Source organism: Neobacillus bataviensis, assembly GCF_019969725.1.
On the sequence record NZ_JAHXYW010000016.1, the window covers coordinates 1 to 57,671 of the forward strand.

Consider the following 57,671-nt stretch of genomic DNA (forward strand, 5'->3'; position numbering starts at 1 on the left):
CTGAACAATTACCACCTGCTCCAGAAGGACCACCTAGTCCTGAAGCAATTCAAATATTGACTTCCATTGCTGCGAAATATGGCATAGAAATGAAATAAAGTATGTTGTAGTGTACTAGTGGTTTCAGTAGGAATAATTAGATGTTATTCCCATTCATATGAAATGGGGTTTTTTTTATGGTTGCTAGATTGTGAAGAAATGTACTTAATGTAACGGGTGCTTGAGTTAGAGAAAGGATTACTGCGCGATCCTTTTTTTTATTTGACTAACCGGGGCAGATAGTTAATTGAGAAAAAGAGGTTTTACAACCAATTAAAAAGGAAAATTTAACCTTTTGTCGAATATTTTATTGAAGATAGAATATATGTCGAAACGGATGGTGTAGTAATGAATAAATTCTTATTAATTTTTGGAATAGTGGTATTTTTGTATTGCTTATATCTATTTGCTGTATCTATCTATGCAACTAATTCGGACCCATATATTTTTTATATATCTATATTTGGTATGCTAAATGCAAGTATAGCCATCGCTGTTTCTGAAATCTTAGATAAAGTTAAAACAACTAAATCGTAAGAAATCCTATAAAACAGCAATTATGTTGATTTCTTATTCTCCAACGGGTGCTTATGTAAAAGACGGGATACTGCGGCGATCCCGTCTTCTTATTGTGCTAACGTGGCAGTTTAGTGAAAGAAGGAATTGCCAAGTAAAACATCGAATTGAGGAAAAAGGAATCGGAGTATTGGAGTGAAGGTGGAATTATGGAACAAATAAAGATTGGTTCTTGGGTAATTGAAATTGACGTTAAAAGAACAAAAGAATTTTAGAAAAATTATCATTTACTCAATGAAGATTGTAGCTGTGATTATTGTTCTAATTACGTGTTAGCTTGTGATACTTTTCCCAAAGAGATTATAAACATCTTTAATCTACTTGGTATTGACCCTCGTAAAGAAGGCGAGGTCTATGAATGTTTAGAAAACGAAGATGGCACACATCTATATGGAGGCTTTTATCATATTGTTGGCAGGTTAATCGATGGACCTGATTTAGGGATACCAGATGAGGGAGAGAAAGAGTTTTCTTCTCTAGGTCATAATGATATTGAGATAGGGTTTAATAAAGATTTAGCATTAGTACCAAATGCATTCCCTAGACCAGTAATTCAGTTTGAATTTCAAATGAATGTTCCGTGGTTGTTAAGCTAACGGGTGCTTTCCTTAAAGATGGTAATGCCAAATACGGAAGCGTTGAAGGGAGGAACAGAGTTTATTGAAAGTAAAAACAAAGGAAATCGAACAATTGTTATTGATGCTGTTAAAAAAGTTGAAGGAAAAGGATGTTAATGAAATTAATGTTGAAACCGACTATTATTGGCTGGTTGACTGGGATGATGTAGAGGATTTCAACAGCGATTCTTTAGACCTTGGTGTTGGTTCCTTTTGTGATGATTGGAACCATCTACAAAAGATTCTCTCAGGGGAATATGAACCAAATGTTCTTGATTTACAAAGACTTTCTACTCTCATAAACATTTTAGGTAAAACCATACACAAATCGGAAGTTACTCTATAAATAACGGACCTTCTTGTTCAACTAACGGGTGCTAGAGTTTAAGGAAGGGTTGCTGCGGCGATCCTTTTTTCTTGTTTCACTAACGGATCAGGTTAGTTGAACAAGGATGGGGTATACTTGGGTTATATATTTTTTTAGGTGGATTTAAAAATGAAACCATTGATTAGAAAAGAAGAAATTATAAGTTCTGATAAGTTTTTTCAAAGAATTCATCAAGCAGAAGCGGATTATGCAAACTATTGGAAAGAACATACGTTATGGCACTGGGAATTTTGGCTTGCAGTAGCATTATCAATCATTCCTTGGCTAGTTTGGATAATACTGCGAAAGCGTGGAAGTGAGGCAAGATTGCTTTTAGCTGGAATTTTTGGATTAAGTGTAGCTTCTTGGCTTGATTTTTTGGGACTTGTTTTTGGGCTCTGGCATTATTCTGGGAGAGTATTGCCTACCATTCCAACGTTTTTACCTTGGGATTTTACTTTAATTCCTGTAACTCTTATGCTGTGGCTACAATTTAAACCAACTCTAAATCCCTTTTTTAAAGCTGTTATTTATTCCGCATTGACTTCCTTTATAGGAGAACCTTTATTTGAATGGATTGGATTTTATACAACTGCAAAATGGAGTGTTTTTTATTCCTTTCCAATTTACACTATTATCTATTTAATTGCTTATCGAATTAGTAAGGTAAAATCATTTGAACCTTTGTAATAACTAAACATTTCAACAACTGATATTGTGAATGAATCCACTTAAAGTAAGCCGTGCATTCCTTCAACAAGGGATTCCCTTTTTCTTCTTGAACTAACAGGTGCAGGTTAGTTGAACAAGGAAAAATAATAAAAAGACCAATAAGTGGTCTTTCAAAGAGAGTAGTGGGACCTTAGAATTGATTCTTAAAGGAGCAAAATTTCAATCTTCATCAAAGGCGGAATAAGAGTTCTTTCAGGAAAGTTAAAGTGTTTAAAGCTATGACATTATTATAGAAGTTTTTATCTAAAAGGTATTAATGTATAAGATTTAGTGTGTTACTAAATCCCTTGTTGGTGCGTATTACGGCTTTACCTGACAATAGTTAAACGCATATAAAGAGAAAATATTTGGTGTTTATATCCGTTCTAAGACTTTATTCTATGATATGCGAGATCAAGAAAAGGCCAGATCCAACAAGGAAGAAAACTCCTGCAATGATGGCAAGCACTCTAACTATATTCATTTCCTGGGTCTTAGCAGGGGTAAGTGCCTCAGCCGAAGGAAAAGTGACAGTGACAGGGACAGTAATAGGGACAGGAGCAGTAGAAGGTTTATTGGTAGGTACAGCTGGTTGTTGAGAGGTATTAATATTTTGGCTCCAAGTATGTTCATTCATCATGGTGTTTTAATCCTTTCCTTAGTTTAAGGGTTTTCTTGAATCAATTATAAATGCCCATTACGTAATTTAAAGTATGTTATTTTTAGCTAAAAGTGTAAAAAAAATAAATTTTTTATAAAAAGTCCGAATACAACTGATAAAAAGATTTAAGTATCCGTTTGAACTTTATTGTGAAACATTGTACTTACACTAACGGGTGCAAGAGTTTAATAAAAAGTAGCGAATTTTTTTGGTCTTTAAGAGTTGTACTTATATTTATATCTCGATAAAGATTAAATAGTTTTTAAGCAATTTTCTTAAGGAGTGAACTCCCATTACCAGTTTTATTATTGATTTACTAATTGATATTACAGGCGATATAATTGGACATTTCATTCCTAATTTGTCACCCGAATCAAAATTCCAAAAACACATTATCAGATTAAGGGAAGAAGATTGGTTTTCCTTAATGGAGAAGGATTATAGATACGAATATATAATCTACAATAACAGCAGGGTGAAGCGGTTCTTAAGCAGTGAAAAAAATGTAAAAATGATTACAAGTATGGATGCGGAGAAGGAGAAATTCATAAGCTTAGTAAAAGAAGAGCATGCCAGATTTACAAGGTTACGATAATTTTTAAAAGTGCTTTTAGACAGGATAGTAGTGCATGAAGGGAACTTGTTAAACATGTACTTACACTAACGGGTGCATTTGTTAAAGATGAGATCGTTGCAGCGGTCTTTTTGCTTGTTCATCTAAACCAGCTAATAGTTTGTCAATATTTTCAATTAAAGGCTTTAGTAAAAAAAAGGACCATTATTGAAGTGATTACGTATTTTTCAATATTCTGCAATCGGGTGCCTTTCTTGAATAAAAAATTATCTTCTTTTATTACGTATAAAATTATATATAATTTGTAAACTAAATTTATCCACATTAAGATTAAGGAATCGATGATATGATCCAAGATAAGGTGTTATTAATTGGTTTATTAGGTGTTCTGTCAACAATACCAGGAGAGATTGCTTCGAGGATATTTGTTTATTTTGGCATTGGTAAGTATAGTATATATGAATTAGCAAGTCTTATTATTACATTTAACAGGCCTGTATTTACCATAGGATTAATTGTAGATTTTTTAGTTGGTAGTGTTTTTGCAATCTTACTTTACTTTATATTTGAAAAGTTGGGTTCATACTATTTAGTTATTAAAACTACTTTTTCCAGTTTACTGTCCTGGTTAGTATGTGAACTTTTATTCACAGCGACAGTAGAAGGTAAGTATATCCCTATTAGACCCATAAATGATTATTATTCCCATATTATTAGTGCCATGATTTTTGGTATTACATTAGGACTGTTGTTAAAAAAATTTATATTCAAGAAGTTAAATTCATGATAAGTTTAACCCTTTTAAAAAATCCTCAAGAATGAAATATTTCCTTAAAGTCAGAAAAACCTCTCTAATTCCTTTTAATTAAGGAATTTCATGAGAGGTTTGTTTTTTTATATTGCTCTTTGAAAAATATTTCTGAGTAGTATTCCATGGGAATTCAGGAAGCTTTTGGAACCGAAACGAAATTTACAAATCATTTGGTTTTGACAAGTTCTTTGATTCCAACTACTATCAGATTAATTCAGAGGATGAGGCGGAATATGGTTTAATGGATAAACCATTCTTTCAGCAATCGATCCCTCTGTTGGAATCATTGCCTCAGCCTTTTTATACAAAATTCATTACAGTTGCAAATCACTATCCGTATGCAATGAATCAAAAGATACAACCATCGCACCTGCCACAACAGGTGATAAGTCGGTTGATGGATATTTCCAAACAGCGCGTTATGCCGACAAAGCGTTACGTCAATTTTTTGATTACCTTAAAAAGTCTGGGCTATATAATAATTCTATTATTATTATGTATGGTGACCATTACGGTATTTCTGAAAATCATAATAAAGCAATGTCACAAATACTTGGTAAAGAAATTACACCTTTTGAAAATGCTGGATTACAGCGAGTGCCATTGTTTATCCGTGTCCCTGGGATGCAAGGTGGCGTAAATCATGAGTATGGCGGACAAGTGGACCTTCTCCCAACGCTTCTTCACCTGTTAGGAATTGATACAAAAGACTATGTTCAATTCGGCACGGATTTACTATCTGAACAGCATAATAGTTTTGTGGCATTTCGTAACGGTGATTATGTAAGTCCAACCATTAGTTCTATTGATGGTAAATATTATGATTCAACTACAGGTTTGAAATTAGAAGCGGACAAGATACCTGAAGCCAAGAAATACAAACAATTAGTTCAGCAAAAGCTTACGTTCTCGGATAAAGTTGTAAATGGTGATTTATTACGTTTCTACACACCAAATAACTTTACTCCAGTCGACCGAACCAAATATGATTATAATCCTTCTCACAAAGGAGAAGAGACTTCTACTAAATAGAAGGCTGCCATCTTGGCAGTCTTTTTTGCTTTTTGTACATTTATCCCTATATCCACTTATGCACTAGTTGAAAAGCTAAAAGATGAAACTTTTCACAAGAGGTGGAAAAACGGGGGAATATGTAGCATCTATCTGTTAGCAACATTGGAACAGACTGAAACAAATTAGGTGTGATGATTCAATAACGTAGGAATAGTAAAACAAGAAATAATAATAAACAAAAACATCGTGCTAATTGCGGTGTTTTTGTGTGCGAATTATTAATTATTTAACTTACGTAAAAAAACATCTAATTCATCAGTTGATTGAAATTTATATGCATACCCAAAGCAAATCGGTCCATTACCAGTATGCTCTCTCTTAGGAAATTCTAGGAAAGCTGTATTATGATTTAACCCCGTAGATTTTTCCTCTAGTTCTTTATTTTCTTCGACTGTTTTTGGATTTAAAACAATAGTAATCTCTTTATTTGGAAGTAAATAAATTACTTCATCGTTAACAATATTTTTAAATTCAACAGCTTTTGATGTTTCTTTCATCGTTTTGAAATTGTTTAATCCAAAAGTATTTTGTAAATTTCCCATATTACAATTCACCTCTTGTTGTAATTCTATATCTAATTCTATTATAAGGTATAAATCAATAAATATCCTGATAAGTAAAAGAATATTATGGTGCTAGTTCGGTAGCTAAATTAAATAAGAGGGCATTCTTTTAATTAGGCCAAATAGTTGCATATTATCCTTTATTTCCCAATAGTCTTAAATGAAACTACTGTCAAGGAATATTAAGATGGGGGTGGATTCAATGGAGGACCGAAATGAAAAATTAAAAAACGTATCTTTTCCGTTCAGCGCTTAAATTTGCCCCTTGGGAGCTGTCGCATTTTACGAATGGGCACATTGTCATACCTTCTAATTTCCCAGATTATTTGATTAATATATTATTGATAACGGTATACGGACTTTTATTCATCAATTTGGTAAGCTCCTTAATAAACAAAAATAAATAGACTGTATATGACACTATTGCTCGAACTGTTGTTAGGTACAAAGACTAAAGAATCATAGAGTTTTTATTTTAATATTGTTAGAGATGATTTTAATGATGTAAGATGGATGCCTTGTTGTTATAAGTTTTTTTCCCTGTGTATTTTATTGAGTAATACCCGGCAGCCAGCTGAAACAAGACGATAGGTTTCATCAAAGTCACCTGTAAAAAATGGATCGGGGATATCTTTCCTGTATTTGGTCAGGTCAAGCAGCCTAATGATTTTTGGATGATTAGGCTTTCCGGTTATCCTGTATATATTTTTTATGTTGCTTTTGTCCATACCGATAATATAGTCGAATCTCCAAAAGTCTTCTTTCGTTAGTCGGCGTCCAACAAGCCCTTTAGAAGAGATATTGTATTTCTTCAGAATATTAAGAGTTCCTTCATGCGGAGGAAAGCCGATTTGCAATGAACTGGTTGCAGCGGAATCAATTGCGATTTTGTTTGTCAAATTTTCTTTTTTGACTAAGTGGCGAAACAGAGCTTCAGCCATTGGTGAACGGCAAATATTCCCAAAGCATACAAATAAAACGTTGATCATGTACTTAACCCCTTTAAATTTGTCTTTTTTTCCTTTTAATAGTCTTTTTTGAAAGGAATTATGTATTTTCAAATTAGTGGATTGGACAGGTGTGTTGTTTTGCACAACTCCAACCGTTACGGGGGTCTTATTATATTAAGGTACTCAAGCGATGATAAGAAATAAACATACATTGATTAGAGGAAAACATTCCATTAAGCACCATCTGCCATGTACAATGCCTTCTTTTCATTCGTAATCACAAAGTATGTACTGAACAGAAAAATGGAACGGCGCTAGTGGTAATTTTAGAGACTGTTACCCAAAAAATCCTTGTGATTTGTCTTCATTTCTTAAGTGCTAAAATAACTCTTTTTTATTTAACAGATGAATTGTAAAGAACTTCACTTAAACTAAAGGGGTGCGTTTGCTGAAAAGGGAGTTGCAAGTATGCAGCTTCTTATTTTCTTTTTGAACAAACGGGGAAGGTTACTGAAAACAAGATTTCGGAATACTGATTAAAGTGTTATGATAAAGTCAACTTTTAACGAATGTGTGGGTTGTTTTGCTTGCATCCAGATTGTTATCAGACTACTATAAATAGCAAATCTCAAAGGAGGCAAAAATATATGAAAATCATTGTTACCAGTTTATTCGTTCAAGATCAAGAAAAGGCACTGGACTTTTATTCAGAAAAGCTAGGTTTTGTAAAAAAGCATGACGTTCCCGTAGGAGAATTTAGGTGGATAACGCTTGTTTCTCCGGAGGACCAAGAAGGTACCGAGCTTTTGCTCGAACCGAATAACCATCCAGCCGCCAAAGAGTATCAAAAGAAGATATTTGCCGAAGGCATCCCTGCAACAATGTTTGGCATTGCAGATATTCGTAAAGAGTACGAACGGTTATTGGAAAAAGGCGTGAAGTTTACAATGGAGCCGACAAAAATGGGCGAAATCACAATAGCTGTTTTCGATGATACATGCGGCAACCTAATTCAGATTATGCAGAAGTAACGTTTTGTCGAAAAAGTTATCCCATTTAGTGTTTTTATCAGCATTAAAAAAACAACTTTATGTTAACCCTGTCCTAATCTTAGGACAGGGTTATACAATTTTAAGGTTTAATAGTTACAGGAAGTGATAATTTGGTCGTTTATTATTTAATGCTCATACTTGGATCCTTATTTGTAATAGGCGCAGTAATTGCCTTGATTGTTATGTTTGGTACTAAAGACTTTCGATTATTAAACGTAGGTAAGTATCTTGGAATTTTATGTTTTGGTGGTTTACTTTTAGCGATTACTCTCCCAAGCCTAAAATATGTTGTGCTAAAGAAATATGATGTCGTCAGTGGGACATGTGTTATCACAATAGATTCATCAGGTCGTTCTCCTGAAGCGGACTTTAAAATGCTACAAACAGATGAAATATATTCCTTCAGAGATATTCCTGCACTTGATGCTTACGGAAAGTCAATCCCTTATTATTGTGAAGTGACAGTTACCAAAGACCATATGTTTGAAATTAGTTATAAAATATTTGATGTCAAAACAAGAAAGCTAATACTAACAAGTAAATAACATATGGCCGAACCCGTTAATTTGCTTTTTTATTTTCCGCCAAATGTTTGTGCTAGATGCTTGCTTTGTTCTCTGCGGAGCTTTCTGGTAATGGACCGTTCTTTTCCGGTATTAAACAAATAGTGCTCTTCCTCTGTTTCGGGATACACAGTTGGCACTGGGGACGGCCGCCCTTTTTCATCTAACGATACAAAGGTTAAAAACGAAGTCGCAGCAACCCTGCTTTCCCTAGTAAAGTAGTTGTCTGCTGTTATTTTTACAAACACTTCCATCGAGGTGTTCCCGGTCCAAGTCACAAACGCTTCTAATGTGACCGCATCTTGAAGGGTGATCGGGTGCAAAAAATCGACCGAATCGGTACTTGCAGTCACAACGGGTTTTCCACAGTGTTTGACAGCGGCAATACCAGCAACGCGGTCAATTCGGCTCATCAGAGCGCCTCCGAAGAGAGTCTGGTGTGGGTTAGTGTCGTTTGGCAGGACTCCGTCGGTTTGAATTGTTCTAGATTCATTGCAAGATTTTTTCATAAATATAAGGTCCTTTTCTCACTGATTGTGGTTTTTTCCTATTATACCATAGAAAGCTAGAGGGCGATTCTTGTGATTCAATTGAGAATGGAATGCTACTCAAAATCCCACATATAAATCTAAGTGTATACTAATTTGATAGGTGGGGATACTGTTGGGCACCAATGATTTCAATAAAGAACTCCTTCACTATTACACAAAAATACGTGAAGCGAATCATCCTTTTTATTGGTATTGTTTGGCGAATACGCAGGCAAGAGCCGGATTAATAAATGAAGCACTGCAAACGATTGATATGGCTTTGTCCTTTCCAAATCCGTATCCTTCAAAACACAAACTTCTAGAAATACGGTCAAGTCTGCAATCTGCTGATCAAAGAAAAATGCGCACCAACAGTCCCTCCGTCTTAACGGTAAAGAGGGGCGATATTGACGGTGACGGGATAAAGGATAATGTTTTTCTAACTGCGAATAAAACCCCTGATAGTCCATTTTGGAAAGATATCACCTTGGTTGTCCAAAATGGGAGAACCCATAAATATGAATACTCCTCTTTTAAAAATAACTCTGGATACAATCCTACTCTTTTTCTTGGTGATTTTACAGGTAAAAATGGCGATGATCTTTTAGTGGTCATTGACACCGGTGGAAGCGGTGGTGCTATTTACGCGTATATTTTTTCATCTATTAACGGTCAAATAAGGCAGATTTTTGATTCTGATACATTCAATGAATCCTATAAGTATGATGTGACATTTGAGAATCAATACAAAGCAAAGGTGACCAGTTATCATCTCAAACAAAAGTATATTCTTGACCTTACTTACAAGGGGAAGGAATATCTATCGGAAATATATAACTCCCAAGGTATTTTGAAGGAACCCATTAATGGCTGGGTTAATCCTTTGTCAGGTTTATATCCGGTTGATATAAACAGGGATGGAATATATGAGCTGGCAGCGCATCAAAGGATAGCTGGCAGGTACAATGCTGATAGTTTGGGAGAAGTTCAAACCGTGTTGAAATGGAACGGCCAGGTATTTGCTCCTGAAAGGCAGACAGTGGCCACCTATGGAGGGGAATTACAATAGTGGACAGAATGAGTTCAAAAGATAATACTGAAAGCATTTTAAAAATTTGGCATTGACCGATTCATTTTGTTTATTTCCACTTAACTGCAATGAAATGGCGTGCAAACTGACACCAGTTTGACACGCCATTTTTCTGGTTTATTGTATTTTTTGCATATAAAGTAGGGGTACCACCAGCAAAAAGTGGATTTCCAACGTTAAGGAAATACAAATATAAAAAGCCTAATTTGTCGGGTGTTATGGATGTTTAACCTTTCGTTTGTTCCAATGTAATTGAGCAGATTACTGGAATTCTTTTTCAAAAAAACTCATTATGTCTTAGTAGTATTTTAATAGAAATGATTGAAAAACCTTGGAGCTTTTTAATTAATCTAGAGCTGGAGTGTGATCGATCCAATGAATAAATTGATGTAAATATTGTTGAAGATAACGTTTTGTTTGTTCGTCTGTAAGGACTTTCTGATCAGAATCAATCTTTTTATGTACTTGGGAAATCAACACTTTTTGAAATGGAAGAACATGAACCTGCATGGCCTCTAGTACTTGTCTGATTTGCAATTGAGCAAAGGCAGTACCTAAACCCCCAGGAGTTGCACCAATTAAAGCAACCGGTTTTCTGCTAAGAACTGCGGATTCCCGAGGTCTTGATGCCCAGTCCAATGCATTCTTTAATACGCCCGGAATTCCAGAATTGTACTCTGGACTTACAATAATGATACCGTCAACATCCTTGATAGCAGATTTAAATAATGTCACTGTTTCCGGAACACTTATTTCCAAGTCTTCGTTGAATAAAGGCAGATCATTAATTTAAATCCAACGAAATTGATGGGAATCATCCAGCTTTGTTAATGATTGAGCAATGATTCGATTATAAGAGTTTTTTCGTAAACTACCACAAATTAGGCCAATGGTCTTTGTCATACATTTCCTCCTCATTTAAAATCACTTTTCATGTTACCATAATATACCAAAATAGAAGGAGTGATGTTATACCTAATTGTTAGATTATTAAATTTAATTATGTGTTTAAATTTGTCCAATGGTACTCATGGTTTAACGGATGATAGGTGGTTTTAGACGACACAAACTTTTTATTTCTTTTTTGTAGAGTCCTATATTCGCTAACTTTTTTCCACAGTGAACCTCTTGAAATGAGCGTTAAAATTGGTTGAAACAGGTTAAAGAAAAATGATATAAACCTATGAAGATTTTTCTATTACACACAAATTTTATCAAAACAACCAAATTTTTTAATAAATAGGTTGTTTTAGGGTTATTTATATTATATGATTATTTTAAATTATCAAACTATTTAATTATTAGGGGGGATATGGTGGAATCTACTTTGTTAGTAAACGTAACAAGGGGAAATGTAATTGAGAGCATTCATAAGGGAAATGTGGCAGTAGTCGACGCAAAAGGTCAGTTGCTTTATTATGCAGGAAATCCTAAGAAAATTGTGTTTGCCAGATCCTCAATGAAACCAATTCAAGCTATTCCCGTCGTCGAGACAGGAGCTGCAGATCATTATGATTTCAGTGATGCAGACTTGTCCTTATGTTGTGCATCTCATAATGGAGAAAAAATGCACACGGATCGTGTTCTTGCGATACTTGGAAAAGCCGGGCTTGGTGATACCAGTCTAAAATGCGGCACCCATCCACCACGCTGGCCGGATACATACAAAGAACTTATTCTTCAAGGTAAAGAAGTAACTCCTTTATACAATAATTGTTCAGGGAAGCATACGGGGATGTTGATTACAGCAAAACAAATGAATGAACCGCTTGAAAATTACTATTCTTTCAATCATCCTGTTCAGCAGCGAATACTAGCTGCAGTAAGTGAAATGACCGAATATCCAAATGATCAAATTGAAATTGGAATTGATGGCTGTGGTGTTCCTGTACATGGGGTGCCGCTTGAAAATTTGGCTCATGGCTATGCCAAACTAGCCCGGCCAGATGAACTTCCAGAAAAACGCAGGAATGCTATTAGGAGAATTACGAAGGCGATGGTTACCGCACCCGAAATGGTGGGGGGGACAGATCGCTTTTGTACGGATTTCATGAAAGCTGGAAAAGGAAGATTTATTGGCAAGGCAGGCGCTGAGGGCGTTTATTGCATTGGCGATTTGGAAAAAGGTATAGGAATTGCGGTGAAAATCGAAGATGGGGATGGACGAGCAGCTTATCCGGCTGCAGTGGAAGTCTTAAAACAATTGAATTTATTATCAGAGCAACAGATTGAGCTACTAATAAACCATTATCGACCGAAATTGCATAATTGCCGCGAAGAGGAAATTGGGGAGTTAGTTGCTGACTTTAAACTTCAAAGTGCAACCTCACTTTTAAGTTAAATTTAAATAATCAAAGGGGGATTTTATTTGAAACATCGTTCATTAACTTTACTTATTGCCGCTTTTGTAATGTGCAGCATGTTCTTAATTGGCTGCAGCAATTCAAACAGTGCATCAAGTAACACATCGAATGGCAAAAAAAATATTAAACCAGCCACGACACAAACCCTTGCCAAAAAAACAGGAAAAGATATTACGATTGCTGTTGCTAATACTTTTGTCAGCATGGATCCTCACGATACGAATGATACTTTATCCTACTCCGCTCAGAAAACAATGCTTGAAGGTTTGTTAGGATTTGACAAGGACATGAAGGTAGTTCCTGTCCTTGCAGAGAGCTATTCAGTAAATCCTGCAGCAACAGAATTTACCTTTAAGTTGCGACAAGGCATCAAGTTCCATGACGGAACACCTTTTAATGCAGAAGCCGTTAAAGTCAATATTGACCGGCTTGCAAATCCAACCCTTAACTTAAAACGTCATAGTCTCTTTAAGCTTGTAAAAGAAACAACGGTTGTTGATGAGAATACGGTAAAAGTGACCTTAAGCCAGCCATTCGGTGCGATGATTAATACTTTTGCACATCCTGCTGCGATGATGATCAGCCCAAAAGCACTTGAGACATATGGAAAAGATGTTGCAAAAAATCCAGTTGGAACAGGCCCATTTAAATTTGCTGAATGGGATCCAAGTGACCATTTAAAGGTAGTTAAAAATGATCAATACTGGAGAAAAGGCTATCCAAAAGTAGATTCCATTTCATTCAAACCAACACCTGAAAATGGAGCACGTGTAGCCAAGCTGCAAACTGGTGAAGCAGATTTTATTTATCCAGTACCATCTGAACAGGCGGAAAGTATTAATGGTAAAAGTGGAATTGTAGTTGAAAATGCTCAATCCATTATCGTCCGGTATTTATCCATGAATACACTAAAGAAACCGTACAATGATGTCCGAGTTAGACAGGCCATTAACTATGCGATTAACAAGGATGCATTTATAAAGGTTGTAATGAATGGTTTTGCGACTCCATTAGATTCCATTATTGCTCCAAACGTACAGTTCTACGCAAAACAACAGCCGTATCAGTTTAATCTCGAAAAAGCTAAACAATTGTTGAAGGAAGCAGGATACGATAAAGGCTTTACAGCAAAATTATGGGGTAATAACGACACAGGTGCCATTAAAGGAATGGAGTTTATTCAACAACAGTTAGCACAAATTGGCATAAAAGTGGAAATTGTACCAATGGAATCAGGTACAGAGTCAGATAAAATCTGGAACGTTGAAGACCCTAGCAAGGCAGATATTGAATTGTATTATGGCGGCTGGTCACCGTCGACTGGTGATGCGGACTGGGGAATCCGCCCATTATTAGGCGGAAATGATGCTTTTCCTCCAAAATCCTATAACACTGCTTATTATAACAGCCAGGAAGTAAACCAAGGTATCAGTGATGCACTGGCAACCGCAGACCCAGATAAGCGAAAAGCAGCATATGAAAAACTTGAAAAGGCCATTTGGAACGATGCTCCATGGGCATTCTTATCTGTTGACGATACGATTGCAGGAAAGAAAAATTACTTAGACGGTATTTACCTTCTGCCAGATGGTTCATTAGATGTCTCGAATATTGAGATCAAACAGTAAAAGAGGGTGAGCGCTATAGTCATATAGCGCTCATCTAATTATCCGAAAGGGAGGAATCCAATTGTTACGATATTTTAATAAAAGATTAATTGGAATCATACCTATCCTATTTTTTGTTTCCATTTTTATTTTTCTGTTTGTTCATTTGATTCCAGGCGATCCTGCCAGATTAGTAGCAGGGCCGGATGCCACACTTGACGATGTAAATGCCGTCCGGAAAGAGCTTGGATTAGACAAGCCATTATATACTCAATATGTGAATTTTATGACCAATATTGTTCATGGTAACTTTGGACTTTCATTAAAAACCAAACGGCCAGTTCTTACTGAAATTTCTGAGCGGTTTATGCCAACTTTCTGGCTGACTTTGTGGAGTATGATTTGGGCCTATCTATTTGGCCAAATTGTCGGGGTTATATCCGCAACGAAAAGAAATAAGTGGCAGGATTATCTTGGAATGTTTGGAGCCATTGCTGGAATCTCCCTCCCTTCCTTTTGGCTGGGATTAATGCTGATTCAATTTTTTTCAGTTCATTTAGGATGGTTTCCTACAGGAGGTTTGGATTCTTGGAAAAGTTATATCTTACCATCTATCACCTTAGGTGCAGGGGAGGCAGCGTTTATTGCCAGGTTCTCTCGTTCTTCACTAATGGACGTCCTAAATGAAGACTATATTCGCACCGGACGGGCAAAGGGATTAAAGGAAAGCGGCGTGGTTTGGGGACATGCCTTAAAAAATTCAATGATTCCTGTTGTGACCATGGCAGGATTGCAATTTGGTTTTTTGCTTGGCGGCTCCATCGTCATTGAAACCGTGTTTAGCTGGCCAGGTCTAGGAAGATTGCTGATTGACTCTGTTTCCTTTAGGGATTACCCAGTTATCCAAGCCGAAATGCTCTTATTCTCTTTGGAATTCATTTTAATCAATTTGCTTGTTGATTTAATCTATGGATTGTTAAATCCGCAAATTCGTTACGAGTAAATGAACAAGAACAAGGAGGAATGAATAATGGCTGGAGTGAAAATAGAGGAAGTCATCGAACGGCCGCTTCCAAAACCAGTTAAAGGAAAAAAAAATACACCAGCTACGGAGTTTTGGCGAAAGTTTAAGAAACAAAAAATGGCAGTTGCGGCCGGTGTTTTCGTAGGCATCCTGTTTCTTTTAGGTATTATTGGGCCTTATATTACTTCATATGGTGCAGCTCAATTTGACTATAATCATACTTTAGAGGGACCTTCGGCTCTCCACTGGGCTGGAACAGATGCTTATGGGCGCGATATTTTTAGCCGGATTATTATTGGAACAAGGATCTCCTTATTTATTAGCTTATTGTCTGTTTTCATAGGTGCAGTTGCTGGAACCTTTCTTGGTCTCATTAGTGGTTATTATGGGAAATGGATTGACAATATGATCATGAGATTTTGTGATATTCTTTTTGCCTTCCCGGGAATCTTACTGGCGATTGGGATTATTGCTATTCTTGGACCAGGCTTAGGAAATGTAGTGATTGCGATTTCCGTTTTTAGTGTTCCGATGTTTGCTCGGATTGTAAGAAGTAGTACATTAGCTGTTAAAACGGCAGTATATGTGGAAGCTACCAGGTCTATGGGTGCGAAACATGGAAGAATTATCTGGAAGCACATTTTTCCAGGAACCATCTCAGCCATTATCGTAAACTTTACCATGCGTTTAGGAACGGCCATTTTAACGGCAGCCTCTTTAAGCTTTATTGGGCTTGGTGCTCAGCCGCCTTCTCCAGAGTGGGGAGCAATGCTAAGCGGTGGAAGGGATTATTTAAATACCGCCCCACACGTTACTTTTTTTCCAGGGCTTGCTATTTTCCTGACTGTGCTTGCATTTAATCTGCTTGGTGATGGGCTCCGAGATGCGTTAGATCCAAAAATGAAAGATTAACCATCAGAAAGGGGTAAGGTGATGGCTGAAAAATTACTGGATATAAAGAATCTGCAAACTCATTTTATTACTGACCGCGGGGTTATGAGGGCTGTTGATGGTGTTAATTTAACGGTTCATAAAGGGGAGACAGTCGGGGTAGTTGGAGAGTCTGGCTGTGGAAAAAGTGTTACTTCGTTATCGGTTATGCGGCTGTTAAAGGATACACCGGGAAAGATTATAGGGGGAACGATTGAATTTGAAGGCAAAAACCTGGTCGAGATTCCTGAAACAGAGATGCGAATGATTAGGGGAAATGAGATCGCGATGATTTTCCAGGAACCGATGACTTCGTTAAACCCTGTTTATAAAATTGGCAGGCAAATAGAAGAATCCATCATTCTTCATTTAAAATATAGCAAAAAACAAGCACGTGACCATGCCATAAAAATGCTTCAGCTCGTTGGGATACCGAGAGCGGAGGAGATTGTTAATGAATATCCTTATCAGCTTTCAGGTGGAATGCGGCAGCGTGTCATGATTGCGATGGCCATGGCGTGCCAGCCCAAACTCTTGATTGCGGATGAACCGACAACCGCATTGGATGTGACCATTCAAGCACAAATCTTAGACTTAATGAGAAAATTACGTGAAGAAAGCAGCTCTTCGATTTTGATGATTACCCATGATTTAGGGGTTGTCGCAGAAATGTGTGACCGTGTAGTCGTGATGTATGCAGGAAAAGTGGTTGAAGAGGCTGATGTATATACGATATTTGAAAATCCTAAACATCCTTATACAAAAGGTTTGCTTGAATCCGTTCCAAAACTAGGTCAAAAAAGTAATCGATTAGGATCCATTCCAGGGAATGTCCCAACACCTGGCAATATGCCTGATGGATGTAAATTTGCTCCAAGGTGCAGTAAAGTCATGGGTATCTGCAAGAAACAGGATCCAGAATTAACCGTGATTGATCAGAATCACACTTGCAGATGCTGGCTTTATCAAGATAGCGGAGTATTGGAGGTTTAAGTGATGGAAACTCCATTAGTAGAAGTAAAAAACTTGAAAAAATATTTTCATAAAAAGAGCGGCTTATTTGGTAGAAAAAATTCATTTGTAAAAGCGGTAGATGACGTTTCCTTTACCATTTTTAAAGGTGAAACGCTGGGCCTTGTTGGTGAAAGCGGCTGTGGAAAATCTACCACGGGAAGAATGCTGATGAGATTACTTGATCCTACCGAAGGGCAGATTTTATTTGAAGGGGAAGAGATTAGCAGTTTAAACGATAATCAAATTCGGGATATGAGAAAAGAATTTCAGATGGTCTTTCAGGATCCCTATGCATCCCTAAACCCAAGGATGAAGGTGGGAGATATAATCTCCGAGCCGTTAATTATTCATGGGTATCCTAAAGAGAAACGGGAAGAGCGAGTAAATAAGTTACTAGAGGTTGTGGGATTAAGTGCCTATCATGCCGATCGGTATCCTCATGAATTTAGCGGCGGTCAGCGCCAAAGAATTGGGATTGCTCGTGCCCTTGCAGTCAACCCGAAATTAATTATCGCCGATGAACCCGTTTCTGCATTGGATGTGTCCATTCAATCGCAAATTCTAAACCTTTTAAAGGACCTTCAAGATGAATTTCAATTGACCTATTTATTTATTGCCCATGATTTGAGTGTGGTGGAACATATAAGTGATCGAGTAGGTGTTATGTACCTTGGAAAAATTGTTGAATTGGCTGATAAGGAGACCCTTTATCAAAATCCATTGCATCCCTACACAAAGGCATTAATATCAGCAGTACCTATTCCTAATCCTCGGCAGAGAAGAGAAAGGATTATATTAAAAGGGGGTATCCCTAGCCCATCCAATCCGCCAAGCGGATGTACCTTCCATACGAGGTGTCCTTTTGCTTTGGATGTATGTAAAAAAGAGATTCCGAAACTTCGGGAAATTACATCTGGGCATTTAGTTTCGTGTCATTTATACTAGTATAATAGGAATACTTGGAGTTCGGAGGTTATACTAGCGATGTCTAATCAAATTGTTCACATTATAGCATATCAGGAGAAGTCCTTAGAACGAGTAATGAAACAAATAAAGGAAGTTTTGGGACAACACATTAAAGTAAAGCCTACAACTTTAAAGGAAATCCGTCCTGAAATGGTTCATCCAAATGATATTGTCTTCCTTTACCATCCTATGATTAAAGGAATCGTAAATAAACTGATTCCACCCGAGTGTCCCTGTATTGTTGCAAAACGAGACATTAATATGGCTAATTGCAGAGAGTTGATCAATCTCCCTCCAGGTCAGAAGATACTTGTAGTTAATGATACAAAGAAAACGATTGAAGAAGCTGTTGCCTCACTTCGTGAGACGATCTCTGAGCACGAGTACTTTCCATATAATCCTGATGAAAATATTCCAGATGACATAGATTATATTTTAACTCCAGGGGAGATAGATTTATTACCTGATGGGTTAACAAACGTGATCAATATTGGAGATAGAATTTTAGATATTGAAACCTTTATCGAGTTTGCTGAATTGCTCGGTATCGACTATCAACCTCAGATGGTAAAGAGGTATATGAAATCTTTAGTTTCACTTTCATTGGAATATGAGGGAATGGATTACACAAAGGGGAACCGAATGAAGGACATTCGAAATGTTTCCCGTTATACGTTTGATGATGTAATTGCCGAAAGTACGTCCATGGTAAAAACGGTTCAACTAGCAAAGGAATTTGCAAAGACATCTTTCCCTGTATTTATTTATGGTGAAAAAGGAGCAGGAAAAAGTATGCTCGCACAAGCGATTCATCATTATTCCTATCATAACGGAGATCCTATTTTTTCTGTGAATTGCAAATCAAATCCAATTGACATGCTGGAAAAGGAATTGTTTGGGTTTGAGGAAGATCTTATCCATACAATGGGAGCTTTTGAGATAACAAACAATGGAACGGTTTATTTGGAAGATGTAGATGAATTGCCTTTTTCACTCCAAATTAGAATATTTAATGCTGTGAAAGAAAGTAACTTTCTTCGAGTTGGCGGCACAACACCCATTCCATTACAGGCACGGTTGATTGCCTGCAGTACAAAAGAATTAGACCAACTTGCTGACAATGGAACGTTTTATCTTCCTTTTTATGAAATGCTGACATCCCAATCTCTCATCGTCCCTTCTTTGAAGGAGAGAAGGGAAGATTTTGTGCCATTAATTGAGGAATTAAAACGAAGGCTCAAAAAAACAGATGTCATTTTTACAGATGAAGCTATGGAACATTTACTTTGTTATGGATGGCCGAGAAATGTAACGGAACTTTATGATTGTATCACCTATATTTGTTCTATGGGAGAGGATACCATAGGAGTGAAGTCGTTACCAATAAATATACGGATGATGAGCGGGGATTGTAAACTTGGGATATTGAAGGGGCATAAGATTAACCCCTTAGAAATTATTAAAAAAATTGAAGCCCATGGTTTTTTAGAAGAAAATATCGAAATACTGAAAATATTTGCATTAGGGAAGCATGAACGAACCTCATTTGGAAGGCTGACTCTTAAAAAGCGTTTGGAAGAAGCAGGGATTTATCTATCTGAGCAACAAATTCGGATGAGAATGGAAATCCTCCAGGAGCTGGAATTATTAATTGTTCGACAGGGACGAGCGGGGTCCACCATATCACAAATAGGTGAAGAATTTCTTCAATTTTTACAGTCCTCTGCAAACGTTAATATAAAAGGAAGTTATGATTGATTTAAGAGGCTAATGGCGTAATATGATGATTTTAGTAAAAATCAAAGCTTGGTGCTCACCAAGCTTTTTACAATTATTTATGATTCATTTTCAAATTCATACTAAAGTTCATTAGTCATTTTTTTGATTAAATTAAGGCAGGTCTTCCATGGAAGTAAACTATAGATTCCTATCCAACAAAATCCCCACCTGTTCTGCCACAACTTGAGTTGGTTCAGATAAACCATTGGTGATCCAAGCTGTTACTATCTCTACTATAGCTGCTCCAAAAAATTTAAGAACTAAATCCTTACTTAATCCTTGATTTTTTCCTTCATTTACATCTACTTCACCCGCTAACTCCTCGATCACAAATTTTAGGAAGTGACTACGAAAAGTAGGGGCTCCTTTACTCGCTAACATGGTTGAAAAGAATGAGGAATTACGTTCAAAGTATTCAAACCACATCAGATTTCCCTCGGTATAATCCAAATCAGCTGCTGATACGCACAGTTTCCTTAGTTCGTTAATATGTTCTTCAATGAGCTTATCCAGTAAATCAAATTTATCCATGTAATGATCATAAATGGTTCTTCGACCAACATTTGCCCTGTCGGAAATATCTTGGATCGTAATATGATCAAAACTTTTTTCAGACATTAGTTCAATAAAAGCCTTTTTTATTGCTTCTTGAGATTTTTGTACTCTTCTATCCACACTAGACATTCTAGGAATCACCAAGCTTTCTTAAAAGTTATCGCACAAATTTACTCAACTTGTGCAGTAACGCACAAATCACAGCATTTTGATTATTGCCGTTATCCTCTGTTCATTTTATATTATACACAGGTGTGCGATAACGCATCAATATACGATTAACTAAAACAGCTAATATTACTATCTTCGGAATAATAGAAGAGTTTATTAAAATCAATGAGGAGGTTTAGAGTTATGGATCGTATTGAAAAGAGCAAGGAAAAGTTCCACCAGTTATTTGGTGGGGGAGTAACAGCCGCACATGCTACCGATCCTGATTTTCAGGACATTCTGAGCCATTTCATTTTTGGGGAAGTTTTTTATCAAGGTAATCTAGATGATAATCTGCGTGAGTTGATCACCTTGGTGGTTCTTACGACCAATCAAACTTTATCTCAGCTAAAAGCACACGTAAGTGCGGCACTAAATGTAGGTTTAACACCCGTAGAAATCAAAGAAGCTGTTTATCAATGTGCTCCGTATATTGGTTTTCCGAAAACATTGAATGCTGTCAGTCAAGTGAATGAGGTTTTCAAAGCGAAAAATATTGCGTTACCAATTGAAAGTCAAAAGCAGGTTGATGAAAATAATCGCTTTAACAAGGGACTTGCAGTTCAAGTAGAGATTTTTGGTGAGGTGATTGCAAAAATGCGCGAAAATGCTCCAGAAAACCAAAAGCATATTCAGGATTATCTTTCCGCTTTTTGCTTTGGTGATTTCTATACTCGCAGAGGACTGAATTTGAAAACACGGGAGTTGTTGACACTCTGCATCATTACGGCTTTAGGCGGTGCCGAAGGCCAAGTTAAGGCCCATGTACAAGGTAACAAAAATGTGGGTAATGACAAGGAAACATTGATCACCGCACTCACCCACTGCCTTCCATATATAGGCTTTCCAAGAACACTGAACGCATTAGCTTACGTTAATGAAATGATTCCTGAAAATTAAAAAAGGGTGTTACCTATTATTTCTAAAAAGTTTTATTGGAGGAATTAAAATGGCAAAACATGAAGAAGTAAAAAATGGCGTTATTTTCCCAGCGGGAGAGAAAAATGAAGCATATGAACAATTTTTTGTAGGACAAAGTTATCTTAAAGGATTAGTTGCTGATCCTAAAGTGAGTGTTGGTGTTGGGAATGTAACTTTTGAACCTGGATGCAGAAATAACTGGCATATTCATCGCGATGGATTTCAAATTTTATTGGTAACGGGTGGCGAAGGTTGGTACCAAGAAGAAGGAAAGCCTGCTCAATTCTTAAAAGCTGGCGATGTTATAGTCACACACGATGGTGTGAAACACTGGCATGGTGCCGCAAAAGATAGTTGGTTTGAACACATTGCGATTACTGCTGGTACTCCTGAATGGTTGGAACCAGTAGCAGATGAGGAATATAACAAAGTAAAATAAGAGTTGAGGTTAAAAATTACTCTGTTATTCAGGGCTTTTTTAGTATTCATCCCTATGAACATAGTTCTTTAACAGAACATAATAAAAAACTGCTAGAAATTATTCTGGCAGTTTTTTGTATGTTCAGGATTTCCATCTATTGGGGAAACTCCATTCGTGAATAAGTTACAACCTTTGTCATCAACTTAAGAAATATACAAATTAGAAGAAGGTGTATCATGGCGAAAAAATGTTATCGGTCATTCACCATCATTTCTTTATGCATGGCATTATTACTAATGTCATCCTGTAACCAGGTACAAAGAAAAGAAGAATCCAAAAAGGAGAAAACTCCTCGTGAAGTATTAGGGTTTTATACAGAACAGGAAGGAACGTATCCAGGGTCGCAAGCTATAGTTAACTCCCAATTCAAGAGCTTAAGCGTCATTGCTCCCTTTTGGTATAAACTTGATGATAAACGTCCAGGCAGTCTTATAGATTCCGTAACAGCAGATCATAAAAGAAAGGTTATTCAGAGTGCCCATAAAAAACACGTGAAGGTATATATGGTTGTACATAATCTCTTTTATGAAACCGTGGAGAAGGGCAAGCAGGCTGCGAGTAATGTACTCGATAACGAGAATAACCGCAATGTTTTCATACAGAACTTACGCACTGAAATGAATCAATTTAAATATGACGGAATTAATATTGACATGGAAAACTTGTATTTGACTGACCGAGATTCCTTTAGTCTGATGATAAAAAATTTGTCTGATGCACTAAATCGTGATGGAAAAGTAGTTACGGTTTCCGTCCCGGCAAACACAGGTGATTCCCGTGCTAATCCCTGGTCACCATGGTTTGATTACGAAAAGCTTGGTCAATATTCGGACGGGTTAATGATTATGACATATGATGAACACAACCCAAGAACAACACCCGGGTCAACAGCATCAGTCGAATGGACAGAAGCAACGATTCGTTATGCTTTGAAACATGGAGTACCACCATCCAAAATTTTACTCGGTATCGCTGGTTACGGATGGGACTGGGATACAACAGCAGCAGGCAAAGCTAAGTATAGTTCCTTTAAAGAGTTAATGGATCAGCAAACAAAATATAAAGCAAAAATTGTATGGGACTCCCGTTCGCAAACGCCATATTTCAGTTACGTCGATGAAAAACACCATAACCACCAGGCTTGGTTTGAGAATAGCCATAGTCTGCGGTTTAAGCTAAACCTTGTAGAAAAATATGACTTACAGGGAATTGGGATTTGGCGGCTTGGCTTAGAAGATCCAAAGTATTGGACGACTATACCTGAAAAAATAAGAGTTAAAAAGTGATCGAATGGTTATCCAGTATTTATATAAAAGAAATAACTCATTTCACCATGGATATACCCCTGTCAAGTAGACAGTAAATAAAAAGCATTCTCTTCAGCTTTGGCAATGATAGTTGGTTGCCAGGAGATTGTCAAGGAAAGCACTTGACAACCCCCTGGCAACCAACTATGTGGTCAGTAAGCTGAAGAAGGAATTAATCTAATCAGATTGATTAATTTCTTAGGCTGCCTGAAGTCTGTATTTAACTGGGCTTAGGTAGCCTAATTTTTTTTGAATTCTTTTGTGATTATATCTATAAATGTATTTTTCTACCTCTTCTATAACTTCCTCTGGTTTCTGGAAGTTCTTTAGATACATACATTCTGTTTTAAAATGACTAAAAAAGTTTTCTGCGCATGCATTGTCTAAAAAATTGGCTTTTCTGGACATACTTTGAGTAATACCATTCAGTTTGACGGCTTCGTGGTAGTCTTGAGATGTATACTGAAAACCCTGATCGCTATGCAGAATGGTTTTATCAGTCACATCTCTTTTTTTATTTGCTTCTTCCAATGTATCTAATACAAGCTCTAAACCGTTTTTGGAACTGATTTTGTAAGCAACGATTTCCTTATTCCATAGATCACAGATGACTGACAAATATAAGCGTTGGTTGTTAAAAATCAAATAGGTAATATCTGTAACCCATTTTTTATTGGGATTTTCTGCAATAAAGTTCCGATTAAGGACATTCGGAACTATTATTCTTTCACTGCCTTCACGATACCTCTGTCTTTTCTTACGGATTTTAGCCTGCAGCTTCATCTCTTTCATTAGCCGATAGATTCGCTTATGGTTTACCTTTATTTCGTATTGTTGCCTAATAGATGCGGTAATTCTTGGATACCCATAAGTACCATTCGCCTCTTCATAGACTTCTACAATATAATTCTTTATCACCTCATTTTCCTGTTTCTTTGGAGTAATAACCTCTTTTTGCTTTAACCATTTATAATATCCACTTCGTGAAACCTTTGCCAATTCACATAGTAAATTAACAGGATACTGGGTGCTTAGTTCAAAAATAATTTGGTAGTATATTGGGATCTCTTTCTTTTTCACCTCCTTCTCAAATCCATTAGCTTTTTTAAGAATGCATTCTCTGCTTCCAATCTGATAACTTTCTCTTCAAGGGATAGATCCTTTTTTCGAGGACGCCCTGATAAATATTTTCTTTGATCTTCAAATGCACTTAGTGCATCTCCCTTTGAATTTTCGTATTTTTTTACCCATTTTCTAATTGGATACGTAGAAGGCAAATTATATTTATTTGCTAAACGCAGATAACCCATTGTACCAGTCAAATATTCCTGAACAACCTTTAATTTAAATTCCTCTGTATACTTATTAAATTTCGTACCTTTTTTTTTCATGAAAAATCCCTCCTGGTAGAACAGTATAGGCTTTTTCCTAACTGTCTACACAAGAGGGATAATATCACCATGAACTGAGTTATTTACCTAAATAGGCAGTATGTAGTTCTTTGTTCAGTTATTTCCCTTTTTTATTTTGGCAAGTGATTGACTTCATTAGCAACTCTGATTCCAGACTCAATGGCTCCTTGCATCCATCCATGAGTAAGTGTGGTATGCTCACCTGCAAAGTGGACTCTACCTTCAGGTGTAGGAATATAGGGGAAAAGTTCGTGTTCCTGACCAGGCTTAAAAGTCGCTAGTGCCCCACAAGCATATGGATTATCTACCCAGCTAAAGGACGTTCCTGAAACAAACTCTGAAAACACTTGGTCTCCGAAAATGACGGATAAGTTCTTTAAAGCATAGTAAATTCGGTCTTCGTTGGATAAACCATTCCATGTCAAAGACTCATCTGCCCACGTATAACTTGCCAAAACCACAGCCGGACCCTTTGTGCCAATCCCCTGACTAGGGTAATACGTGAATCGAATCGGCAGGTCCGTTATCGATTTACCACCAAATTGATTTTCTTTTTCCCAAAACCTGCTTTTAAACTCGATCCCTACTTTCGTCGCAGCCATATAGTTCAGTTCACGAATCGCTCTCCGTTTATAATAGGAAAAAGAATGGAAGGGCTCCACCTCTACAAAACGTAAGACGGTAAAAGGGATGGTTATGATGGCAAGATCACTTGTTATAGAGGATTGTTTTAAGGTGTGAGAATGGTTGGAATGGATGGTTATACGATTTGGGTGTTGAACAATTTTCGTCATCCTTTGAGAGAACCATATATCATCTTTTAATTGAGGCAAAAATGCCCTAGGGAGCAGGTCCATACCACCCGTTATCTCATAGAAACGATCTGTACTGAAGCTCGCCGATTCTCTTAAAACCTCCAGAAATGACATCCCCATATAGGCTTCATAGTCAAGAAGTAAACCAATCATATCAACCGCACCAGATGAAAAAATAGTTCCATATTGATAATGGTAAGACCTTAAAAATGTACCTAGCGAGAAATCTTTAAATTCTTTTTCGATAAGAGGCCAATTTTTTACAGGATTTTTGTTGATAAAATCGACAATGGGCTGTATCGCTAAATTTAACAGATCCTCGGCGCTCTTGCCTCTTTCATTCCGGTCAACAGGGAAATTTAGAATACCTGGATTACTTTCAAAAATGTCAAGACGTGTTTTGATTCCATTGAGGTAAAGAATATCGACTGGAGTCCGATTGATAAACTGGTTTACGGGTAAACCGAATTTATAGATATACTCTAAAGTTAAAAGATGGGTATCAGGGATCCGCATAGGGCCAATGTTTAAATAAAGCCCACTGCTAAAAGGGGAGCGTATTGCCGCGGCACGTCCGCCCACTTTATTGGTTGCTTCAATAATTGTGACTTTGTGCCCTGCTTCCTTCAGGAGAGAAGCGGCAACAAGTCCAGCTAATCCTGCACCGACAATGGTAATGGTCTTAGGAAAAGGAGACTTTGGCAGTCCATTTCTAATGATACTAATCATTTGTTGAGTCGTTAATTGATGATTTATGGAATTAGGCATCTGATCGCCCCTATATAAAAAGATTAATACATTGTATTCATTGGACAGGATGCCTATGTTTTAAAAGGTTTTTTTGACAGGGCGATGTCAGAAAAAGACTGGCCGGAACACGCTCCTATTAGGTGGTGTCCGGCCAATTTAATGTCATCTTTACATAACTAAATGTAAACTTTTTTTTACATGATGCATATAATACTTTACCCGATGTAAAAGTGACCATACAGGAGGTGTAAACCTTGACCTATCAAGAAAAAAAGAGCATCGTATCAGTGATCACCGTAGTCCTCATTTTCATCTCATTTTGGTTATACAAGTATCCACAGCATCCTGAAGGCGGACTGGAGTCAGCAGAAACCTTTCGTTATTGGGGCTTCTTCGTCATTCAATTGACTTTGGTTTCAATCGTCGTGCACATCATAATCAGCATTATTTTTAATATCGTCTTTAGAATGACGACCAGAGAAAAGGAACCTACATTTGCAGATGAACTGGATAAGTTAATTGCCTTAAAAGCGAGCCGCAATTCTTTTTTTGTGTTTATCATGGGCTTTCTTTTTGCCATGGGATCGATGATCATTTTTGAGCCGTCACAGGTGATGTTCATGATCTTGATTATTTCAGGATTCCTTTCAGATGTGACAGGCTCAGTTACGAAAATTTATCACTATCGGAGAGGAGTCTAACATGGGAAAAAATCTTGTCGGCAATCACATTCGAAAATTACGTTTCAACCATGATGAAATGACACAGCAGCAGCTGGCTGACAAGGTAGGCGTGACAAGACAAACCATCGTCGCTCTCGAAAAGGGGAAGTACTCCCCATCCCTGGAACTGGCTTTTCGCATTGCTCACGCCTTTAACTTACCCTTGGACGAAGTGTTCTTTTATCATAAAAACACAAAGCCATAAGCTTGAATGTGCATGAAATTATGCAGAGAGGGCGATGAAAATGGATTCAACTAAGAAAGCTGCAAAAATTGTGGGTGTACTGTTTATACTTGCTGCCGTTACGGCAATAATCGGTCTTATTTTATACAACCCAATCCTTAATGGTCCTGATTATATGATAAATGGTTCCGAACACGCCAATCAGGTAGTACTCGGAGTGCTTATGGAGCTAATGCTTGTTGTCTCAGCAGTTGGTACTGCCACTACCATGTTTCCGATTTTAAGAAAGTATAATGAAACGATCGCTCTTTGGCATCTTTGTTTCAGGTTTCTTGAAGCAATTATCATTACGGTAGGTGTAATCAGTATGTTGTCCCTATTGACCTTAAGTCAGGAATTTGCAGCTGCAGGAGCCCCGGATTCCGAATCCTTTCAAACTTCAGGTATCGTATTAAAAGCAATACATGCATGGACATTTATGCTTGGTCCTCTTTTCATGCTGGGTATCAATACGATGATGTATAGTTATATTTTCTATAAATCGAGGCTCGTACCCAGGTTTATCCCTATTTTGGGCATGACGGGGGCAACTCTTGTTTTTATTTATGGATTGCTCGTAATGTTCGGTGTGATTGAACAAATATCTGTTTGGAGTATATTGTCACTGCCAGTTGCAGCAAATGAAATGATTTTGGCAGTATGGCTACTGGTGAAAGGATTCGATGAATCTGCACTTGCTTCTCTTTCTGCAAAAAAGTAAGCGTTTATGAAAAATTATTTTAAAAAAACATTTGACAAGATGTCAATTTACCTTGTATTTTATTAATATACTTTAACACTTAAAAGCGTTTTAGCGTTTAAGTATATTGGTAAATATAACAGCCTAGCATTCTAGTAGTACCTTCTTAACAGCCAATAGAGACTGGACGGGTGGTGAAAGTCCAGGTGAGAAGATGTACGAATTACACATGCAGCTTTATGGGCATATTTTTTAGAGTGGACCCGATTGGGTCAAAAAGGGTGGTACCGCGGAGAGTCACTTCGTCCCTTATTTGGGATGGAGGACTCTCTTTTTTATTTTTCAACAAGGAGTGACAGCAAATGGAAGCAACTTTAACAAAAATTCCGAAACATTTACAAAAATATGTAGTGGATCAGCAATATGAAAAATACACAGCGATTGATCAGGCTGTTTGGCGTTATGTGATGAGACAAAATCATCATTTCCTTAAAGAATCTGCCCATCCAGCCTACACGGGCGGTTTAACAGCCTCCGGTATTTCAATTGAAAAAATTCCGAATGTCCATGATATGAACGAAGCACTTTCACCTTTCGGCTGGAGTGCCGCCAACATTGATGGATTCATTCCTGGAGTGGTTTTCTTCGATTTTCAGGCCCATGGCATTTTACCGATTGCTTCAGACATTCGGAAGCTGGAGAATATTCAATATACTCCTGCTCCTGATATCATTCATGAAGCGGCGGGACATGCTCCCATTCTAGTAGACGAGAAATTCTCGGAATATGTAAAACTATTTGGAAGCATTGGCTCAAAGGCACTTGCCACAAGCGAAGAACATGAATTGTTTGAAGCAACCAGAGCATACTCCAACCTTTTAGAAACCGGAACAGCTACAGAAAAAGAGATTGCTGCAGCAAAAGCACTTTTTGAAGAAAAACAAGCGAATGTCACCGAACTTTCAGAGGCAGAGCAAATTTCCAGACTGTACTGGTGGACGGTCGAATACGGGTTAATCGGCACCATGGAGGAACCAAAAATTTATGGTGCAGGACTTCTGTCTTCCGTGGCGGAAGGAAGAAGCAGTCTAACGGATTCAGTCGAAAAGCGGCCATTTGATTTACAGACTGTAATTGAAACCGGCTTTGATATCACAAAGCCTCAACCACAATTGTTTGTATGTGAGAGCTTTGAGCAGTTAATTGAGGCGGTTAAGGAATTTGCCAGCAATATGGCGTTCAATAAAGGCGGGACTGAAAGCCTCGAAAAGGCACTCCGCTCTAACCATACGGCGACCATCCAATATGATTCTGGCGTTCAGCTAACTGGAACCGTAAGTACCATTTTAAAAGATTCGAACGGTGAGGCTTGCTACATTCGAACACAAGGGCCATCGGCTTTAGCCTATAATCATAAAGAACTGAGAGGACATGGGAAGGGAAGCCATGGAGATGGATTCAGTGCCCCGGTTGGAAGATTGAAAAAATCCACGTGTCCGCTAGGAGAAATGGAAATAGGAAAAGAGTACACGCTTCAATATGAAAGCGGTGTGACCGTGACAGGAATTCCTCAGCAATTCCTACGTGAACAAGAAAGGCTTCTCGTTATTTCTTTCGAAAACTGTACCGTTTTATTGAATGATGTGATTCTCTATCATCCGGAATGGGGCATGTTTGACTTAGTAGTAGGAGAGACCATTACTTCTGTCTTTGCTGGAGCAGCAGACTCCGAACAGTTTTACTCCGATTTGGAAGAAGTGGTACAGAAGCCACTGCAGAAAAAGGAAGAAACCATGCTTGAAAAGCTTTACAGCGATGTAAGGAGATTAAGAGAAACGGTCATGATCCGTGAAAAATTGGAAGAAGCTCTGAAAAGAGTACTCGATCAGCTATCTTCTGACTTTCCAGAGGATTGGCTGCTGCGAGTGGAAATCTTTGAGCTTATGGAGCAGCATCATGTGCTTACTTCTTGGAAAAATGTCCTCCTTCAACAGTTGGACGGAATCCAAACGCTTCATCCGGAATTCCCTGAACTGATCCAGAGAGGATTACGGTTAGCGAAAGAGAAAGGTCTGTAAAACTATGTTTATAAAAGAATTAGAGTCTATTTCAAATAAATTTCCTGGAATGATCGATGATCCTTACGCTAGGGACAATCAAAAAAATGTTCAGGTTACTAAAATCTTGTCAGCCTTTAGAAATCTGATTGAATTATGCGGAGATGATCCTGATCGGGATGGCCTTGAAGAGACGCCGTATCGGGTGCTAAAAGCATTTCTTGAATATACGGAAGGAAACCGGGAAGACCCGAAAACCCATTTAGAGAAAACGTTTGATGTAAATCATAGGGAGCTCATTCTGGTGAAAGACATTGAATTCCATTCTCTTTGCGAGCACCATTTTGCGCCATTTTTCGGTGTAGCCCATGTAGGTTATATTCCTAATGATAAAATTACAGGTCTGTCTAAATTGGCACGCTTAGTAGAGGGATATGCTAAGAGATTTCAGGTACAGGAACGTCTCACCAACGAAATTGCCGAGGCAATTGAGGAAATTCTTCAGCCAAGAGGGACGATGGTCGTTATTGAAGCCAAACATATGTGTATGTGTGGAAGAGGGGTAAAGAAATCAAACGCTACCACTACTACCACCGCTGCTCGTGGCGTATTTGCTGAACAATCAGATGCCAGGGCTGAGTTTTTATCATTTTTACAAAGATAAAGTAAACTCCTTCAGTCATTTACTGAAGGAGTATTCTTTTTAAAAGGCTATTAGTACAATTAGTCATTAATATATAGATTAGGTTATATTTATATTTGTAGACTTAAATATCATTGATTAATGGGGCTGATACGATGGAATCATTCTTTTCACCAGAAATACGCCGGAATCCTTATCCGATGTACAAAATGATGCGTGAGACACAACCGGTACTATTCTTTGAACCCTATAACATCTGGTCTGTTTTTCGCTATGATGATGTTAAAACTGTCCTATCAGATCATACTCGATTTTCATCACAATACGTTGATAAAAACTTGCCACAAGCAACTGCCTCCATGCAAACAAGAATGAACTCTAGTTTGATTACGAGTGATCCACCACGACACACGAAATTGCGTTCACTTGTCAGTCGCGCTTTTACCCCACGTGCAATTGAAGCACTTGAGCCACGGATTCATGACATTACGAATGAGCTTCTTGACCGAATTTCAGATAAAGAAAATTTTGATCTTGTACAAGATCTCTCTTATCCTCTACCCGTTATCGTCATAGCCGAAATGCTCGGTATTCCAAGTGGTGACCGTGAACAATTCAAGTATTGGTCAGATGAGGTCGTTGCCTCCGCAGATCAAGCAATCGGTGGAACGAGTGCAGACTCGACAAAAGCTCACCAAGAAATGAATGAATATTTCCGAAAGATTATTACGAAACGAAGAGAAGATCCGCAAGGTGATCTTATTAGTGCCTTAATTCAGGCAGAGGAGGATCATCAGCATTTAAGCGAGGAAGATGTATTATCATTTTGCTGGCTCTTGCTGGTTGCCGGTAACGAAACAACCACAAATTTAATTAGTAATACGGTCCTTACCTTATTGGAGCAGCCGAATGAGTTGGAACGACTTCGCAACAACTTGGACCTACTACCTTCTGCAATTGAAGAAACGCTGCGTTATCGTTCTCCAGTCCAAGCCATGTTCCGATTTGCGAAGCAGGATATTGAAATTAGCGGCACAACCATTCCTGAAGGAAGTCGAATCATCGCTTGGATCGGTTCAGCGAATCGTGACCCCGATAAGTTTGCCAATCCGGAACAATTTGATATGACTCGTAATCCGAATCCGCATATAGCATTTGGTCATGGTATTCATTTTTGCTTGGGTGCACCATTAGCTCGAATGGAAGCAAAAATTGCCTTATCGTTGCTGCTATCTAGAATTCCTCAATTCGAAAGGATAAATGATGAACCTTTGGAAATGGCGCGTGGTTTTATCGTGAATGGTGTGAAGAATCTCCCACTAAAAATCGTTGGTAGATAAAAAATGGCTCAATTATGTAGTTCCTATGTCTTTTCTGGACAAGGAACTTTTTTATTTTAATAAATACCTTACTAACACTTTTTTTAAATTCCTTCTCCCAACTGGTCCATTTTTGTTAAGGGAATAATCCTCACTCTGGAGTAAAGAGGAGGATTATTTAATAGGGCTCATTTTTCAGCAGAAACAAACTGCACCAACAATAATTAATAAAATGAACAGCACTACGATGATGATAAATTCGTTGCACCCATGAACAGGAAAACAACCTCCATAAACAGGAGCCGCACAGCCGAATCCATAAGACAATGCTGGCTGGGGAATAACATTAGCACCAGCAAAATGTGGTATGGCATTATCCATTTTTAACACTTCCTTTCTAAAGTTGGAGAATTACTTAGACATTACACTATATAATACACTTAGAAAGGAAATTAGAGCCCGTCTATATCAAATATGGGCAGAAGCATAGAAATTGAGTAATGGACCTAAAGTATTTTGACCAGAAATCAAAATTAGTTAATAGAAAAGAAGAAAAACATCTTGAATATATAGGTTTTGTTCTTCTTGTCCCTATGAAGGACATTTTTCTCACTTTCCGGATGAGTTAGGGCATTATGAATCTCTTTTAGTGACCGTTGTTCCTGATTACTAGATGGGTTTTGTCCTTCATTTACCTTATGAAGGACAATTCTCTAACTTCCCAAATGAGTTAGGGGATTATGACTCTCTTTAATTGACCGTTTTCGTGATTGCTAGATGGGTTTTGTCTTTCATTTACCCTGTGAAGGAGAATTCTCTCACTTCCCGGATAAGTTAGGGCATTACGACCCCTCCTTAATTGACCGTTCTCCTCATTTTAGGATTGGCTATGTCCTATATCCTCAAATCAACAAGAGGCAAAATCAACATTAATTCTTAACTTACTAATGCATGAGGGTAACCTCCAATTATAAGAAAAGACATGAGATAGTGTTTCATATATTTAATGGTTGATTGTCATAGAGAATTAGTTCATCAAAAAAGATTCTGGCCATAAAATAGAAAATAAGAGATGAAGAAATGAATGATTATGATTAAGGCATCGGAGTTAGATTTAACGATAGATAGAAGGTGATAATATGGAAGCAATCGTCTTGGCTGCTGGATATTCCAGCCGGGCCAATGCTTTCAAAATGACTCTGCCACTGGGGAAAAGGAGCATATTGGAGCAAACGATATCTAAATTTGAAGGAGTATGCAGCAGGGTCATCGTCGTAGCGGGTTATCAAGCGGAAATTATTCAGGAAGAAGTGGCGAAACTCAGCAGTAAAAATGACTATTCCTTTCAGATCCAATTTGTTTATAATGAAGAATTTCACAAGGGAATGTTTAGCTCCATTCAAAGGGGCTGCAACGAAGTAAATGCCTCTGACTTAATTATCACACCCGGGGACTGTCCCCTTGTAAAAAAAGAGACAGTTCATCAAATAGCCAAACACATAGGGGACGTAGTGATTCCAAGCTTTCACTATAAAGGCGGCCACCCCATCAAATTATCAAGCGAAGTGAAGCAGAGAATTCTCGAAACCAATCCAGAAAGTAATTTGCGTGTGGTCCTCGGCGGTTACGAAAAGACATACCTTACTGTAGGTGATCCAGGAGTACTAATGGATGTTGATACGCCGGAGGATTACCAAAAAGCAATTGATTACAATAAAGCTTGAATTTCTCAATATTTCCTGAATATAAATGAATCATAAACGAATACCAGAGGGACGGTTCTCATGGCTTAAATCAGATTAGTTAAGACCACAAGAACCGTCCCTTTGGCACAGAAGGGTGTTGTTGCAATGGTTCTCAAAGACATAAGTACATCAGTGCCCAAAAAGGATCATAAAGGGAAGGTATCGGGCCAGCTGCCCTATATTAGTGACGTGAAAGTGGAAAATATGGTGTATGGTGTTTTGGTTCGGTCGCCGATTGCTTATGGAAAAATCAAATCCATCCAATTACCAAACCTTCCTGAGGGTTATGAAGCGGTAGGCGCTGAGAAAATCCCCGGACCCAATTATGTGAAAATTATTCAAGAAGATCAGCCCATTTTTGCCAATGAGTGGGTCAATTATATTGGCGAGCCGATTTTCATGCTCGTTGGAAAAGAGCTAGATATCCTCTACCGTTTGTTAGATGAAGTGAAGATTGATTTTGAAGAACATCAAGCTGTCTATACATTAGATGAAGCAATCCAACAAAAATCGGCATCCGGGATCAATATGGCAAGCTATGAATTCGGAGAAAGCATAGAGACTATTGCTGCGATCGAGCAGGGAGCCTATCAAATTATCGAAGAAGAATATGATACGGGTTATCAGGAGCATGTTTATCTCGAGCCGCAAGGTATGCTCGCCATTTATAAGGAAGATGAAATTGTCGTCCAGGGATCCATGCAATGTCTTTATTATATAAAAAATGCATTGATAAGCGCGTTAGCCTGCGGTGACGATGAGGTCCGGGTGGTTCAAAGCCCGACCGGCGGAGGCTTTGGCGGCAAAGAAGAGTTTCCTTCGATGATGGCGTGCCACGTCGCCGTTGCGGCAAAAGCCGTCAAAAAATCGGTGATGCTCGTATTCGACCGGTCTGAGGATATGGTGGTGACGACGAAAAGGCATCCGGCCAAACTCACCTATCGAACGGCCCTTGATAAGGAAGGAAATATTTTGAGCATGTGTGTGGACATTTACCTCGATGGCGGAGCGAATGCAGGATTGAGCCAAGTCGTGCTGCAGCGTGCCTTAATAAACAGTGCTGGAGTGTATAATATTCCGCATTTCCATGCAAAAGGTTATGTTTTAAAAACCAATACCGTTCCGAACGGTGCCTTCAGAGGCTTTGGAGCCCCGCAAAGCTTTGCCGGAATCGAAAGCCATATCGGGCACCTTAGTAAACTAGGAAACTTCGAGCCGCTAGAATATAAACGAAAGTACCTCGTCAAGCAAGGAGACCCCACCATCACCAAAGGAATATTCCGAGATCCAATCTTAGTAGAAGATATGATTGAGGACCTGCTTAACGCGTCACAGTACAAAACGAAAAAAGCGGAGTTTCAGCGTCAGAATCAACAAAATCACCGTTATAAAAAAGGCATTGGAACTTCATTGTTCCTTCACGGCTGCGGATTTACAGGCAGCGGCGAAAGAGATCATATTAAAGCAACGGTCAAGCTAGTGAAATCAAAGGACGACCTGGTATGGCTAAAAATCTCCAATTCTGACATGGGACAAGGAATCTATACGACATTGAGTAAAATTGTCGCTAAAGAACTCGACCTTCCATACGAAAGAGTTTTGTACCCTGATCCCGATACAAAAGAGGTTCCAGACTCCGGACCGACCGTAGCCTCAAGAACGACGATGATTGTCGGAAAGTTGTTAGAACGGGCGGCAAAAAAACTGAAGGCACAATGGCAAAGTGGGGTAGAGCAGGAAGTCGTGGAGCATTATGTTCACCGTGAAATGATTCCATGGGACGAAAAAACCTTCACGGGAGATGCCTACCCGGCTTATTCCTGGGGCGTAAATATCGTGGAAGTAGAAGTAGATACGTTAACAGGAAATGTCAAGCTAGAAAAAGTATACGGCAATTATGAAGTAGGGAAGGTTATCGATGAACGGATTATGAAAGGCCAAATTGATGGTGGTCTGGCTCAAGGATTAGCGTATGGATATTTAGAAAAAATGTCATCAAAGAAAGGCAGAATCCAACAAAAAAGCATATCGGATTATGGACCGCCGACTGCAATGGATGTGGTGTCCATTGATAGCAAGGTCTTTGACAACCCGTATGCGGATGGTCCATACGGGGCGAAAGGCGCAGGGGAATTGACGTTAATCGGCGGCGCTCCAGCCGTCCAGGCCGCAATCGAGGATGCACTGCAAACTTCTTTTCAGCAAATTCCGATTACACCGGAAGTCATTATTGAAAGCCTTTGGAGGAAAGAAGGTGAAGGGGATTGATTAAATTTACCCTAAATGGAAGAGTCGTAGAAACGAACGCTCCTCCTAATGCAAGGTTACTAGATTTAATAAGGGATGAGTTTGAGTTAATCGGAACAAAGGAAGGCTGTGGGGAAGGGGAATGCGGGGCCTGCAGTGTGTTTGTAAATAACCTCCTGCAAAACAGCTGCCTAATTCCGATTGGTGCGATTGCCGGTGCCGATATTCAAACGATCGAAGGAATCATGGAAACGGAACAATTTAAGCTTTTAGATGAGAGCTACTCCAATGCCGGAGGAGTGCAATGCGGCTATTGCATTCCGGGGATGATCATGGCAAGTGCCGCTTTGTTATCGAACAATCCTCATCCTTCAGAGGCAGAAATTCGGGATGGCATTTCTGGAAATTTGTGCCGATGTACCGGCTACAATATGATCGTGGATGCGATTAATCTGGCAGCGAAAAAAGGTGACGGCCTATGGCAGAAAAAATAACCGCCTATCGCTTCGATCGTTTAGATCAAACCTTGAGCCAATTGAATCAAGAAGACTGTGCGATAATCGCCGGAGGCACCGATGTCATGGTTCTTCACAAAAGCCGGAGGGGCATACCACCGAAAATTCCTAAACCGATTGTTTTTATTGATCACCTTTCAGAATTAAAACAGGTGTATCACCTTTACAAGGATCTCCACATCGGAGCCTGCTGTACCTATAGTGAATTATTGGATCATCCATTAATTCCTGCTGCCTTAAAAAACGCCATTAAATCGATTGCGGCCCCGGCTATTCGGAATCGGGGAACCTTGGGAGGCAATATTTGCAACGCCTCCCCAGCCGGCGATACGCTGCCGCTTTTATATGTATATAATGCAAAGCTTAAGTTACGTTCTGTAAATGGTGATCGAATCGTTGCGATTAACGATTTTATTAAAGGGCCGCGAAGAGTGCAACGCGATCCAAATGAAATCGTTACGGAGATTATCCTTCCATCTGTATTAGAAGAAGATGCTCATGTCTTTTTTGAGAAAGTTGGCAACCGTAACGCAGATGCGATTGCAAAAGTAGGGTTTGCAGGCTATATCCGGATCAATGATGACCGAATCGAAGATGTTCGCTTCGCCTTCGGGGCGGTCGGACCCACGATGGTTCGTTCCCTAAATATCGAGAAGAAGCTGGTTGGAAAAACCATACCATTAGCCGATTCCGAAATCGCTCAGGTTGTGGCAGACTTCGATAAAATCATACGTCCAATCGACGATCAGCGCTCCACGGCCGTCTACAGAAAAACTGTCGCGTTAAATCTATTACGCTATTTTCTTAGCTCGAAGCAATATCAAACGAATTGATTTTTTCAAAAAAGGGGGAGGGCTATTCATGCTACTAATGGAAAAAGTGGCTTTGCTGACTCGTCAAAACGAAACCTTTGCTTTAGCTATGATAATTGAATCCAAGGGCTCGACTCCCAGGCATGTTGGTAAAATGATTGTATATCGGGATGGTACGATTGAAGGAACAGTCGGAGGGGGCTTGGCTGAACACTATATCATCCAAGAAAGTGTAAAGGCCATCCAAAATGGCCAATCGAAAATCGTTGAATACAAATTGAATCGACATGCAAAAGACGGAATTCAAATGAGTTGCGGGGGAACGTTACGGGTCTTTATTGAAGTCTATACAAGCAGGCCTGAACTCGTTCTGTGTGGGGCCGGTCATTTAGGCCATGCCTTGGCAAAGCTCGCTGATTTCCTCGAATTACCTTATTGCATTATCGATGACCGCGTTGATTTTTGTACGAAGGAGCGCTTTCCAAATGCGACAAACCTTTTTGTTGACAAAGATATAGAGAAGGCATTGCTTGCAGCTAATCTCAATGAAAAGTCATATGTAGTGATTGTGACCAAAGATGGTGATGATATTGTCTTGAAAACGGCACTGCAATTTCCAATTGCTTATGTGGGAATGGTCGCCAGTAAACGCAAGGTCATACACATTTTCAATAAATTAAAAAGCAAAGGGGTTAACGAGGAACAGCTGGATAGAGTCCATTCCCCAATCGGATTGGAAATGGGCGCAGAAACAACAGCAGAAATTGCTATCAGTATTATCGGGGAAATCATCCAGGTGAGCAAGGGGAAAAAGCCTTTGAAAGTGAAACAGTTAAATAGCTAAGTAGAACAAATGCATCTAATTAAGCCTCTTGTCCAATCGCCAACAGGAGGCTTGTTTTGTGTTGTGGTAGGAAAGTCATTGTGTTATTACTGCGGCTGCTCCCCCGGAACATTCACTTGGAGATAACTCCAAACTTATCTCTAATTTGCCCGTACAAGGGACTCCAATCCGTCTTATGAAGAGGCATGATAACTTGTCCTCCGTCTTTCAAAGCGGTGAAGATTTCTCTCGCGTAGTGTATTATTTTACTATTTAAATTCTATTAATTTAGATTATTTTTTGATATTATGAAGACCCTCCATTTTTCCCCCAATCACAATGATAAATTCGACAAAATTTATAACGTTTTTTTCTAAAAATACCCGAAAATTCTTTATTAATCGAGGTTTTATAACATTTATAAACAATAAATACTATAAATATAAGTTTATAGTTTCATGTATAATCCCCCAATTTACTCTTTTAAAAGATGCTTGTACATTTGTAGAAAGAGAACTATTGTCAGAAAAATATATTAATTGGGGAGATGTAAGAGAGAATGAAAAAGAAGTTTATAAAAAAAGCGATGACCCTTACATTGGGGGTAGGTTTAATTTCTAGCAGTCTATCTAATATGTATCTTAGTTTCCCATCTAAAGTACGTGCGGAGACGATATTACCTAAAAGCGGAACAGTATATAGTACAAAGGCTGAACAAATCTTGGCTTCTCTGACTAAAGAGCAGCGGGACGCATTGACAAAACTTCAAGTCACGGAAAGAAATGGACTACAAGGATTTGATGAAGAAGAATTAAAGAGCGATAATGAGATCTCTGTAATTGTCGAGTTTAAATCTAAACCTGAGAAAGTTGCAGTACTTGATGCTGCTATTAAAGGCAAGAACTTGACAGCAGAACAAGCGAAGAACAAGGTTGACCATGAGCACGCTACATTTGATGCTGATTTAAAGAAAATTTTTCCATCCAATCTAGAAAAGGCTGGAAAAAAGTCTTATGAAATAACACGTTCATATAAAACAACCTACAACGGTGTTTCTATGAAACTACCTGCGAACGAAGTAGAGACTCTTCTTCAAGCGGATGCTGTAAAAGCGGTTTATAAAAGTGTTACATTTACTATCGAACCGCCGATTAAATCAGAATCTAATGAAGAAGTAGAATCTACTAAAAGAATAGAGAGTATTCCATTTCTAGGTGTGGACAAGTTACATAAAGAAGGTATTACAGGAAAAGGTGTGAAGGTCGGAGTCATTGACACAGGTGTCGATTATCATCATCCTGATTTAAAAGCTGCTTTTAAGGGTGGATATGATTTCGTGGATAACGATTCAGATCCAATGGAAACGTCATACGATGATTGGAAAAAGTCTGGGAAGCCAGAGACTAACGAAGGTGGATCATCCTATTATACGAGTCATGGTACCCATGTTTCAGGTACGATTGCAGGGCGAGCAAAAAATACGAGCGGTGTAGCTGTAGCGGGAATTGCTCCTGATGCGGAATTATACGGATATCGTGCTTTAGGACCATATGGAACAGGCGAGCTAGATGATATCTTAGCTGCAATTGAAAAATCAGTTAAGGATGGGATGGATGTAATTAATCTTTCGTTAGGGGCCAATATAAATGATCCGCAATTCCCTACGAGTACTGCCATCAACTATGCTGTTCTTAATGGTGTGACAGCAGTTGTTGCTGCAGGTAATAGTGGACCTTATTCGTATACAGTTGGATCTCCCGGAGCAGCTGCATTGGCATTGACAGTGGGGGCAAGCAGTACTCCTATTCCGGTTGCAAAATATACAGGAGAACTAGATGGTGTATTAAACAAAACTTACGATTTAAGCAATCTCTATTCAAATTTTACATCAAATCTAAAATCATTTGAAAAACAGACTATAGAAATTGTTGATTTAGGTGTAGGAACAGCAGCAGATTACACGAATAAAGATGTTAATGGAAAAATAGTCTTAGTCAATACGGGTGGTATTGGAACGCAAACAAAAGTTATCTATGCAAAAGAACATGGAGCGCTTGCTGTATTAACGTACAATAATACACCAGGTGCAGCTCCTACAAGCTTTGTAAGAGAAGACCAAAATTTTATTCCTACTTTTACAATGACTTATGAACAAGGTGTGGACTTTAAAGCTCAACTTGCTGCTGGCAATAACAAATTGACTTTTAAAAATTATAAAGAAGAAAATACAGGAGGAGACGAGTTGGCTTGGTTTAGTTCTCGCGGACCTACACGAACTAATTATGATATAAAACCGGAAATCACAGCGCCAGGAGTGAGTGTCCTATCAAGCGTCCCTGCTTACACCATTTATAAAAATGATCAGTCTAATTACCAATTCGCTTATAACCGCATGTCCGGTACATCAATGGCTACTCCTCATGTAGCTGGAATTTCAGCTTTGTTACTACAGGTAAAGCCTAATCTTCAGCCAAGTGATATTAAAACGATTTTGATGAATACAGCTAAACCATTAGCAGGAAAGAATAGTGTATTTGACGTGGGAGCAGGTCGTGTAGATGCCTATCGTGCCGTCCACACAGGGATGGAGCTCCAAGTTCAAGATGAAACCCCAGTTCGCGTCAATGAAGAAAACTTTGTAATAAAAGAAGAGACAGGTGGACTTAGTTTCGGTAATCATTATGCAAACGAAGAAACATTTATTAATAAGTCTGTAAAAATGACAAACCTTGAAGATAAAATTAAAAAGTTTGATGTGGATGTTCAATTTCAAACAGATGCCAATGGATCATTAGATGCTAGTTATAATAATGTGACATTAGATATTCCAAAGGTTATTCCGGTTCAATCATTAAAAACAAAAAAAGTGCCTGTTTCCATAACTATACCAGCGACTGCAAAAGCCGGCATTTATGAAGGTTATATTACCATCACAAATCAAATCGACAAAAACGAACAATATCGGATTCCGTTTAGCGTTCGAACGATGGAAGAAGGAATAGAATCCACTTCCCTTTCTACAAATGTCCTTTCACCTTACCATTTACAAGTGCTTCCATTTAGTGCTAGTACTTGGAATCAAAGACTGACTTTCAGATTAAAATCTCCTATGAAATGGCTGGATGTCGTTTTGGTAGATGGAAAAACCGGAAAGGATCTTGGATTAATAGAGACGGTTTATACTGATGGTTTTTATGATAGTACAAATTATTATGTTGAAAGGATATTTGAAGGTAAATACAATGCGTTTACTGGAAACCCAGAAAAGCCAATCTCCACTCAACAAAGTTATGTAAAACCTGGATATTACCAAATTAAAGTTATTGGTACAAGTGAACGTGATCATATTTTTACAACTTATAATGACGTTTATGTTGACCCTAACAGACCAACGATGACAACATCTTTAGATGGAAATGAATCTCCTGTCTACGAGTATCTGCCGGGACAAAAAACGTTTCCGCTTCAAGTGAAGGTTATAGATGAAGAAGTAGAAAAGATGGTGGCATCCGGAATCAATGTAAATCAGTCTATCAACTCCGTCACTTATGCTATTAACGGTAGCACTAAGCCTGCCCTTCCAGTCGGGACAGATGGCACAATTAATTTTGATGTACCGATAACTGAAACCATCGCATGGAATCGATTTACAGTAAATGGAAATGACGGAGGGAAAAATCAGACTCCAAAGAAAAATTTCTACTTCGTTAAATTGGGTACTCCTTATGGATATTTGACGACTGATAAAACAGACGTAAAAATGGGAGAAACAGTATCCGCTACTCTCGTTTTAAATAACGTAGATAAGTTAAAAACGTCAGAATGGACTCTTTCTAACATCGGCCAAAACTTTGAGATTGTCGATGCAAAGGCGAATGAGGCACTTGCGAATTACGGTACATCCGTGGTGAATGTTGAAACGACTGGCAACACTTCAAAAGTGAAGCTGACTATGGATGGATCGAAAACAGTGAGCGGAAATATTTCTGCTATCGATTTGACATTGAAAGTGAAGGATGCAGCATTTGCAGTAAGCGCAGCTGTAAATCCAACAGTTGTGTACACGACTGACCTAGGGAATCGTATAACTATTTCTTCTGCGGGAATGGAATGGCAACTCCAGTCAACCTTTTCAGAATTAACTGGTTCAATAAGAGGAGCTGCAGTACTATTAAAAGATTATACAAAACTTGGTGCAACTATTCGAGTAATCGATGCGAATGGTACTGTATATGATGGAACATCGTCAATTGCTAGAGTTGGAGATTACCGTATTTCCAAATTACCGATTACGGATAAACCATTTACTTGGGAAATGAAATTGCCTGGACATTTTATGATGCAAAAACAAATTCAACTTGGGGTCGAGAAGAATGGAAGCATGTTGGGACAGCTTCGTCTATACTATACTGGTATGGCTGGAAACTTTTATGAGTTTGCTGTTCCTGGAGATGTGAATCAAGATAATGTGATCGATGTCCAGGATGCGATAGCAATCCAAAAGGCTTGGAATACAAATAACAGAGCGGCGGATATTAACTTCGACGGAATTGTTGATGCCAAGGATATACAGTTTGTTATAGATAACTATCTAAAACAAAACAGTGATGTTGATAATTCACCGGCACCTATGCAACAAGTTGATGAAAAGACCCTGCAGGATATTTTAAGAGAATTGCAAATTTCAGCTTAGCTTGTGGGGAACAATGGGCGTATAAACAATTTGAAAGAGAGGGAATTCTTATTAATAAGAATTCCTCTTTTTTTAGTAATTTATCACTCTGCATTTTCCATTTCCTACACGTAAACATGAAATTTCCCCCAAACACTTTATCTTCATTCAACCCAAAAGATAGGGGGAAAGGATTGAACAGGGAGTTGTGGAGATGGGAAAAGATTTATTTCAGGCTTTAATCAGAACAATAGATGGAATTGGAAATGGATTTAACGGTGCATATCTCCGCAAAACCACGATATATGACAGTGGTAAAACCTTAAAAAAACAAGATTAGATGGTTAAAAGGATTGAGGTTTTTTCATTTTGCTGGATTGTGTGAAGTAAAACTTAACGTGTCATTCGGAAACTCGATATTCTCGATATTATCCAGAAAAAGTATAATAGGCCTACAGGGGGCGGTTGTGATTCAATTCACATAGCTTTCTGTCACTAATTGTAATTATTATTTAATAATTTTCCGGTTCAGCGACAAAGAAAATGCAAAATAAAGATCAAATTTATCATATTGGCCACAATCATGTGGTCTTTTTTGTGTTCCCTCTAGTCTATATGACTTATTTTCTTCAAATATATTTATTAAAGTGTTTTATTGAAGGATTTATAAAGTTTATTTCCCCCAATTTTATTTTTTTGATTTTTAAAAATTTCGACAAAATTACAGGAATTTCCCTAGAAAACAACTGAAAACTCTATTGAAATAACTGATTTTTCATCTTCATTTATCAAAATAGGCCTAATGGACCATAGGCGAATCCCCCAATTTACTTTCCACTGCCTGCATGTACAATTTGAATTGTATATATTTTCAATAAAAGGAGCTGAGTTAATGACAAAGAGTAAATTAAAGGCTTTAAAGGTGATGACCACTGCAGCTGTAACCTCAATAATTTTATCTTCATTTACAGCTTTTGCAGAAACTAGTGAACCTTCAACAGGTTCACAGCAAGCACAATATACAGCTAACCAAACCAAAATAGATCAAGTATTAAAACAATTGACACCTGAACAACGTAGAGCGATTCAAGATTTAACGAACACTGAAACAACGGGACTTCAATTGTCCTCCACGACTGACTTAACAAGCGACCAAGAGATTTCTGTCATTATAGAGTTTAAAAATAGGCCTGCAAAAACGGCTGTTCAAATAGAAAAATATAATGGTAGAGAGCTTAGTCTAGAGGACGCAGAGAAATCTGTAGTAGAAGACCATACTACCTTCAAGCAAGACTTAGAAGCTTTAAAGATTAAAGGGAAAATAACTAGATCGTATACGCAAGTATATAACGGAGTTTCTATGACTCTTCCTGCAAACGAAGTAAAGAAATTATTAAAATCAAAAGCAGTAAAAAGTGTTTGGGAGAACCAAACAATTCAGTTGGATAGTACAACCGAGATCGCATCAGAAGGAACATCGGCGTACACGGGTAAGGATCCCCAAGAACTTATGGGTATCGATAAACTACATAAAGAAGGAATTACAGGGAAAGGAGTTAAAATCGGGGTATTGGATACAGGTATAGATTATAATCACCCTGATTTAAAGGATGCTTTTAAAGGTGGATATGATTTTGTTGATGATGATAATGACCCAATGGAAACGACTTATGAGGATTGGATAAATGCAGGGAAGCCTGAAAATGGTGGTCGCGCTTATTACACGGATCATGGAACGCATGTGTCTGGAATCATTGCTGGTCAGCAGAAAAATGATGCGATGTACTCGAAATTGGGCGTAGCACCAGATGCTGATTTACATGTGTATCGTGTGTTGGGTCCCTATGCATCAGGAACCGAAGAGAATATTATTGCAGGTGTTGAACAGGCTGTAAAAGATAAAATGGATATCATCAATATGTCTCTCGGAAATACTTATAATAGTCCTTTATCTCCAATTTCTGTTGCTGTCAATAATGCAGTTATATCAGGTGTGAATGCTATATTAGCGGCAGGAAATAGTGGAGGAGCCATGTATACAGTAGGTTCTCCAGCTGCTTCTCCATTGGCGATTACAGTAGGATCAACTAATACGGAAGTAGCTCTCCCTGGATTTTTTGGGACATTTAATACAACAAATAAACAAATTGCAGCTGAAATTCGTTATTGTACAACCGGATTTGGAATTGAATCCAGACTGCTTAAAGGTCAAACCATTGAGGTGGTTGATGCAAATTTCGGAACAATGGATGATTTCGCTAAAATAAATGTCAAAGACAAAATTGCCCTTATATCAACAGGAGGAGGCTTAACAGTTAGCCAGATGGTTGCCAATGCAAAAGAAAACGGCGCTAAAGCTATCTTCATCTTTGATAAGTTGGGCTCTGGATATATTACCGACAGACTCACAGAGATACCTGGCTATATTCCGGCTCAAATCATGTCAGGCGCGCAAGGAAAAGAAGTGAAAGAAGCCTTAAAAACAGGGCCAGCTTTCTTTACTTTCAATGAAATAAATGAAAAATATATGGCTTATGATGATACGATATCTTCCTTCAGCTCTCGCGGGCCAGTTTTAAATACGTACGATATCAAGCCGGAGGTTATGGCACCAGGCGGTACGATTATGTCCACTGTATCAGATCATTATCGCGGAAAAAATTATTTAGGAAATTATAAATATGCTTACGATAAGTTCTCTGGAACTTCTATGGCTACGCCACACGTTGTAGGTATAGCAGCCTTAATGCTACAAGCCAATCCAAAGCTTTCTCCTGAGGACGTAAAAAGTACTTTAATGAATACAGCAGATACGGTTAAAGGCAGTTATACTTACAGCGTGTATGAAGTTGGAGCAGGACGGGTTGATGCATACGAAGCTGTTCATGCTGTTTCTTCCTTCGAGGTACATGATGACACTTTCACCTTAAATGTAAACGATAAGGAAAGAAAGATGAAAGAAATTACAGGCGCATTGAGCTTTGGAACGTATTTTGCGAGTGAGAATGATATTACTGCAAATAAAGAAATTGAGATACAAAATAACAGCAGTCAAGAACAGACTTATGAAGTGAAAGTAAGCTACCAGACAACAAGAATGTCTAATGATGCCGTTCAAAACGGTGTAGTATTGGAAACAGCTCCTTCTGTGACATTGAAGGCAGGAGGAAAAGAAACCGTTTCTGCGGAAATCAAAGTTCCATCCACTGCGAAAAACGGCGGTTATGAAGGATATGTTACTTTTACAAATAAAGATAACGCAGATGATACCTATCAAATTCCATTTGCAATTCGGAAAGTAACTGAAGGTGTAAAATCTATCAATATCGCAAACACTTTGACGACTATCCAGGGAAGTGGAGGTACTAATGTTCTAGGAGGGAATTTTTCGTTAAATTCTCATATGAAATCGATTGATATGTTTTTAACAGATGCAAAATCAGGTGAAGAGCTTGGATTTATCGGAAATTTTGATGGGGCTTGGATCAGCGAGAATACGACAACAAGCTTTGCTTTTAATGGAAATTATTATCCGTTTACCGATGATAAAAAGAACCCAATTTCCTATGATACACAAATGGCAGAACCGGGTTCCTATAATCTAAAATTTGTCTTTACAGATTATCAAGGAAAAGAAACGATTATCGAAAAACCGTTTGTCATTGATAATGAGATGCCAGCTATCGAAACAGAAATGCAAGATGGAATAATTGAAATCGACCCTGCTTCACCAACGATTCAAATCAAGGGTAAAGTATATGATAAACAAATTGAAGATGCAGTGGCTCTCGGATTAGATGTAAAACAGGGCAATAACCGTCTTAATTATAAAACTGGCACCACACCTTATCCAATGACGCATACGGTAGATCAAATGGGGAACTTCAATTATACTACTACCTTACAAAACTACCAACAAGTTCTGCCTATCAGTTTTTACACTCAAGACAGAGCTGGTCTTTCTTCTATACAGAAGGAATTCATTTTTGTTAAAAAAGGAATGAACTATATTTCCACCATTCCTGATAAAAAACAAGTTAAAACCGGCGATGTAATCACTTTTACATCCAAAGCAAACAACAGCACAAGCTGGAAGGAAGCGAAATGGAACTATCAGTTCAACAAAGATTATCTTGCGATCGAATCAGTTGAAGTTCCAGAAGAGCTGAAAGATAAGGTTACATTGGTAACGACAGAAACTAGCAGTGGTCTATCAGTCTCACTTAAGACACTTTCAGGTACCATCCCAGCATCTGCAACACTTCCTTTATTACAAGTAAAAGCAAAAGTCAAAGAAGATAAGTTCATCGATACTTACGTTAATATGTCAGTAACAAATGCAATTTATACAGCTGAGAACGGCACAAATACAACTGCAGTTTCAGCTCATCCGTCTGTAAAAGTATGGCCAAAATATTCCCAGATAAATGGAGATATGAATGGGGAAGGAATCTATTATAGAGATGGATATGGGCAACTACTCACTATGTATGTCAACTATCTTGCATTAGGTGCGAAAGTAACCGTAAAGGACGAGCTGGGCAACACGTATGAAGGGAAAGTAACTGCCGATGCTAAGTTTACAGTGAACGGATTGCCTTCTGATCGTAAAAAATTAACATTACAGTTTGATGTACCAGGTCATTTTACAATCGAGAAATCATTCACAATCGGCCGTGAAGGTGGAATTGGGGAACAGCGATTGCTTTCTTTTAAATCAGCCAAAGCCGGCGATGTCAATAAAGACAGCTTGATTGATATTGATGACGCAGTTTATTTAAAAACCAATTGGAATACATCCGATCGCAGCGCGGACATCAACTTCGACGGAATCGTAGATATGAAAGATATGAATTATATCGTGAAAAACTATCAACTTGAAAATCCAACAGTGAAACCAGCTAAAACACCTAAAGAAAACGCAAATGGTAAAACGCTGGAGGAAATTATTAGTTCATTAAAGTAATTTATTACAAATTGTTTTTGTCAAAGATCAGATGTTCGGTACAGAAGGAGTTTTAATATATAATAATAGAGGTTCGCTTCCTCACATATGTGTCTGAGGAAAGTGTTTGGTAGGTTCATCATACTATGTATCCACGCTTTCCCAAGATTAAGAAACAAGAAAACTAAATTAAATTTCACAGATATGCTAAAAACGCCTTCAAAATAAATTTTGAAGGCGTTTTTTATATATTAATCTATTTAATAATTTTGCAAAAAAAATTCAATCTAAAAAGTACAAGTGAAACTTCAATAGATTTACTAGTTACCTTGTAGTGAAAAATGTTGAAATTACTCGAAAAAACCTTTTTTTTGTAAAAAGATTTTAATTTACAAAATTCTCCTAAGTTACCATAATTATGGTGTGATTGAAATGCAGTGTATGAGTTATCCGGAATTTCTTAAAAAATTGAACAATAATGAATTTAACCCGCTAAATGTTGATGATTGAAAGAGGTGATAAAAATGAAAAAAGAAAATGAAAACTCAAAGTCCTCTCAATTTCTCAAAACAGATGGAGGTAAAACAAAGTCCAATGGCATTGAGGTTCCTTCCATTTCTTTACCAAAAGGCGGAGGTGCCATTAAAGGAATTGATGAGAAGTTTTCTGTAAATGCGGTAAATGGAACTGCTACCTTTTCCATCCCCCTTCCGTTCTCTCAAACGAGGGGCGGCGCTTCCCCTTCTTTAAATTTAACTTATAATTCAGGCGGAGGAAATGGTATTTTCGGTTTGGGATGGACTTTAAGCCTGCCGAACATAAAACGCAAAACAGAAAAAGGTCTACCCCAATATCTTGATAATGTGGATTCGGATACTTTCCTTTTTTCAGAAGCTGAAGACCTTGTTCCGGAATTCACCAAAAAGGAAGATGGCAGTTTTCATATAGATATGGATGGGAATTACATCATCAAGGAAAAAGATTCCCCAGACGGCTTATTCACGATTAGGTTTTATAGACCTCGTATTGAAGGCCTATTTGCCAGAATTGAGAGGTGGTCGGGGAAAACATCACAAGAAATCAAATGGCGTGTCATTACAAAAGAGAATGTAACGACACTTTTTGGATGGAGTGTCGCTTCAAGAATTTCCGACCCAAAGGATGCTAATAAAATATTTGAATGGCTGCCTGAATTTGTCTTCGATGACAAGGGCAATTGCACGCATTTTATTTATAAGAAAGAAGATGGTAAAGGATGTAACACTTCGTTGTTGCACAATCGAAATCGCGTGGAAAACGGGAATATTACATACACCAATCTGTATTTAGAGAAGGTGCTTTACGGGAACAAAACACCATACAAAAAACTAAATGACGCCTATCCAAATGAAACAGATTTCCTGTTCCAAACGGTATTTGATTACGGAGAATATGACAGTAACCCCCCTTATACAAAAGTGAAGGAATGGGATTTTAGAACCGATGCCTTTTCAGAATATAAGGCAGGTTTTGAAATCAGGACCACAAGACTTTGCAGACGAGTATTACTGTTTCATTATTTTGCTGAACTTCCCGGCGGTTCGGCTTTAGTAAAATCCCTCAACCTAGGATACAACTCCGCAAGCAAAGCGGATTTTACCTTCTTAACCTCCATCACCGATAATGGATACATCAAGAAACCGGACGGGACATACACACATAAACACATGCCTCCTTTGGAGTTTGATTATCAGCAACATGATTGGAACAAAGATGTCAAGGCCATATCACCTGATGCTCTCATTCATGCACCTGCGGGATTGGAGGATCCGCTCTATCAATTCGTTGACTTATTCAACGAAGGTCTTTCAGGCATTCTGACCGAACAGGGAGAAGGCTGGTTTTTTAAACACAATTTGCGCGACGGAACGTTTGGACCGGCAAAGCTGGTGTCACCGAAACCTTCTTTTACAGGTCTAGGTTCACAGCTGCAATTAATGGATCTGGATGCGGATGGAAGCAAACAACTGGTCACTATGAACAGTGTACCAAAAGGATTTTTTGAATTGAGTGACACTGAACAGTGGCAGGCTTTCCGGACTTTTGAAAACATGCCCAATATCAATATGGAGGATCCCAATGTCCGGATGGTTGACCTTAATGGGGATGGAAAACCGGAGATTTTGATTTCTGAAGATCACGTGTTCACCTGGTATGATTCAGCGGGAAGAAAAGGATTTGAAAGTTCTCAGAAAATGTGTAAGCCCTTTGATGAAGAAACCGGTCCTAATCTCGTCTTCGCCGATCCGGAACAAACTGTCTTTTTGGCGGACATGTCCGGCGATGGCTTGACGGATATCGTCAGAATAAGAAATGGGGAGGTTTGCTATTGGCCAAACCTCGGTTACGGAAGATTCGGCCCTAAAGTGTGGATGGACCATGCTCCGGTTTTTGACCATCCTGATGCATTTAATCCATCGTACTTGCGTTTGTCCGATATTGACGGCTCAGGTACCACCGATTTGATTTATTTGGGAAAGAACAAATTTACCTGTTGGATGAATTTAAGCGGAAACGCGTTCGACCCGACGCCATTTGAAATCGATCTCTTCCCGGAAATTCATCATGATTCCAACATCACGGTCAACGATTTGCTGGGCAACGGCGTTGCCTGTATCGTCTGGTCAAGCACTCTTGCCAAGGATGCCTATTCGCCAATGAAATACATAGACCTGATGGGCGGAAAAAAACCCCACATCATGATTTCCTACAAAAACAATCTTGGCAAAGAGGTCCATCTGGAGTATACTCCCTCGACTAAATTCTACATCGAAGACAAGCTCGCAGGCAGACCGTGGGTTACCAAGCTGCATTTTCCAGTACACTGTATTTCAAAAACGGAAACAATCGATAAAATTTCGGGTTACAGGTTTGTCAGTTCCTATCGGTACCGTCACGGCTATTATGATCATGCCGAAAGAGAATTCAGGGGTTTTGGCATGGCAGAACAAATGGATACCGAAGATTTTGAACAATGGGCCAAGAGCGATGCGAGCAATATCGTGGACAAAAATCTGCATCAGGAACCGGTTGTTACAAAAAGATGGTTTCATACTGGAGCCTTCGTCGGCAGGGAAAATCTTCTTAATCCGTTTGCTCATGAATATTGGTATGAGGAAATGGCAAGGCAGGGCTTTGATGATGTTTCCAACTATGAAGCTAATTTACCCGATGCCCAGATCATTGCCGCACCGGGATTGTCACCAGCCTTGATCGATCATCTCAACGCTCAGGAATGGAGGGAGGCTTTGCGTGCATGCAAAGGCCAGGGCTTGCGTTCAGAAACGTTTGCTCTCGATTCCCCGATACTAGGAGCGAAATCTGACCAAATAAAAAAACAACTCACACCCTATTCCGTAGCAACGCATAATTGCATAATCGAACTGCTTCAGCCAAAAGGGCAAAACAAGCATGCCATTTTTGTCGTTAAAGAACGAGAAGCCATCAACTATAGCTACGAGCGGAACACTGAGGACCCACGCATTACACATACTCTTAACATCAAACTAGATGAATATGGGAATGTGTTAGAATCAGCCACGGTGGTTTATCCGAGAATCAAAGCGGATCGTTCCTTGCCCATCGAAACACAGGAAGTTCAGAGCAAAACACTGATTACCTATATGCATGGAAGCTTCACCAACGATATTGATACTCCGTCTTCATACAGACTAAGACTACCTGCAGAAGTGAAGACTTACGAGTTAAAGAATGTTGCAAAAAGCAAGCAATTCTATTCCGTGAATGATTTCGAGAATGTTCTTGCGGCTGCGGTTGAAGTGGATTACCATCTAACGGACCATCAACCTGTACAAGATACTTCTCAGAAAAGATTGATTGAACATACACGCACCCTCTATCGAAGCAGCAATGCCAAGGATGCCCTTCCTTTATATAGGCTGGCAGAATTGGCGCTTCCGTATGAAAGCTATCAATTAGCCTACACGCCGGCTCTTATAAACGATATTTTTGACGTAAAGGTTGACGAAAGCTTGATGCTGGAGGGCAAATTCACACGCCTTGAAGGCAGTGACTGTTGGTGGATCCGAACGGGGACCGTCCAATTTATCGACATTGGGGAGGACGAAGCCGACGCTCAAAACCGTTTTTATGTTCCTGTTTCCTATACGGATGCTTACGATGCCGAGACAAAGTTAAAATACGATACCAATTATCTATTCATCGTAGAAACCGAGGACTCTTTAGGGAATAAAACAACGGTGGACCTTTTTAATTACAGAACGCTTAAACCACAACGGATGAAAGACCCGAATCACAATATTTTTGAAGTAATCGAGGATGAATTGGGCTTGGTCAAAGCTATGGCGGTATACGGAAAAGGAAATGAAGCTGACGACCTTCTTGGCTTGTATGAGTTTACTTCTCCAACTGAAGACGAACTGGTTCATGATTTCTTCCATTCGACAGCTTCCGACGTGTTGGTTGCGAATGGAAAAGAATTACTGAACCATGCTACGGCAAGATTCGTTTATGACTTCTTCGCATACCGAAATTTGGGCAAACCGGCGGTTGTCGCCTCCATTGCAAGGGAGGAGCATTTCAAGATAATCAACGATTCGCCCGTGCAGATCAGCTTTGAATATTCCAATGGCCTCGGACAAGTCGTGATGAAGAAATCTCAGGCAGAACCGGGGCCAGCAATGCAAGTGGTAGTGCACTCCGACGATTCCTACACTGTTTCCAATATTGATACTTCCAAGCTGAGCCAGAAGCAGCTAAGATGGATCGGCAGCGGAAGGACTGTATTCAACAACAAAGGCAATGCCATCAAACAATACGAACCATACTTTTCGGTCACGCACAGCTACGAAGATCAGAAGGAATTGGTGGAAATCGGGGTTACCCCCATTATGTATTACGATGCACCAGGAAGGCTCATTAGGACCAAAATGCCCGACGGTACTTTGTCTCGCACGGAATTCGATTCATGGAAACAAGCCGTATACGACCAAAATGATACGGTATTGGAGTCGACTTGGTATTCCAAACGCATCAATCGCCTGATCGATGCGGAGCTCATTGCGGAAGGCAAGGACCCGGAGCGGGAAAAAGCGGCGGCTGATAAAGCTGCTAGGCATGCCGGATCTCCGAATGTTCTGCATTTAGATACGCTCGGCAGACCTGTTTTGTTGATTGAACATAATAAAGATTTGACAACCAATGATGATGAATTTTACCTGACTATTGTCGAACTCGATATCGAAGGCAATCTGCGCAAGCTGACTGACGCACGCGGAAACGTCGTGATGCAGTATAAATACGATATGCTGGGCAACAAGGTGTATCAGCAAAGCATAGATGCCGGTAAGCGGTGGTTGCTGCAGAATATTTTGGGTATCTCACTGCGGTCCTGGGATGAACGGAACCACGAATTTCAATATTTTTACGATATTCTGCATCGGCCGACACACAGTAAGGTTATTGGCGGTGATGGAGATCAACCTCTTAACCATATATTTGAGCGGATCTTTTACGGAGAAGGTGAGGCAGATCCCGAACGAAATAACCTTAGGGGACAGGTAATCAGGCATTATGATACTGGAGGGGTTGTGGAAATGCCTGAATATGATTTTAAAGGGCAGCCAAAATCCACTACCCGTAAGCTATTCAATAATTATAAAGCCGTAACCAACTGGATAGACACTAACTTAGTAACAGATCTTGAATCCGAAAGCTTTACCTTTATTACCGAGAAAGATGCACTTGGAAGAATTACGAAACAAATTGCACCGGATGGGAGCGTTATCACTTCGACGTACAACGAAGCGGGACTGCTTAATGGCACAAGCGTCACTCATTCGGGATCAACTGTTGCTTCTGTTTATATTAAGGACATTCAATACAACGAAAAAGGCCAAAGAAATGAAATTATTTATGGCAACGATGTAATTGAGAGATTTTATTATGACAAGGAAACTTTCCAGATGAGAAGGATTGAAACCAAACGCAGCAATAATGATCCGCTGCAGGATTGGAATTACACATTTGATCCTGTAGGAAATCTTACTCATATCGAAGACAAAAACATTCCTGTTGTGTTCTTTGACAATCAGAAAGTTACCGGGGTCACCACCTATACTTACGATGCCCTTTATCGTCTGGCGGAGGCAACAGGCAGAGAAAACAATACACTTTTGACTTTTGACAGTAAAGACAATTGGAACGACGCCCCCTTCAAGCGGCAAGTACACCCCGGTGATCCGATGGCAATGCGGAATTACACTCAAAGTTACAGCTACGACGCAATCGGCAATATCCTGAAAATGCGCCATCAAGCATCTGGAAACAACTGGACAAGGGATTATACCTACCAGGCTTCGAATAATCGTTTGTCCAGCACAGTAATCGGTGCAACTACTTACAGCTACTCGCACCATCCGCGACATGGCTTTATAACCGCCATGCCCCATTTGCAAGACATGGGGTGGAACTTTAAAGAAGAACTTGTAAGAACCGTCCGCCAGAGGAGAACGGACGGAGGTATGCCGGAAACTACCTACTACCAATATGACGGGAAAGGGCAGCGGATCAGAAAAATCACTGAGAATCAGGCAGATGCAGGTGATATTCCAAGCAAAAAAGACGAGCGTATCTATATCGCCGGATATGAGCTCTACAAACAGCACAGCGGTACGGAAGCGGGATTGGTACACACTACCTTGAGTCTGATAGACAACGGGCATCGCTTTGTCATGATTGAGAAGGAAACTAAGCCTAATGTTATTACCTCCGACCAAACCGTACGCTATCTGCTGCACAATCATCTTGGTTCGGCTGCGCTGGAGCTGGATGAATCAGCACAGGTCATCAGCTACGAAGAATACCATCCGTACGGAACTACCGCCTACCAGGCTAAAAACTCAACCATCCAATGTGCCGCAAAGCGGTATCGGTATACAGGGATGGAGCGGGATGAAGAAAGCGGATTAGAATATCATAGCGCGAGGTATTATCTTCCTTGGTTAGGAAGATGGTGCAGTGCTGATCCCGCAGGGTTGAAAGATGGTCCATGCCTTTACGAATATGGGAATGGCAATCCAATCCGATATTGGGATTTGACGGGATTACAAGGTGAGGAGGCCGGAAACTTTTCACAACACCGCACACCTGGTAGATCGGACGAATATGAACTGAGAATGGATATTGATGAACCCCTGCCTGTAGGCGAAAAGGGATTATCTACTTCAGAAGCAAGAACGCGAGCTTTGGATGTGAATAATAGACAGTTTTTGGATTCAATTACAAATCGAAACACCAAATATTTAGGTATCGATTCCCGAATCACATCGTTACCAATTCGGGATCCGATGTCTGTTAATGATAATCCCTCAGCGTTGTTAACACGACGCTTTGGGGAAGTTAAGGAGCTCCGGGAGATCTTTAATGAAGCGGTCTCCAGTATTAAAAATCCAAATCAATACAAGCCGACGGGCCTGAAAAACAAAATCAATAAAGGCATGTGGGAAATTATTAAGACGGGAGATAGTCAGGCAGCAAAAGACGTTCGAGCGGCTTTAGAACGGTTAGGATTCAGGAATATTCCGGGGCGTGGATACGTTCTTCAACCATCCTCCCCAACGGCACGTATTGCCGTGGAACCGGGACCTACTGTTTTACCTGGAAGGCCGGTACAGCAGCCTGACGCAAGAGACTCTGTTGTACCTGGAAGGCCGATACAGCAGCCGGACACAGGAGATTCTGTTTTACCTGGAAGGCCGATACAGCAGCCTGACGCAAGAGACTCTGTTGTACCTGGAAGGCCGATACAGCAGCAGGACGCAAGAGACTCTGTTTTACCTGGAAGACCGATTGAAGAGCATGATGCAAGAAATTCTATTGTCACAAGAGAGTCAACAACAACAACAACAACAACAACATCCTCAACTTCAAGTTCAAATAGAGCATTCTGGGGTACTGTTATTGTCGTTGGGGGAGTAGCAGCATTGGCTTTAGCTGTAGATATTTTATGTCCACCACTTGCTTTGCGTCATTTAGCTGGAAGTCCTTAACATTGAGATTCTAAATAGATTTAGAGAATTGTAGAAGTAGGACTATTGCAGCTGGGTCGAAGGCTGTTGTCAAAATTTTAATCTACAAAAGGGAGGGTCTCATGAATAAATTGAATTTTAAATTAGACAAGATTACAAAGACGGATATCTCTAATCTTCATGCAGCATTAATTAAACTGAAGTTGCCTATTGCCGCTAATGAAATGGACGAAAAGCTTATAGGTGACACAACGGTGAAAGCATTTAAAGAACTGCAAAAGCAGCATGGTCTTCCCCCAACGGGAAAGCTGACGGAAGAAACGCTAGGTGTAGTAAACCGGGAGCTGTTTGATAGATTTCATGCTTCAAGTAAAACAAGAGCTGCCAGGCTCCATCGACTGCTGGCAAACCTTGGTCTTTCCGTCACGACAGAGGAGAAGAATCGCCGGATCGTGGGAGAGTCCACTCGCCAGGCGATCAAAAAATTCCAGGAGCAGGCAGGACTAGCGCAAGATGGCAAAATCACCGAGGACATTCTGGATAAAATGCAGCAAGAGGAAATCAAGAGGAGGTATTCTTCCAAAACTCAAATCAGCAAGCTCCAATATATGATTCAGCGGTCGCTCAAAATTGCCAGTCTGCCTGACATCATCGCCCAAACAGAATTAAAAGAAAAAAACATCGGCGCCACCACAACGCAAGCAATTAAGTCGCTGCAAACCAAATATAATCTTCCACAAACCGGCCAATTGGATAAAGCAACGCTCGATCGAATTCAAAGCATTGCCGCGAGCCGGGGAGTGCGTAAGCCACAAATGGGCAAGCCTCAAGCAACGGAGCTGGCGATGATCAAGGGAAAACTTCGCCTCAATAAGGTGTCTCCTCAAGTGGCGAATTTGCAGCGGGCTCTGGCCCATTTGGGCTATTCGATTTCGCAAGAGGAATACAAGGCTAAAAAGTTCGGCAAAACAACGCGTGAAGCAGTGCTGGCCTATCAGCAGAAAGAAGTGCTGCCTGAAACCGGCCAGGTGGAAACACTAACCTTAAGAAGTCTGAACACCACTATCTTAACCGTTAATCCTGATGCCGCACTTGCGTCGACGATGCTATACAAGGTTTGCGGCACCGTGCGGGATGAGCTGATGCAGCCGAAAAGCAACATGACCATCAAGGTGTATGAAAAACTATTAGAAGGAGAAAGCGCTGCTCCATTAGCCGTTAAGAAAAACTTTTTGAACGGATTTTTTGATGTCGCCTATCCACCGCCGATTGACAGCAAAACAGGGAAGGTCAAAGAACCATTACATCTCGTCGTCAAGCTTTTTAATGAGGTTAACCAACAGGTCGGTCAGCCGCAATTCCTCTACCAGGTGTCGCAAACCCAATGGGTCAACTTTAACATGGGGGGACTATACAAAGGGGAGCCGGAATATACGGAGATCTTAAAGGTACTTCTTCTAAAACTGGGCACCAAAAAGGTCACGGATCTTTCAGAAACCCCCGTTAATCCTCAGGTTACACAGTTGGGTAAAGAAACCGGTCTTCCTACAGATTATATAATGCGGATGATTCTATCTCAGCTGATTTCGGCCAGTACCAAAAATTCGGTGCTGACTCCCGAGGTATTCTACAGCTTCATCAGGCAGCAGGTCCCATCGACCTTGCCGGATGATTTGCTGAGAGCCACAAACGATTGGAAATCAATTACTGTATTAACGGAATCGGCATTGACAGGGATTATTTTCAGCAGTGAGAGCCTATGGGAGCAAATGCTGAATAATGCGGTGCAGCAAAATTTGGTACCGGCGACACTAACAATGAGCAAGACGCAAATCATCCAGGAGTTTAGAAACCTGAAGCAGCTATATACATTGGAAAAGCCGATTTT

General features: G+C 39.2%; 42 protein-coding genes and 3 pseudogenes (1 of these 45 running past the window's edge). 34 read left to right on the forward strand and 11 right to left on the reverse strand.

Features of this window, described 5'->3' with window-relative positions:
• Nucleotides 1-884 precede the first annotated feature (884 nt).
• The 3 genes from LC455_RS26735 to LC455_RS26745 all read left to right on the forward strand — a co-directional run bounded on the left by LC455_RS26735 (nucleotide 885) and on the right by LC455_RS26745 (nucleotide 2,289).
• A complete protein-coding gene (locus LC455_RS26735) occupies nucleotides 885-1,211 on the forward strand; it encodes a hypothetical protein (RefSeq protein ID WP_223595601.1) in 327 nt (108 codons plus the stop codon).
• A 64-nt stretch (nucleotides 1,212-1,275) separates the two neighbouring features.
• Nucleotides 1,276-1,578, forward strand: coding sequence for a hypothetical protein (locus LC455_RS26740; RefSeq protein ID WP_223595602.1), 303 nt, complete (start codon nucleotides 1,276-1,278; stop codon nucleotides 1,576-1,578).
• 150 nt (nucleotides 1,579-1,728) lie between these two features.
• The gene (locus LC455_RS26745; RefSeq protein ID WP_223595604.1) at nucleotides 1,729-2,289 is read left to right on the forward strand and encodes a CBO0543 family protein; all 561 of its coding nucleotides are present in this window, start codon (nucleotides 1,729-1,731) and stop codon (nucleotides 2,287-2,289) included.
• Nucleotides 2,290-2,704: 415 nt separating this feature from the next.
• Here the strand turns inward: LC455_RS26745 and LC455_RS26750 are convergent, their stop codons facing one another.
• Nucleotides 2,705-2,950, reverse strand: a complete 246-nt coding sequence (locus tag LC455_RS26750) for a hypothetical protein (RefSeq protein ID WP_223595606.1) — start codon at nucleotides 2,948-2,950, stop codon at nucleotides 2,705-2,707.
• A 941-nt stretch (nucleotides 2,951-3,891) separates the two neighbouring features.
• Here LC455_RS26750 and LC455_RS26755 point away from each other — a divergent pair.
• Nucleotides 3,892-4,332, forward strand: a complete 441-nt coding sequence (locus LC455_RS26755; RefSeq protein WP_223595608.1) for a hypothetical protein — start codon at nucleotides 3,892-3,894, stop codon at nucleotides 4,330-4,332.
• A 139-nt stretch (nucleotides 4,333-4,471) separates the two neighbouring features.
• A pseudogene (locus tag LC455_RS26760) lies at nucleotides 4,472-5,388 on the forward strand (LTA synthase family protein); the annotation flags it as partial.
• 260 nt (nucleotides 5,389-5,648) lie between these two features.
• On the opposite strand, the gene LC455_RS26765 reads toward LC455_RS26760, so the two are convergent.
• Both LC455_RS26765 and LC455_RS26770 read right to left on the reverse strand, forming a co-directional pair.
• A complete protein-coding gene (locus LC455_RS26765) occupies nucleotides 5,649-5,972 on the reverse strand; it encodes a hypothetical protein (RefSeq protein ID WP_223595610.1) in 324 nt (107 codons plus the stop codon).
• A gap of 545 nt (nucleotides 5,973-6,517) precedes the next feature.
• A complete protein-coding gene (locus LC455_RS26770; RefSeq protein WP_223595612.1) occupies nucleotides 6,518-6,982 on the reverse strand; it encodes a low molecular weight protein-tyrosine-phosphatase in 465 nt (154 codons plus the stop codon).
• A 608-nt stretch (nucleotides 6,983-7,590) separates the two neighbouring features.
• On the opposite strand from LC455_RS26770, the gene LC455_RS26775 reads away from it, so the two are divergent.
• Nucleotides 7,591-7,974: a VOC family protein gene (locus LC455_RS26775; protein WP_223595614.1), complete on the forward strand. Its 384-nt coding sequence runs from the start codon at nucleotides 7,591-7,593 to the stop codon at nucleotides 7,972-7,974.
• A gap of 131 nt (nucleotides 7,975-8,105) precedes the next feature.
• Nucleotides 8,106-8,540, forward strand: a complete 435-nt coding sequence (locus tag LC455_RS26780) for a hypothetical protein (protein ID WP_223595615.1) — start codon at nucleotides 8,106-8,108, stop codon at nucleotides 8,538-8,540.
• A gap of 29 nt (nucleotides 8,541-8,569) precedes the next feature.
• On the opposite strand, the gene LC455_RS26785 is transcribed toward LC455_RS26780, so the two are convergent.
• Entirely contained in the window at nucleotides 8,570-9,067 is a 498-nt protein-coding gene (locus LC455_RS26785; RefSeq protein ID WP_263297929.1) for an acyl-CoA thioesterase, read from the reverse strand.
• A 295-nt stretch (nucleotides 9,068-9,362) separates the two neighbouring features.
• On the opposite strand from LC455_RS26785, the gene LC455_RS26790 reads away from it, so the two are divergent.
• Entirely contained in the window at nucleotides 9,363-10,157 is a 795-nt protein-coding gene (locus LC455_RS26790; protein WP_440446432.1) for a VCBS repeat-containing protein, read from the forward strand.
• Nucleotides 10,158-10,523: 366 nt separating this feature from the next.
• On the opposite strand, the pseudogene LC455_RS26795 reads toward LC455_RS26790, so the two are convergent.
• A pseudogene (locus LC455_RS26795) lies at nucleotides 10,524-11,081 on the reverse strand (NADPH-dependent FMN reductase).
• Between the two features lie 409 nt (nucleotides 11,082-11,490).
• Here LC455_RS26795 and LC455_RS26800 point away from each other — a divergent pair.
• From LC455_RS26800 to LC455_RS26830, 7 genes are all read left to right on the forward strand, one after another.
• Nucleotides 11,491-12,519 (forward strand): asparaginase, encoded by a 1,029-nt coding sequence (locus LC455_RS26800; RefSeq protein WP_223595619.1) that lies wholly within the window; start codon nucleotides 11,491-11,493, stop codon nucleotides 12,517-12,519.
• Between the two features lie 69 nt (nucleotides 12,520-12,588).
• Nucleotides 12,589-14,169: a glutathione ABC transporter substrate-binding protein gene (locus LC455_RS26805; RefSeq protein WP_440446433.1), complete on the forward strand. Its 1,581-nt coding sequence runs from the start codon at nucleotides 12,589-12,591 to the stop codon at nucleotides 14,167-14,169.
• Between the two features lie 61 nt (nucleotides 14,170-14,230).
• Nucleotides 14,231-15,151 (forward strand): glutathione ABC transporter permease GsiC, encoded by a 921-nt coding sequence (gsiC, locus tag LC455_RS26810; RefSeq protein WP_223595621.1) that lies wholly within the window; start codon nucleotides 14,231-14,233, stop codon nucleotides 15,149-15,151.
• 27 nt (nucleotides 15,152-15,178) lie between these two features.
• Entirely contained in the window at nucleotides 15,179-16,084 is a 906-nt protein-coding gene (locus LC455_RS26815) for an ABC transporter permease subunit (RefSeq protein ID WP_223595623.1), read from the forward strand.
• A 21-nt stretch (nucleotides 16,085-16,105) separates the two neighbouring features.
• Nucleotides 16,106-17,095 (forward strand): ABC transporter ATP-binding protein, encoded by a 990-nt coding sequence (locus LC455_RS26820; RefSeq protein WP_223595625.1) that lies wholly within the window; start codon nucleotides 16,106-16,108, stop codon nucleotides 17,093-17,095.
• 3 nt (nucleotides 17,096-17,098) lie between these two features.
• Nucleotides 17,099-18,061 carry an ABC transporter ATP-binding protein gene (locus tag LC455_RS26825; protein ID WP_223595627.1) on the forward strand — a complete coding sequence of 321 codons (963 nt, stop codon included), beginning with the start codon at nucleotides 17,099-17,101 and terminating at the stop codon, nucleotides 18,059-18,061.
• Nucleotides 18,062-18,100: 39 nt separating this feature from the next.
• Nucleotides 18,101-19,840, forward strand: coding sequence for a sigma 54-interacting transcriptional regulator (locus LC455_RS26830; protein ID WP_223595628.1), 1,740 nt, complete (start codon nucleotides 18,101-18,103; stop codon nucleotides 19,838-19,840).
• A 159-nt stretch (nucleotides 19,841-19,999) separates the two neighbouring features.
• Here the strand turns inward: LC455_RS26830 and LC455_RS26835 are convergent, their stop codons facing one another.
• A complete protein-coding gene (locus LC455_RS26835) occupies nucleotides 20,000-20,545 on the reverse strand; it encodes a TetR/AcrR family transcriptional regulator (RefSeq protein ID WP_223595629.1) in 546 nt (181 codons plus the stop codon).
• A 225-nt stretch (nucleotides 20,546-20,770) separates the two neighbouring features.
• Between LC455_RS26835 and LC455_RS26840 the strand changes: the two genes are divergently transcribed.
• The 3 genes from LC455_RS26840 (at nucleotide 20,771) to LC455_RS26850 (ending at nucleotide 23,314) form a co-directional block, all read left to right on the forward strand.
• On the forward strand, nucleotides 20,771-21,526 hold the full coding sequence (locus tag LC455_RS26840; RefSeq protein WP_223595630.1) for a carboxymuconolactone decarboxylase family protein: 756 nt from the start codon (nucleotides 20,771-20,773) through the stop codon (nucleotides 21,524-21,526).
• 49 nt (nucleotides 21,527-21,575) lie between these two features.
• Complete coding sequence (locus LC455_RS26845; protein ID WP_223595631.1) at nucleotides 21,576-21,986, forward strand: cupin domain-containing protein; 411 nt, start codon at nucleotides 21,576-21,578, stop codon at nucleotides 21,984-21,986.
• Nucleotides 21,987-22,204: 218 nt separating this feature from the next.
• Nucleotides 22,205-23,314, forward strand: coding sequence for a glycosyl hydrolase family 18 protein (locus LC455_RS26850; protein ID WP_223595632.1), 1,110 nt, complete (start codon nucleotides 22,205-22,207; stop codon nucleotides 23,312-23,314).
• Nucleotides 23,315-23,533: 219 nt separating this feature from the next.
• Here LC455_RS26850 and LC455_RS26855 read toward each other — a convergent pair whose 3' ends face one another.
• From LC455_RS26855 to LC455_RS26865, 3 genes are all read right to left on the reverse strand, one after another.
• Nucleotides 23,534-24,415 (reverse strand): IS3 family transposase, encoded by an 882-nt coding sequence (locus LC455_RS26855; RefSeq protein WP_223595634.1) that lies wholly within the window; start codon nucleotides 24,413-24,415, stop codon nucleotides 23,534-23,536.
• Nucleotides 24,412-24,726 carry a transposase gene (locus LC455_RS26860; protein ID WP_223595635.1) on the reverse strand — a complete coding sequence of 105 codons (315 nt, stop codon included), beginning with the start codon at nucleotides 24,724-24,726 and terminating at the stop codon, nucleotides 24,412-24,414. The genes LC455_RS26855 and LC455_RS26860 overlap by 4 nt, the downstream gene beginning before the upstream one ends.
• 131 nt (nucleotides 24,727-24,857) lie before the next feature.
• Nucleotides 24,858-26,330, reverse strand: coding sequence for a flavin monoamine oxidase family protein (locus tag LC455_RS26865; RefSeq protein WP_223595636.1), 1,473 nt, complete (start codon nucleotides 26,328-26,330; stop codon nucleotides 24,858-24,860).
• 236 nt (nucleotides 26,331-26,566) lie between these two features.
• On the opposite strand from LC455_RS26865, the gene LC455_RS26870 reads away from it, so the two are divergent.
• From LC455_RS26870 to LC455_RS26895, 6 genes are all read left to right on the forward strand, one after another.
• Nucleotides 26,567-27,013 carry a hypothetical protein gene (locus LC455_RS26870; protein ID WP_223595637.1) on the forward strand — a complete coding sequence of 149 codons (447 nt, stop codon included), beginning with the start codon at nucleotides 26,567-26,569 and terminating at the stop codon, nucleotides 27,011-27,013.
• A gap of 1 nt (nucleotide 27,014) precedes the next feature.
• The gene (locus LC455_RS26875; RefSeq protein ID WP_223595639.1) at nucleotides 27,015-27,239 is read left to right on the forward strand and encodes a helix-turn-helix transcriptional regulator; all 225 of its coding nucleotides are present in this window, start codon (nucleotides 27,015-27,017) and stop codon (nucleotides 27,237-27,239) included.
• A 40-nt stretch (nucleotides 27,240-27,279) separates the two neighbouring features.
• Nucleotides 27,280-27,978, forward strand: coding sequence for a DUF4386 domain-containing protein (locus LC455_RS26880; RefSeq protein WP_223595641.1), 699 nt, complete (start codon nucleotides 27,280-27,282; stop codon nucleotides 27,976-27,978).
• A gap of 341 nt (nucleotides 27,979-28,319) precedes the next feature.
• A complete protein-coding gene (locus LC455_RS26885; protein WP_223595643.1) occupies nucleotides 28,320-30,035 on the forward strand; it encodes an aromatic amino acid hydroxylase in 1,716 nt (571 codons plus the stop codon).
• A 49-nt stretch (nucleotides 30,036-30,084) separates the two neighbouring features.
• The gene (gene folE, locus LC455_RS26890) at nucleotides 30,085-30,678 is read left to right on the forward strand and encodes a GTP cyclohydrolase I FolE (RefSeq protein WP_223595679.1); all 594 of its coding nucleotides are present in this window, start codon (nucleotides 30,085-30,087) and stop codon (nucleotides 30,676-30,678) included.
• A gap of 134 nt (nucleotides 30,679-30,812) precedes the next feature.
• Nucleotides 30,813-31,997 carry a cytochrome P450 gene (locus LC455_RS26895; protein ID WP_223595645.1) on the forward strand — a complete coding sequence of 395 codons (1,185 nt, stop codon included), beginning with the start codon at nucleotides 30,813-30,815 and terminating at the stop codon, nucleotides 31,995-31,997.
• Nucleotides 31,998-32,171: 174 nt separating this feature from the next.
• On the opposite strand, the gene LC455_RS26900 is transcribed toward LC455_RS26895, so the two are convergent.
• Entirely contained in the window at nucleotides 32,172-32,357 is a 186-nt protein-coding gene (locus LC455_RS26900; protein WP_317851485.1) for a YjcZ family sporulation protein, read from the reverse strand.
• A 758-nt stretch (nucleotides 32,358-33,115) separates the two neighbouring features.
• On the opposite strand from LC455_RS26900, the gene LC455_RS26905 reads away from it, so the two are divergent.
• The 5 genes from LC455_RS26905 (at nucleotide 33,116) to LC455_RS26925 (ending at nucleotide 38,139) form a co-directional block, all read left to right on the forward strand.
• Nucleotides 33,116-33,700 (forward strand): nucleotidyltransferase family protein, encoded by a 585-nt coding sequence (locus tag LC455_RS26905; RefSeq protein WP_223595647.1) that lies wholly within the window; start codon nucleotides 33,116-33,118, stop codon nucleotides 33,698-33,700.
• 126 nt (nucleotides 33,701-33,826) lie between these two features.
• Nucleotides 33,827-35,989 (forward strand): xanthine dehydrogenase family protein molybdopterin-binding subunit, encoded by a 2,163-nt coding sequence (locus LC455_RS26910; protein ID WP_223595649.1) that lies wholly within the window; start codon nucleotides 33,827-33,829, stop codon nucleotides 35,987-35,989.
• On the forward strand, nucleotides 35,986-36,462 hold the full coding sequence (locus LC455_RS26915; RefSeq protein WP_223595651.1) for a (2Fe-2S)-binding protein: 477 nt from the start codon (nucleotides 35,986-35,988) through the stop codon (nucleotides 36,460-36,462). Before LC455_RS26910 ends, LC455_RS26915 begins: the two co-directional genes overlap by 4 nt.
• Nucleotides 36,447-37,316 (forward strand): FAD binding domain-containing protein, encoded by an 870-nt coding sequence (locus LC455_RS26920; protein WP_223595653.1) that lies wholly within the window; start codon nucleotides 36,447-36,449, stop codon nucleotides 37,314-37,316. The genes LC455_RS26915 and LC455_RS26920 overlap by 16 nt, the downstream gene beginning before the upstream one ends.
• A gap of 28 nt (nucleotides 37,317-37,344) precedes the next feature.
• Complete coding sequence (locus LC455_RS26925) at nucleotides 37,345-38,139, forward strand: XdhC family protein (protein ID WP_223595655.1); 795 nt, start codon at nucleotides 37,345-37,347, stop codon at nucleotides 38,137-38,139.
• An 86-nt stretch (nucleotides 38,140-38,225) separates the two neighbouring features.
• On the opposite strand, the pseudogene LC455_RS26930 reads toward LC455_RS26925, so the two are convergent.
• Nucleotides 38,226-38,371, reverse strand: a pseudogene (locus LC455_RS26930) (VOC family protein); the annotation flags it as partial.
• A gap of 306 nt (nucleotides 38,372-38,677) precedes the next feature.
• Here LC455_RS26930 and LC455_RS26935 point away from each other — a divergent pair.
• The 5 genes from LC455_RS26935 to LC455_RS26955 form a co-directional block, all read left to right on the forward strand.
• Nucleotides 38,678-42,811, forward strand: a complete 4,134-nt coding sequence (locus tag LC455_RS26935; protein ID WP_223595657.1) for a S8 family serine peptidase — start codon at nucleotides 38,678-38,680, stop codon at nucleotides 42,809-42,811.
• A gap of 193 nt (nucleotides 42,812-43,004) precedes the next feature.
• Nucleotides 43,005-43,130, forward strand: coding sequence for a hypothetical protein (locus LC455_RS31590; RefSeq protein ID WP_263297930.1), 126 nt, complete (start codon nucleotides 43,005-43,007; stop codon nucleotides 43,128-43,130).
• Nucleotides 43,131-43,682: 552 nt separating this feature from the next.
• Nucleotides 43,683-47,756, forward strand: a complete 4,074-nt coding sequence (locus LC455_RS26940; RefSeq protein ID WP_223595659.1) for a S8 family serine peptidase — start codon at nucleotides 43,683-43,685, stop codon at nucleotides 47,754-47,756.
• Nucleotides 47,757-48,259: 503 nt separating this feature from the next.
• Nucleotides 48,260-55,804 (forward strand): SpvB/TcaC N-terminal domain-containing protein, encoded by a 7,545-nt coding sequence (locus LC455_RS31805; protein ID WP_317851486.1) that lies wholly within the window; start codon nucleotides 48,260-48,262, stop codon nucleotides 55,802-55,804.
• Nucleotides 55,805-55,905: 101 nt separating this feature from the next.
• On the forward strand, nucleotides 55,906-57,671 hold the start of the coding sequence (locus LC455_RS26955) for a neuraminidase-like domain-containing protein (RefSeq protein ID WP_223595660.1). The gene runs 8,134 nt beyond the window's last position; the window shows 1,766 of its 9,900 coding nt (coding positions 1-1,766); it begins with the start codon at nucleotides 55,906-55,908; its stop codon lies beyond the right edge, outside the window.

Bases quoted from the DNA above. Each gene is read 5' to 3' on its own strand.
- LC455_RS26850 (WP_223595632.1), top strand. From the start codon at position 22,205: ATGGCGAAAAAATGTTATCGGTCATTCACCATCATTTCTTTATGCATG.
- LC455_RS26775 (WP_223595614.1), top strand. From the start codon at position 7,591: ATGAAAATCATTGTTACCAGTTTATTCGTTCAAGATCAAGAAAAGGCA.
- LC455_RS26905 (WP_223595647.1), top strand. From the start codon at position 33,116: ATGGAAGCAATCGTCTTGGCTGCTGGATATTCCAGCCGGGCCAATGCT.
- LC455_RS26840 (WP_223595630.1), top strand. From the start codon at position 20,771: ATGGATCGTATTGAAAAGAGCAAGGAAAAGTTCCACCAGTTATTTGGT.
- LC455_RS31590 (WP_263297930.1), top strand. From the start codon at position 43,005: ATGGGAAAAGATTTATTTCAGGCTTTAATCAGAACAATAGATGGAATT.
- LC455_RS26900 (WP_317851485.1), bottom strand. From the start codon at position 32,357: ATGGATAATGCCATACCACATTTTGCTGGTGCTAATGTTATTCCCCAG.
- LC455_RS26815 (WP_223595623.1), top strand. From the start codon at position 15,179: ATGGCTGGAGTGAAAATAGAGGAAGTCATCGAACGGCCGCTTCCAAAA.
- LC455_RS26845 (WP_223595631.1), top strand. From the start codon at position 21,576: ATGGCAAAACATGAAGAAGTAAAAAATGGCGTTATTTTCCCAGCGGGA.
- LC455_RS26920 (WP_223595653.1), top strand. From the start codon at position 36,447: ATGGCAGAAAAAATAACCGCCTATCGCTTCGATCGTTTAGATCAAACC.
- LC455_RS31805 (WP_317851486.1), top strand. From the start codon at position 48,260: ATGAAAAAAGAAAATGAAAACTCAAAGTCCTCTCAATTTCTCAAAACA.
- LC455_RS26790 (WP_440446432.1), top strand. From the start codon at position 9,363: ATGGCTTTGTCCTTTCCAAATCCGTATCCTTCAAAACACAAACTTCTA.
- LC455_RS26770 (WP_223595612.1), bottom strand. From the start codon at position 6,982: ATGATCAACGTTTTATTTGTATGCTTTGGGAATATTTGCCGTTCACCA.
- LC455_RS26895 (WP_223595645.1), top strand. From the start codon at position 30,813: ATGGAATCATTCTTTTCACCAGAAATACGCCGGAATCCTTATCCGATG.
- LC455_RS26805 (WP_440446433.1), top strand. From the start codon at position 12,589: ATGTGCAGCATGTTCTTAATTGGCTGCAGCAATTCAAACAGTGCATCA.
- LC455_RS26875 (WP_223595639.1), top strand. From the start codon at position 27,015: ATGGGAAAAAATCTTGTCGGCAATCACATTCGAAAATTACGTTTCAAC.
- LC455_RS26885 (WP_223595643.1), top strand. From the start codon at position 28,320: ATGGAAGCAACTTTAACAAAAATTCCGAAACATTTACAAAAATATGTA.
- LC455_RS26745 (WP_223595604.1), top strand. From the start codon at position 1,729: ATGAAACCATTGATTAGAAAAGAAGAAATTATAAGTTCTGATAAGTTT.
- LC455_RS26860 (WP_223595635.1), bottom strand. From the start codon at position 24,726: ATGAAAAAAAAAGGTACGAAATTTAATAAGTATACAGAGGAATTTAAA.
- LC455_RS26940 (WP_223595659.1), top strand. From the start codon at position 43,683: ATGACAAAGAGTAAATTAAAGGCTTTAAAGGTGATGACCACTGCAGCT.
- LC455_RS26925 (WP_223595655.1), top strand. From the start codon at position 37,345: ATGCTACTAATGGAAAAAGTGGCTTTGCTGACTCGTCAAAACGAAACC.
- LC455_RS26880 (WP_223595641.1), top strand. From the start codon at position 27,280: ATGGATTCAACTAAGAAAGCTGCAAAAATTGTGGGTGTACTGTTTATA.
- LC455_RS26935 (WP_223595657.1), top strand. From the start codon at position 38,678: ATGAAAAAGAAGTTTATAAAAAAAGCGATGACCCTTACATTGGGGGTA.
- folE (WP_223595679.1), top strand. From the start codon at position 30,085: ATGATCGATGATCCTTACGCTAGGGACAATCAAAAAAATGTTCAGGTT.
- LC455_RS26800 (WP_223595619.1), top strand. From the start codon at position 11,491: ATGGTGGAATCTACTTTGTTAGTAAACGTAACAAGGGGAAATGTAATT.
- LC455_RS26820 (WP_223595625.1), top strand. From the start codon at position 16,106: ATGGCTGAAAAATTACTGGATATAAAGAATCTGCAAACTCATTTTATT.
- LC455_RS26835 (WP_223595629.1), bottom strand. From the start codon at position 20,545: ATGTCTAGTGTGGATAGAAGAGTACAAAAATCTCAAGAAGCAATAAAA.
- LC455_RS26750 (WP_223595606.1), bottom strand. From the start codon at position 2,950: ATGATGAATGAACATACTTGGAGCCAAAATATTAATACCTCTCAACAA.
- LC455_RS26755 (WP_223595608.1), top strand. From the start codon at position 3,892: ATGATCCAAGATAAGGTGTTATTAATTGGTTTATTAGGTGTTCTGTCA.
- LC455_RS26910 (WP_223595649.1), top strand. From the start codon at position 33,827: ATGGTTCTCAAAGACATAAGTACATCAGTGCCCAAAAAGGATCATAAA.
- LC455_RS26830 (WP_223595628.1), top strand. From the start codon at position 18,101: ATGTCTAATCAAATTGTTCACATTATAGCATATCAGGAGAAGTCCTTA.
- LC455_RS26785 (WP_263297929.1), bottom strand. From the start codon at position 9,067: ATGAAAAAATCTTGCAATGAATCTAGAACAATTCAAACCGACGGAGTC.
- LC455_RS26765 (WP_223595610.1), bottom strand. From the start codon at position 5,972: ATGGGAAATTTACAAAATACTTTTGGATTAAACAATTTCAAAACGATG.
- LC455_RS26865 (WP_223595636.1), bottom strand. From the start codon at position 26,330: ATGCCTAATTCCATAAATCATCAATTAACGACTCAACAAATGATTAGT.
- LC455_RS26825 (WP_223595627.1), top strand. From the start codon at position 17,099: ATGGAAACTCCATTAGTAGAAGTAAAAAACTTGAAAAAATATTTTCAT.